36 protein-coding genes, 2 tRNA genes and 1 pseudogene are annotated in these 47,660 nt (G+C 34.4%); 15 read left to right on the top strand and 24 right to left on the bottom strand.

What is annotated here, in order from left to right:
* Window positions 1-332 (bottom strand): annotated as a pseudogene (locus ACH2BV_RS10115) (hypothetical protein); the annotation flags it as partial.
* 334 nt (window positions 333-666) lie between these two features.
* On the opposite strand from ACH2BV_RS10115, the gene ACH2BV_RS10110 reads away from it, so the two are divergent.
* Window positions 667-1,857 (top strand): PepSY-like domain-containing protein, encoded by a 1,191-nt coding sequence (locus ACH2BV_RS10110; protein ID WP_395050604.1) that lies wholly within the window; start codon window positions 667-669, stop codon window positions 1,855-1,857.
* A 594-nt stretch (window positions 1,858-2,451) separates the two neighbouring features.
* Here the strand turns inward: ACH2BV_RS10110 and ACH2BV_RS10105 are convergent.
* On the bottom strand, window positions 2,452-3,546 hold the full coding sequence (locus tag ACH2BV_RS10105; protein ID WP_395050603.1) for a DUF6544 family protein: 1,095 nt from the start codon (window positions 3,544-3,546) through the stop codon (window positions 2,452-2,454).
* Between the two features lie 732 nt (window positions 3,547-4,278).
* Window positions 4,279-4,350, bottom strand: a tRNA-Arg gene (locus ACH2BV_RS10100).
* Between the two features lie 186 nt (window positions 4,351-4,536).
* On the opposite strand from ACH2BV_RS10100, the gene ACH2BV_RS10095 reads away from it, so the two are divergent.
* Window positions 4,537-6,618: a TonB-dependent receptor family protein gene (locus ACH2BV_RS10095; RefSeq protein ID WP_395050602.1), complete on the top strand. Its 2,082-nt coding sequence runs from the start codon at window positions 4,537-4,539 to the stop codon at window positions 6,616-6,618.
* Window positions 6,619-6,639: 21 nt separating this feature from the next.
* Here the strand turns inward: ACH2BV_RS10095 and ACH2BV_RS10090 are convergent, their stop codons facing one another.
* The 4 genes from ACH2BV_RS10090 to rseP form a co-directional block, all read right to left on the bottom strand.
* On the bottom strand, window positions 6,640-7,110 hold the full coding sequence (locus tag ACH2BV_RS10090) for a c-type cytochrome (protein ID WP_395050601.1): 471 nt from the start codon (window positions 7,108-7,110) through the stop codon (window positions 6,640-6,642).
* A gap of 1 nt (window position 7,111) precedes the next feature.
* Entirely contained in the window at window positions 7,112-8,227 is a 1,116-nt protein-coding gene (locus ACH2BV_RS10085; protein WP_395050600.1) for a PQQ-dependent sugar dehydrogenase, read from the bottom strand.
* Between the two features lie 130 nt (window positions 8,228-8,357).
* Window positions 8,358-8,431, bottom strand: a tRNA-Asn gene (locus ACH2BV_RS10080).
* An 85-nt stretch (window positions 8,432-8,516) separates the two neighbouring features.
* Entirely contained in the window at window positions 8,517-9,860 is a 1,344-nt protein-coding gene (gene rseP, locus ACH2BV_RS10075) for an RIP metalloprotease RseP (RefSeq protein WP_395050599.1), read from the bottom strand.
* Window positions 9,861-10,097: 237 nt separating this feature from the next.
* Between rseP and ACH2BV_RS10070 the strand changes: the two genes are divergently transcribed.
* The 4 genes from ACH2BV_RS10070 (at window position 10,098) to hflX (ending at window position 14,864) form a co-directional block, all read left to right on the top strand.
* Window positions 10,098-11,168, top strand: a complete 1,071-nt coding sequence (locus ACH2BV_RS10070; protein WP_395050598.1) for an NADH:flavin oxidoreductase/NADH oxidase — start codon at window positions 10,098-10,100, stop codon at window positions 11,166-11,168.
* 1 nt (window position 11,169) lies between these two features.
* Window positions 11,170-12,213 carry a Gfo/Idh/MocA family oxidoreductase gene (locus ACH2BV_RS10065; RefSeq protein ID WP_395050597.1) on the top strand — a complete coding sequence of 348 codons (1,044 nt, stop codon included), beginning with the start codon at window positions 11,170-11,172 and terminating at the stop codon, window positions 12,211-12,213.
* A 96-nt stretch (window positions 12,214-12,309) separates the two neighbouring features.
* A complete protein-coding gene (locus tag ACH2BV_RS10060; RefSeq protein ID WP_395050596.1) occupies window positions 12,310-13,521 on the top strand; it encodes an MFS transporter in 1,212 nt (403 codons plus the stop codon).
* 110 nt (window positions 13,522-13,631) lie between these two features.
* Entirely contained in the window at window positions 13,632-14,864 is a 1,233-nt protein-coding gene (gene hflX, locus ACH2BV_RS10055) for a GTPase HflX (protein WP_395050595.1), read from the top strand.
* 14 nt (window positions 14,865-14,878) lie between these two features.
* Here the strand turns inward: hflX and ACH2BV_RS10050 are convergent, their stop codons facing one another.
* The 5 genes from ACH2BV_RS10050 to ACH2BV_RS10030 all read right to left on the bottom strand — a co-directional run bounded on the left by ACH2BV_RS10050 (window position 14,879) and on the right by ACH2BV_RS10030 (window position 17,877).
* Window positions 14,879-15,382 (bottom strand): DUF2480 family protein, encoded by a 504-nt coding sequence (locus ACH2BV_RS10050; RefSeq protein WP_395050594.1) that lies wholly within the window; start codon window positions 15,380-15,382, stop codon window positions 14,879-14,881.
* An 86-nt stretch (window positions 15,383-15,468) separates the two neighbouring features.
* Window positions 15,469-15,792: a DUF59 domain-containing protein gene (locus ACH2BV_RS10045; protein WP_395050593.1), complete on the bottom strand. Its 324-nt coding sequence runs from the start codon at window positions 15,790-15,792 to the stop codon at window positions 15,469-15,471.
* 6 nt (window positions 15,793-15,798) lie between these two features.
* Window positions 15,799-16,218: a SufE family protein gene (locus tag ACH2BV_RS10040; protein ID WP_395050592.1), complete on the bottom strand. Its 420-nt coding sequence runs from the start codon at window positions 16,216-16,218 to the stop codon at window positions 15,799-15,801.
* Window positions 16,218-16,652 carry a hypothetical protein gene (locus ACH2BV_RS10035; RefSeq protein ID WP_395050591.1) on the bottom strand — a complete coding sequence of 145 codons (435 nt, stop codon included), beginning with the start codon at window positions 16,650-16,652 and terminating at the stop codon, window positions 16,218-16,220. The genes ACH2BV_RS10040 and ACH2BV_RS10035 overlap by 1 nt, the downstream gene beginning before the upstream one ends.
* 10 nt (window positions 16,653-16,662) lie before the next feature.
* Entirely contained in the window at window positions 16,663-17,877 is a 1,215-nt protein-coding gene (locus ACH2BV_RS10030) for an aminotransferase class V-fold PLP-dependent enzyme (protein ID WP_395050590.1), read from the bottom strand.
* A gap of 182 nt (window positions 17,878-18,059) precedes the next feature.
* Between ACH2BV_RS10030 and ACH2BV_RS10025 the strand changes: the two genes are divergently transcribed.
* Entirely contained in the window at window positions 18,060-19,403 is a 1,344-nt protein-coding gene (locus tag ACH2BV_RS10025) for a serine hydrolase domain-containing protein (protein ID WP_395050589.1), read from the top strand.
* Window positions 19,404-19,463: 60 nt separating this feature from the next.
* On the opposite strand, the gene sufD is transcribed toward ACH2BV_RS10025, so the two are convergent.
* The 4 genes from sufD to ACH2BV_RS10005 all read right to left on the bottom strand — a co-directional run bounded on the left by sufD (window position 19,464) and on the right by ACH2BV_RS10005 (window position 23,452).
* A complete protein-coding gene (gene sufD, locus ACH2BV_RS10020; protein ID WP_395050588.1) occupies window positions 19,464-20,780 on the bottom strand; it encodes a Fe-S cluster assembly protein SufD in 1,317 nt (438 codons plus the stop codon).
* A gap of 73 nt (window positions 20,781-20,853) precedes the next feature.
* Window positions 20,854-21,606 (bottom strand): Fe-S cluster assembly ATPase SufC, encoded by a 753-nt coding sequence (gene sufC / locus ACH2BV_RS10015; protein WP_395050587.1) that lies wholly within the window; start codon window positions 21,604-21,606, stop codon window positions 20,854-20,856.
* 31 nt (window positions 21,607-21,637) lie between these two features.
* Entirely contained in the window at window positions 21,638-23,086 is a 1,449-nt protein-coding gene (gene sufB, locus ACH2BV_RS10010) for a Fe-S cluster assembly protein SufB (RefSeq protein WP_395050586.1), read from the bottom strand.
* Window positions 23,087-23,122: 36 nt separating this feature from the next.
* Window positions 23,123-23,452, bottom strand: coding sequence for a HesB/IscA family protein (locus ACH2BV_RS10005; RefSeq protein ID WP_395050585.1), 330 nt, complete (start codon window positions 23,450-23,452; stop codon window positions 23,123-23,125).
* Window positions 23,453-23,622: 170 nt separating this feature from the next.
* Between ACH2BV_RS10005 and ACH2BV_RS10000 the strand changes: the two genes are divergently transcribed.
* From ACH2BV_RS10000 to ACH2BV_RS09990, 3 genes are all read left to right on the top strand, one after another.
* On the top strand, window positions 23,623-24,483 hold the full coding sequence (locus ACH2BV_RS10000; protein ID WP_395050584.1) for an MBL fold metallo-hydrolase: 861 nt from the start codon (window positions 23,623-23,625) through the stop codon (window positions 24,481-24,483).
* 69 nt (window positions 24,484-24,552) lie between these two features.
* A complete protein-coding gene (locus ACH2BV_RS09995) occupies window positions 24,553-26,130 on the top strand; it encodes a S8 family peptidase (RefSeq protein ID WP_395050583.1) in 1,578 nt (525 codons plus the stop codon).
* A gap of 63 nt (window positions 26,131-26,193) precedes the next feature.
* Complete coding sequence (locus ACH2BV_RS09990; protein WP_395050582.1) at window positions 26,194-28,080, top strand: M1 family metallopeptidase; 1,887 nt, start codon at window positions 26,194-26,196, stop codon at window positions 28,078-28,080.
* A 68-nt stretch (window positions 28,081-28,148) separates the two neighbouring features.
* On the opposite strand, the gene ACH2BV_RS09985 is transcribed toward ACH2BV_RS09990, so the two are convergent.
* Window positions 28,149-30,191, bottom strand: a complete 2,043-nt coding sequence (locus tag ACH2BV_RS09985; RefSeq protein WP_395050581.1) for a M3 family metallopeptidase — start codon at window positions 30,189-30,191, stop codon at window positions 28,149-28,151.
* A gap of 80 nt (window positions 30,192-30,271) precedes the next feature.
* A complete protein-coding gene (locus tag ACH2BV_RS09980) occupies window positions 30,272-31,210 on the bottom strand; it encodes an L-threonine 3-dehydrogenase (protein ID WP_395050580.1) in 939 nt (312 codons plus the stop codon).
* 222 nt (window positions 31,211-31,432) lie between these two features.
* Between ACH2BV_RS09980 and ACH2BV_RS09975 the strand changes: the two genes are divergently transcribed.
* The 3 genes from ACH2BV_RS09975 to ACH2BV_RS09965 all read left to right on the top strand — a co-directional run bounded on the left by ACH2BV_RS09975 (window position 31,433) and on the right by ACH2BV_RS09965 (window position 38,624).
* Complete coding sequence (locus tag ACH2BV_RS09975; protein WP_395050579.1) at window positions 31,433-32,035, top strand: hypothetical protein; 603 nt, start codon at window positions 31,433-31,435, stop codon at window positions 32,033-32,035.
* Window positions 32,028-35,390 carry a transcription-repair coupling factor gene (mfd, locus tag ACH2BV_RS09970; RefSeq protein ID WP_395050578.1) on the top strand — a complete coding sequence of 1,121 codons (3,363 nt, stop codon included), beginning with the start codon at window positions 32,028-32,030 and terminating at the stop codon, window positions 35,388-35,390. Before ACH2BV_RS09975 ends, mfd begins: the two co-directional genes overlap by 8 nt.
* Before the next feature lie 96 nt (window positions 35,391-35,486).
* On the top strand, window positions 35,487-38,624 hold the full coding sequence (locus tag ACH2BV_RS09965) for a DUF3427 domain-containing protein (protein WP_395050577.1): 3,138 nt from the start codon (window positions 35,487-35,489) through the stop codon (window positions 38,622-38,624).
* Here ACH2BV_RS09965 and ACH2BV_RS09960 read toward each other — a convergent pair.
* The 6 genes from ACH2BV_RS09960 to ACH2BV_RS09935 form a co-directional block, all read right to left on the bottom strand.
* Window positions 38,621-39,250, bottom strand: coding sequence for an Eco47II family restriction endonuclease (locus ACH2BV_RS09960; protein WP_395050576.1), 630 nt, complete (start codon window positions 39,248-39,250; stop codon window positions 38,621-38,623). The two genes, ACH2BV_RS09965 and ACH2BV_RS09960, sit on opposite strands and share 4 nt — an antisense overlap.
* Window positions 39,251-39,285: 35 nt before the next feature.
* Window positions 39,286-39,942 carry an aspartate kinase gene (locus ACH2BV_RS09955; RefSeq protein WP_395050575.1) on the bottom strand — a complete coding sequence of 219 codons (657 nt, stop codon included), beginning with the start codon at window positions 39,940-39,942 and terminating at the stop codon, window positions 39,286-39,288.
* Between the two features lie 152 nt (window positions 39,943-40,094).
* The gene (locus ACH2BV_RS09950) at window positions 40,095-40,454 is read right to left on the bottom strand and encodes a YraN family protein (RefSeq protein WP_395050574.1); all 360 of its coding nucleotides are present in this window, start codon (window positions 40,452-40,454) and stop codon (window positions 40,095-40,097) included.
* Between the two features lie 57 nt (window positions 40,455-40,511).
* The gene (locus ACH2BV_RS09945; protein ID WP_395050573.1) at window positions 40,512-41,513 is read right to left on the bottom strand and encodes an LD-carboxypeptidase; all 1,002 of its coding nucleotides are present in this window, start codon (window positions 41,511-41,513) and stop codon (window positions 40,512-40,514) included.
* Between the two features lie 49 nt (window positions 41,514-41,562).
* Window positions 41,563-42,951, bottom strand: coding sequence for a DUF5689 domain-containing protein (locus tag ACH2BV_RS09940; RefSeq protein ID WP_395050572.1), 1,389 nt, complete (start codon window positions 42,949-42,951; stop codon window positions 41,563-41,565).
* A gap of 12 nt (window positions 42,952-42,963) precedes the next feature.
* A complete protein-coding gene (locus tag ACH2BV_RS09935; RefSeq protein ID WP_395050571.1) occupies window positions 42,964-45,729 on the bottom strand; it encodes a carboxypeptidase-like regulatory domain-containing protein in 2,766 nt (921 codons plus the stop codon).
* A gap of 122 nt (window positions 45,730-45,851) precedes the next feature.
* On the opposite strand from ACH2BV_RS09935, the gene ACH2BV_RS09930 reads away from it, so the two are divergent.
* Complete coding sequence (locus tag ACH2BV_RS09930) at window positions 45,852-46,964, top strand: endonuclease/exonuclease/phosphatase family protein (protein ID WP_395050570.1); 1,113 nt, start codon at window positions 45,852-45,854, stop codon at window positions 46,962-46,964.
* A 95-nt stretch (window positions 46,965-47,059) separates the two neighbouring features.
* Window positions 47,060-47,425, top strand: a complete 366-nt coding sequence (locus ACH2BV_RS09925; RefSeq protein WP_395050569.1) for a hypothetical protein — start codon at window positions 47,060-47,062, stop codon at window positions 47,423-47,425.
* Window positions 47,426-47,660 lie beyond the last annotated feature (235 nt).

The following is a 47,660-nucleotide window of genomic DNA, read 5'->3' as shown; positions in this document are numbered from 1 at the left end:
TCACCTAAAATCCCCATTCTTTTGGAATACAGATTGCCATAAAAAGCAATAATTCTATTGTAAGGCAATATTGCGCCAGACAATGGATATGGCGCTTTTACAGGCCATTTTCCAGTAGTGTCACTATTACTTAACGCCAGCATTTTTTTGTTATAGTCAGCAGTGTCAATTTTGAGGTTTGCGATTTTGGATTTTGAGCTATCAATCACAGTTTTTTTGGTAGCTTTTTCAATTTTTACATCTTTTGCTTTACTATTATTGCAACTGCTTACAAAAAGCAAAGAGGAAAGAAGAAATATATTTAGTATAAATGTATTCGAGAACTGTTTCATAAAGAACTAATTAATATATGATGTAAAGATAGGCTAAATACCTGCTTTTATTTAAACCATTAAGGTGACTTTAAGATTTGAATGAATAAAAGTTCAATTTCGGAATGATTTTCTTGTGTTTCAAAGAAGGAATTAGTCAATAACAATTGGAAGATCCTTTTTATGAATATTTAGCACTTAATTTATTATAATCATTAATCAAAAAAAAAATTCAAAATATGGTAGGGTAATTTAATTTCTAATTGTTATATACATATAACAAGCAATAATGTTAAACTAAAAAACTGTTGAATAATATGGCATAATTTTTACCTAACCCATAAATTTTTTACAAATGAACACAATTCAAAAAGCCCTTTTCACAGTAGTATTGTCATTAGTATTATTCAGTTGTACTAACAACGATTCAGTTTCACCAGCAGCACAGACCTCAGCTGTTGCTTCAACTTATGAAGTAGTGTCTGCCGCTGCTTTACCGTCTACGATATCTACTTACATTGCATCGAAGTATGCAGGATCTACTACAACTGAAGTGAACTTGAATGCGGATGGAACTTATGTAGCTTATGTCACTTTGGCTCCCGGAGCAACAGCAAAAATGAGTAATGTTATAGCTAAATTAAATTTTACAGCCAGAGGTATTTTAGTGTCTACAAAAACAGAAACACCAGTTGCAGTTTCTGATTTATTGCCTGCAATAAAGACTTATATCTCTGTCAATTACGCAGGTGCTACGATAAATGTTGCCCATTCAGAAACCGGCGGAAGTTTTGATGTTTTAATTACTGCTGCAGATGGAAGCAAAATCAAATTGGATTTTACAGCCGATGGCACATTTGAATCTGCACGAGTTTTTAGAATAAATGGGAATCACAAACACAATCATGCCGGTATTCAAACACCAGTCGCCATTGCAGACTTAGTGGCAAGTATAACAACGTATATTACTACAACTTATGCAGGAGCTACAATTACTTCGGCTCACAAAGAGTCTGACGGTAGTTTTGATGTGTTTATTACTACTGCTGCAGGCGCTAACCTGAACCTAAATTTTAGTGCTACCGGCGAATTTGTTTCGGTAAGTTCTAATGGGAATAATGATTCCAATCACGAAACTCCAGTTGATGTCGCAGACCTATTGGCAGAAATTACCACTTATATCACAACAAATTATGCAGGCGCAACTATTACATCGGCAGAAAAAGATTGGAACGGTGGATTTGAAGTACATATTAATACAGCTGCAGGAGTTAGATTAGAATTGAATTTTACCAGCACTGGTACATTTGTTGTGGGCTCTGATTCTAATAACAATCATATGTCAGGAACAGTTTCAGTTATCATACAAGATTTAATAAACAACATCAAAACCTACATCACTAACAATTATGCCGGAGCGACTATAAAAGAAGCTCATTTAGAATCTGACGGAAGTTATGATGTTACAATTACTACTGCCGCTGGAATTAAATTAAAATTAAACTTCAGTGCTACTGGAGTTTTTGTTAGCGTGAAAACTGTTTAATAGAAAGTAATCCTATTATATTTAAAAAAGACCATCAGTGCGCTGATGGTTTTTTTAATTCCTTTTTAGTGCGTACTTGAAGACTTAACCCGAATAGAATTAAGAATAAAAATGGAATTGAAGTTGTAATAAAGTAAACGAAGTCTTTCAAACAAAAAAGGCTATCATTCCTGATGGCTTTTCTGCTTTTGCTCCCCGTATTGCCAGTAGCTGCAGCTGGAATTCATAAATTTAATACATAATTATAATAAAATTAAGGAGTTAACTTTTTATCATTCTAAAAGATAACCACCCTTTCATAAATTTACCTTTATTGAATGTGAGATTTTTGTAATAAACTCTCTCTATCTAATAAGTTCAAATTAGTTTGAAGCCGCATCGTTCAAGTAAAGAATAAATTATTTGTTTTAATATGTGTTCAAATTATTCCCAACTGGTTTTTATAAGATTTGTGCGACTTAAAAACCGAAAATTTTTAGGACGCAGCAATACTATTATTGAATGTTTGTCAGTTTGTGCTAAATCCGATTTGAGCATAAATTTTATACATTGTTAGCGGCTGATATTTATATTTCACATTCATTTTGATTCAATTTAATCATTGTCTTTGCAGTTATATTTTATCTTGATGAGTTTGAAAGTCCCATAAACTAAATCTCTATCGGCATAACTGTATATTGTCTCCGCATTTCCCATCAGTTTGTACCCATTTATTTCTTGATAATCTTTCAAAGGTGTTGCCCAAGGGAATTGTTTTCCTGTAACACCGGCATAGCGGTCATCAGAAATAAAGTTTATTAGTTCGCCTTTGTCATTAAAATATAGCCATGCAAAAACTGTTATATTGTTATTCGTAAAAGATGCCTTCACTTTATTACTTCCAATCTCTAACCACTTTATTCGCTTGTCAATGAGTGTTGGTGGAGCCACGACACACATGTCATTAAAAAAGGTAACCGTCTCCGACAAATTCATTTCAGCACCGTCCTGATACTGCACTTTGAATAATGAAAACAGTCTGATGTCCATAATTGCAATTCCATTCTTAAAGAAGTGATAACCTCCAATTGGCAGACCTTTCATTATTGCTTTCATAAAAAATAGGCGGGTTGGAGTTTCCATAAAGTTATACTGTTCACAATTAAATGGCATCCATTCTGATTGTTCGTCCTTTCTGATTTTGCCAGTAAATTCTATTTTGAAATTATTCACTTTGGGTTTACCAATAGAACCTGTATAACGAAGATATTTTTTTACTGGTTCCGGCAAGTGTTGAATGTCTGTTTCGGTCAGTTCGGAATTTCGAAAATACTCTTTTTGTTGCAAAGCAGTTTTTACATCATTTTGATATTTATTATAGTAACTCCATGTGCCAAATCCGATGATGGATCCGATAAGAATAATCACATTTACAACTGTTCCGAACTTCGCAACGTGCCAGAAGAATATAATCAGAACTTGAGAGGTCACCAATGCAACAAATCCAAAAAACCACCAATAACTATTGTTTAAGGTAAACATTATCGCTGTTATAACAAAAAAGATAAATGCAAGTAGCCAAATCACGCCAAAAGGTATTGAAATAGTTTGTGTAAGTTGTTTTACTTCTGAAAGTCCAAATGCTTTAACAAAGCCAAGTAAATGGATAAGTCCATGAACTATAACGAGTATTAAAAATGCAATTCTCATAATTATCTATTTTTTGTTATTGTTTATTTCATTCTTGCCGATAGAGAGATGTTATAAGATTTGTGCGACTAGAAAATCATATATTTTTCGGTTGTAGCAAATCGTTAGTTGAATATTTGTCAGGTATTTAGTTTAAAAGTAAGCATAAATTTATGAGGTGTTGTCGACCGTTTTTTATATAAAATGGTTTTTAAAAATAGTTCGTATCAAAACTATTACTAGTCCAACTACATAGATTGTTGTAAAAACTAACTTGTTATTTTTAGCTAGCCAATTCGGAAGAAAGATATCGAAATTGTCTTTTTCAGAATTTGAATATTTTCTTGCTAATAGGGTCAATGGGCAAAACATTTTGAAAATTAATAGAACTATTCCCTCTAAGATAATCAATCCTATACCAATCCAAGTATACGTATTAATTTTGTCAAAAATTCCAGAATATAAAATATAGAAAATGACAGCTACAAAAAATAGCCAGATTAAAGTATGTGTCAATTTTATTGCGAGAAGTTTATTTGGTTGATTCATTTCTTAAGAATTAAAATGACGTAGAACGGGATTTTATAAGATTTGTGCGACTGGAAAATTAGAGATTTTCAGGTCGTAGCAAATTGCTTTTCGAATGTTAATCGTTTTGTATTCAGCTTAAAATTAAGTACAAAATTAATATAATTTTAGCAACTCCTTATCTTATGTATACTAAGGATTGATAAGGAGGCTATAATTTTGTAGTAGCCCCGCCGAGAATCGAACTCGGATCAAAAGTTTAGGAAACTCCCATTCTATCCGTTGAACTACGGGGCTGCAAATAATTTTTGTTGTGAGGTATTTATTAAAAATTCGTTTTTTGTAAGTAATTAAGAAGTAGGGTAAAATTAAGGATTATTTTTTCATAAGAAAGTTATATCAAATAAATTATATAATTAATGATGAGAATTAAAAATGAACTAAATTCGTTAGTATTATAATCAATACTAAATGGTGAAGTTAATGATTAAATATATCCTTTTCAGTTTCCAATTTCTATTTGTTTTATTTAATGTTTTCCCTCTTTTTAGCCAAGTACAAAAAGATACGATAGCGCTTTCTGAAATAACCTTAGAGGCTTCCCCCATAAAAAATAAACTTCAAAATTCCGCCTCTTCCGTTTCGGTTATTAGCAGAATCGATATCCATAAAACCGATGGCATTGTTCTTACTCCGGTTTTGAATAAAATTCCCGGGGTGTATATGCAGCAAGGCGCTTTGAATACTAATAGAATTACCATTCGTGGAATTGGAGCTCGCATACCCTACGGAACGAGTAGGATTAAAGCCTATTTTGATGGGATTCCAATAACTTCGGCTGAGGGAGAAACTGTCATTGAAGACATTGATGTGGCATCTATTGAAAAAATAGAAATCATAAAAGGACCCAACTCAACCAGTTTTGGATCCGGATTAGGAGGTGTGTTGCATTTGTTTTCAAGAGAAACACCTGCGAGGGAATCTTTTGGAAAATACACTACAACTTTTGGTGATTTTGGTTTGTTGCAACAACGTCTTTCGGCAGCTTATAGTGATATTCATTCAAATTTATATTCTAGTTATTCTGATTTACAAAATGAGGGATATAGGACAAATAGTTCCTACGACAGGAAAAATTTTAATTTGTTTGGTAAACAAAAAATTGCCGCAAAAGGGAGTTTGTCTTTTATAGGGATGTATACCAAACTAAAAGCCTACATTCCAAGTTCTTTGAGTGAAAAGGATTTTAATAACAATCCTGAAAAGGCTGCTGCTACTTGGAATGCTGCTCAAGGATTTGAATCGTACAATAAATTTATGATGGGATTGGGCTATGACCATCAATTTTCGAAAAAATGGTCTTTAAATTCAAGTATTTTTTCTAATGTCAAAGAGGCTTACGAAGCGAGACCATTTGATATTTTGGACGAAAACACGCGTTCATTGGGACTTCGTTTGAACATAAATTATAAAGATAGAATGCTTTCTTTGCCTTTTGAATTGAGTTTTGGAAGCGAAATGACTACTGAAAATTGCGAATATTCCCTTTCTGAAAATTTGTATCTAACACAGCCTGGAAACGGAAGCATCCAAGGGAATCAGTTCAGTGCCATTAACGAAAAAAGGAATTACAGTAATTATTTTTTACAAATGGAATTTTGGCCAACAAAAAAGCTGCATTTAGAGACTGGGATTGCCCTTAATACAACCAAGTATTCTTTAAAAGATGTTTTTCAAACCAATGCTGAAAGTCAAAACCATACTTTTGGCTCTATTTGGTCACCACGAATTGGACTTTCGTATAAAGTGGGGAACTTAAAAAACATATATGCTTCAGTAAGCAAAGGATTTTCGGTTCCCTCAGTTGCTGAAACACTAACGCCAGCAGGTCAAATTAATACGGATTTGCAACCAGAAATTGGTTGGAACTACGAAATTGGATTCAAGGGAAATTGGTTAGACAATAAATTATATACTGAAGCAGCCCTTTTTAGCACACAAATAGAAAATTTAGTAGTCGCTAGACGCACCGCCGATGATCGATATGTGGGAGTTAATGCTGGTTCGAGTTCTCATCCAGGCGTTGAATTTATTGTCAATTATAAAGTTTTGGAATCTAATAATTTTCAAATCACGCCTTATTTTTCAGGAGCCATAAATCATTTTAAATTTAAGGATTTTGTAGATGGAGATGCTGATTATTCCGGAAACCAACTTACAAATGTTCCCAATAAACAATTGAATTTTGGACTGGATGTATACACTAAATGGGGATTTAGTGTTACTGCCTCATACCGAACCACAGGCAGAATTCCCATGAATGATGCTAATACAAAATACACGAACAGCTTTTCTTTACTCGATATTAAGACAACCTATGCTTTCAAGGTGCTTAAAATTCTGAAAACCGAATTGACTGCAGGTGTTAATAATGCATTGAATGAAAAATACGCGGCAAGTATTGTGCCCAACGCTCTAGGTTTTGGCGCTGTTCCGCCAAGATATTATTATCCTGGCAATCCAATAAATTATTATGGAGGCGTATCGATTTCTTGTCTTTTTTAATAAAAAATCTTGTGCACTACTTTATTGTTTAATAGCTTCAACTTGTTTGAGGCTGATCATTTTGTGGTGCTTGTTGCTCCAGGAGTTCCTAATATAATTCATTACATCGGCAACTTCCTGATTAGACAATCCCATGGGAGTCATAGTGTTGTTGAATTTTTCCCCATTAACTATTATTTCCCCAGTTTGTCCAAATTTCACGGCATGAATACTTTGATTTACATTCTTACTCAGCCAATTAGAACCATCCAAGGGAGGGAAATTCTTTTCTTCTCCTTTGCCATTCGCCATGTGACATTGAATACAAAAATCCATATACACTTCTTTCCCTTTTACAATACTTTTTTCTAGGGCCGTTTTTTCTTGAACTATTTTTGCTACAGATAAGCCATTATTTTCTTTGTAGAAATCATCAGGAGATTTTAAATTTAAAAAGTAAAAAGTGTAGAATAGCAATGCCGTATATCCTAAAATATATTTTATTGTTACCATACTAATTAGGGATGATTTTAAGAATTCCTTTTCCTTCTACCCCAATATAAATATAACCATCCGGACCTTGTGCCACGTTTCGTAAACGTCCGATGTCGGTGCCAATTTTTTGTCTTCCAATGATTGTATTGTCTTCCAATTTTACTAATTCCAAGTATTGGAATTTTAAAGAACCTACTAGTAAATGTCCTTTCCATTCCGGATAGCGATCACTAGTCACAAAAGCCATTCCGCTTGGCGCAATAGAAGGAAGCCAATAGTAAATGGGTTTTTCAATACCTGGTTTTTCAGTTTCGGTGCTAATCGTAGTTCCGTCATAATCGATACCATAGGTAACGACCGGCCACCCATAATTAGCTCCTTTCTTAATAATGTTAATTTCATCTCCTCCTTTAGGCCCATGTTCATGTTCCCAAATGTCGCCAGTTATAGGATGTATTGCCAGACCTTGCGGATTCCTATTTCCATAGCAATAAATAGCTTCTTTGGCCTCTTTTTGCCCTACAAAAGGATTGGTTGCAGGAATACTTCCGTCGTCATTTAATCGGTATATTTTTCCGTTGTCACGAGTGATGTCTTGAGGGTTTACAAAATGATTCCCTCTTTCTCCAGCCGAGAAAAAAAGAAACCCGTCTTTATCAAAGACAATTCGGGAACCAAAATGCTGCCCTTTAGTAGTGTTTGGACCCGCTTTATACAGAGATTCAATTTGTGTCAAGCCTCCGTTTTCCAATTTGGTGCGAATGAGTTTGGTATTGCCTCCCTCGCCTTCTCCCTCAGAGGACGCATAAGTAATGTAGATCCATCCATTTTGAGCATAGTTAGGATGTACGGCAATATCAAGTAAGCCACCTTGTCCTCTGTTGTATACTTTTGGTACATTTTTAATTTCGCTTTTCACACCGTTTACAATTTGATATAAAACACCGCTTTTTTCGGTAACTAACATTGATCCGTCAGGAAGCCAAGCCATTCCCCAAGGAATTGGAATTCCAGAGGCCACCGTTTCAATAGTATAATTTTTCACCTCGTCTTGAATAGCTATGTCATTTTGTTTTTCTTGTGCCATACAACTTATGAAAAGAAAAAAAAGTAGTAATGATGTGTATTTAATCATGATTTTGCTTTTTAAGTTTTTGTTTTTTAAGATCATTTGTTACGAAGATACAAAAAGAGGATAAAAAAATTATTTGATTATTGGTGAAAACCAAAAAAGGCTATCATTTCTGATAGCCTTTCTGCTTTTGCTCCCTCTCTTGGGCTCGAACCAAGGACCCTCTGATTAACAGTCAGATGCTCTAACCAACTGAGCTAAGAAGGAAAGTGTGTTTTCACTTTTAAAGCGGTGCAAATATAGGGCTTAATTTTTTTGAAGCAAATAAAATCTATAAAAATTTTAATTTATTTTAACGTCCCACAATCGCCTTGTAAATATCGTTCCCATTAGCAAACAATAACAAAGTTATAAGTAGAAAGAAACCAACCATTTGAGCGTTCTCTAGGAACTTGTCGCTTGGTTTTCTGCCGCTAATCATTTCGTATAATAAAAAGATTACATGACCACCATCAAGCGCCGGAATAGGCAATAAATTCATCACACCAAGCATTATTGACAATAAAGCGGTGATATTCCAGAACACTTCCCAGCTCCAAGTGCTAGGAAAAATATCAAATATGGCTTTAAAACCACCCACGCCTTTGTAAGCGCCCGTGTCTGGATTGAAAATCGCTTTAAGCTGTTTTCCGTAACCTACTAATTGGTTTTTCCCTTTCTCAATTCCCACAGGAAAAGCTTCAAAGAAGCTATATTCTTGCGTGCTGAATTTATAAAGACCTAGTTTTTCAAGGCTTTTAATGCTTACAGAAGCGGGAATTATCCCTAATTTGCCGTCCTTGTTGATATTAATTTTTACTGGGACTTCTTTTTCATCTCTTAAAACAACAGCATCAACAGTCTTGTTTTTATTGTTTTTTAAAATTTCAACAACTTGATCAGAATATTTTGTTGGCTCACCATTAAGGGATTTGATAATGTCTTTTGGTAAAAGCACTGTTTTATTTGCAGATGAATCAAGGACTTTTCCTATTGCAAAAGGTTCTCTCCATCCAATAAAAGGTCGTTTTTCACCTTTCAATACTTTGTCGATTAAATCAACAGGGAAATTTATGGTTTGTTCAGCTCCATCACGTACAATCAGCGCTGATTTTGAAAACAAGAGTTTCATTGGAATCTCGTCAAAATGTGCTATTTTTTCGCCATCAATAGCAATTATTTTATCTCCAGTTTTGAATCCTAACTCTTCTCCAACAGTACTGGTAACGGCAATTCCATCTTTCAATTCCGAATTATTGAGGTACATATCGCCATAAGCATAAGCCATTCCAATATAAATCACAAAAGCCAAAATGAAGTTTACAATAACGCCACCTAGCATAATAATCAATCGTTGCCAAGCCGGTTTTGAACGAAATTCCCAAGGTTGAGGAGGCAAAGCCATTTGTTCTTTGTCCATACTTTCGTCAATCATTCCAGATATTTTTACATAGCCACCAAGAGGCAACCAGCCAATTCCATACTCGGTTTCGCCAATTTTCTTTTTAAACAAAGAATATTTTATGTCAAAAAACAAATAGAATTTTTCTACTCGTGTTTTAAATATTTTGGAAGGAATAAAATGTCCTAATTCGTGAAGTATAATCAGTAATGATAAGCTCAATAAAAATTGAGAAAGTTTGATAACTATTTCCATTTCTTTGTCATTGCGAGGAACGAAGCAATCTCATCCTCTTTATTAATTTAATTTGTATAGCGCACAAAAGTAAGGTTTTCTATTATAGTTGCAAAGGTTTACTTTTAGCTAAGACGATAAAAATTTGTTAATAAATGCCCCTTTTCCTTTTTTACTTTACCATATGTGTCTTAACTTTACTTTTTGTTACAAAATATTGTGCAGTATTGAACTATTCTACCTTTAAAAATCAAAAATATGTCTTCCAAATTATTTTCACCTTTACAAATAAAAAACATCACATTCAAAAACAGAATTGCTATTTCGCCAATGTGCCAATATTCCGCTGAAGATGGCTTTACCAATGATTGGCATCTAGTACATTTAGGCAGTCGAGCCACAGGCGGTGCGGCATTAATCATTCAGGAAGCAACCTCAGTTTCTCCCGAAGGCCGAATTTCTCCCGGTGATTTAGGTATTTGGAAAGACGAACATATAGAAAAAATGCAAGCCATCAACAGATTTATAATTGGACAAAATTCAATTCCTGGAATTCAGTTGGCACACGCCGGAAGAAAAGCAAGCGCTGCAATTCCTTGGAAAGGAAATATAAAATTGGATGAAACCAATGGAGGTTGGGATACGGTTGCACCATCAGCTGTTCCTTTTCATTCCAATGAAAAACTTCCAATTGCATTGGACAAAACAGGAATCCAGAAAGTAATTTCAGATTTTAAATCAGCAACCAAAAGAGCTTTAAAAGCGGGTTTTGAAGTTGTCGAAATCCATGCAGCACACGGTTATTTGTTGCACCAGTTTATGTCACCTTTGTCTAATTTCAGGACAGACGAATATGGAGGCAGTTTCGAAAACAGAATTCGTTTGCTGCTTGAAGTTCTCGAAGCTGTTCAATCCGAATGGCCTATGGATTTGCCGTTATTCATCAGAATCTCTGCGACAGATTGGGCAGAAGGTGGATGGAATATCGACGAATCGGTTCAACTTTCGAAAATTGTAAAAGAAAAAGGAGTGGATTTAATCGATGTTTCTTCAGGCGGATTGGCAACCCATCAGCAAATTCCATTGGAACCCAATTATCAAGTTCCATTTGCCGAAAGAATCAAAAAAGAAACCGGAATTTTGACTGGTGCGGTAGGTTTAATTACTGAAGCCTCTCAAGCGGAAGAAATCATTGCCACCGGAAAAGCAGATATGGTTTTATTCGCCAGAGAATCCTTGAGAGATCCAAACTTGGGATTGAATTTTGCCAAAGAACTTGGTGTCGATGTACAATGGCCTATACAATATGAAAGAGCAAAAAGAAAATAATATGCAAAAAATAAAAACAGCGCTTTTGTCTTACGGAATGTCCGGGAAAGTTTTTCACGCGCCATTTTTGACAATTCATCCAGGTTTTGAACTAATGGGTTCTTGGGAAAGAAGTAAAAAATTGATACAGCAAGATTATCCTGAAGTCATAAGTTATCCAACTTTAGAATCTATTTTACAGAACGATTCTATTGATTTGGTTATTGTAAATACTCCCGTTGCGACTCATTTTGAGTACGCCAAAAAAGTTTTGCTAGCCGGAAAACAAGCTGTTGTCGAAAAAGCATTCACGACCACGGTTGCCGAAGCGCAGGAATTAGCAACTTTGGCAAAAGAAAAAGGATTGAAATTGGCGGTTTTCCAAAATAGGAGATGGGACAGTGATTTCAAAACCGTAAAAAAAATTATTGATGCTAATTTGTTGGGAGAAATAGTCGAAGCTGAGTTTCATTTTGACCGTTATAATCCTATTTTGAGTCCAAAACAACACAAGGAAACTGCTAATTCAGGCGCTGGAATTCTAAAAGATTTAGGGCCACATTTAATTGACCAAGCCTTGTTTTTGTTTGGCTTGCCTAATGCTGTTTTCGCGGATATTCGAATTACTAGAGCGCATTCATTGGTGGATGATTATCTCGATATTTTGCTTTATTATCCTGATTTTAGAGTGCGATTGAAAGCCGGTTTTTTTGTTCGAGAAGCAATTCCTTCTTATGTCGTTCACGGCCAAAAAGGATCTTTTCTAAAACCGCGTGGTGACGTGCAGGAAGATAATTTAAAACTGGGAATGAAACCAAATTTAACTTCTTGGGGAACAGAATCCGATGAAAATCGAGGACTTTTGCACACGGAAATCAATAGCAAAATTATCAAAGAAAAAGTATCAACGCTTCAAGGAAATTATTACGATTTTTTTGAAGGAGTGTATCAATCTATTGCTAATGACAAACCTGAACCTGTAACTGCTCAAGACGGCGTAAACGTGATGCAAATTATTGAAGTGGCTATTCAAAGTAGTGAGCAAAAGAAAGCGATAAATTTATAAACAATAACGATATAAAATTCTGTTAACAGCATCAATAGCAAAAGGGTAAGCTTGATTGTTGTATTTTTGTGCCTTTTAATTTTAATTACTATTCGTTTGACAGATTTAGATTTTTTAAGCAGTTTTAAAGCTAAGGGAAAATACAAGAAAACATACCAAAATGCCAAAGCTTCGTATTTGACGAGAATTCGTTGGGCAGTGTCGATGTTTTATTTTGGTATGGGTTTGTGTTTTGCCACCTGGGCAAGCCGAATTCCACATATCAAAGCCGATTTACACTTAAGTGATGGCGAATTAGGAACGATTTTATTTGCTTTGCCATTAGGACAGTTAACGATGATGCTTTTTTCCGGTAAACTGGTTACTCGTTTTGGCAGCCACCGCATTCTTCCTTTTTCTACGTTACTATATGCTTTTAGTTTGACTAATATAGGATTAGCTCAAAACGCGTGGCAATTGGGACTTGGGCTATATCTATTTGGGGTTTTCGGAAACTTATCAAATATTTCTATAAATACTCAAGGAGTTTATACCGAAGGACTTTTCAAAAGAACGATTATGTCTTCTTTTCATGGCGTGTGGAGTTTGGCCGGGTTTACGGGTGCTTTAGTAGGCTTGGGAATGTTATCCCTGAATCTAGCCACGTATACGCATTTTTTAATTGTTGCTGCAATCGTACTTTTGCTCGTTGCTTTTAACTTCAAATTTTTGATTAAGGCCAAAGAAATTCCCCGACAAGAAAAGAAAAAAGGATTCAGAAAACGCGACAAGTCACTAATTTTGTTGGGAATAATTGGTTTTTGTAGTATGGCAAGCGAAGGCATTATGTTCGATTGGAGCGGGGTTTATTTCAAAGACGTTATCAAAGTTCCCGGTTCCTTGGTTATTTTGGGATATACTTCTTTTATGATTATGATGGCAAGCGGTCGATTTTTTGGTGATGGTTTAATTAATAGATTTGGACGAAAAAAAGTGATGCAAATCAGTGGGATTATGATTTCATCAGGTTTATTTACCGCAGTAATTTTTCCATTCATAGTTCCTTCAACTATCGCTTTTATGGTTGTAGGACTGGGCGTTTCTACCATTATACCGACTCTTTATAGCATTGCGGGAAAACATCCAACAATCCCAACAGGCGAAGCTTTGACAGCTGTTTCCAGTATAAGTTTCTTGGGCTTTTTAATGGGACCGCCAATCATTGGTTATATTTCTGAATTATTTGGCTTGCGATTTTCATTCGCCTTTATTGGTATTTTTGGATTTATGATTGCATTGATGGTGTCCAGAATTAAGGCAATCGAATAGTTTCTATTCGGTTATAGTTTTGTGTTGTTCCAAAAAGTTGACTAATTTTTATAAACCCATTCCCCCATAAGTCCCTTGCAAATCGTTAAATTTGCATCTTATTAAAAGTTATGTTAGAAAAAGAAACAATAAATTTCGAAAAAACAGCCATTGTCGGCATCGTTACCCAAAATCAAAGCGAAGAGAAACTCAACGAGTATCTTGATGAATTGGAGTTTTTGACTTTTACCGCTGGAGGTCAAGTTGTGAAACGCTTTTCGCAAAAAATGGAACGTCCCAATCCCAAGACTTTCGTTGGAACTGGAAAAATAGAAGAAATCAATCTTTTTGTAAAAGAAAATGAGATTTCGACCTTGATATTTGATGATGAATTAACGCCTTCCCAACAAAAAAATATTTCCAAAATTATAGATTGCAAAATCTTGGACAGAACCAATCTTATCTTAGATATTTTTGCCCAAAGAGCCGAAACTTCTTATGCCAGAACGCAAGTAGAATTGGCACAATGTATCTATTTGTTGCCAAGATTATCGGGTCTTTGGACACACTTGGAACGTCAAAAAGGTGGAATTGGGATGCGTGGACCTGGTGAAACCGAGATTGAAACCGACAGACGAATTGTTCGCGATAGAATATCATTGTTAAAAGATAAAATTAAAGCGATAGACAAACAAATGGGTGTTCAACGCAGCAATCGTGGCGCTATGGTTCGTGTGGCTTTGGTGGGTTATACCAATGTTGGGAAATCGACTTTGATGAATGCCATTGGGAAAAGTGATGTTTTTGTAGAGAACAAGCTTTTCGCCACTTTGGACACAACGGTTCGAAAAGTGGTGATAAAAAACTTGCCTTTTCTGTTATCTGACACCGTAGGATTTATTCGAAAACTGCCAACACAATTGGTTGATTCTTTCAAAAGTACGCTTGATGAGGTTCGTGAAGCCGATTTGTTATTGCACGTTGTTGATATTTCACATCCTGAATTCGAAGATCATATCGCATCAGTAAATCAAACTTTATTGGACATAAAAGCGAATAACAAACCAGTAATTATGGTTTTCAATAAAATTGATGCTTATAAACATTTGACCATCGATGAAGACGATTTAATGACTGAAAAAACGCCAAGACATTTTACACTCGAAGAATGGAAAACAACTTGGATGCATCGTGTGGGTGAAGAAAACGCTTTGTTTATTTCGGCAACAGAAAAAGAAAATTTCGAGGAATTAAGAGAACGTCTTTATGAAGCCGTGCGACAAATTCACATCACCCGTTTTCCGTATAACAAGTTTTTGTATCCGGATTATAAGGATGCTGTTGAGAAAGAAGAGAAAGAATAGAATCAGAAGAAATTTTATTTTTTCTTAAAAAGCGGTACCGCTGAACACGCTTCGCCGTACATAATACTTCTGGCAAAAGGCTGCAGATAGTGTGCCGCCAAAATATAAGCACGCATTGGAACTGGTTTTTTCGAACAACCTTTTATAATTACTGCCTTGTTCTCATAAACCGAATAATCTATTTTAGATAGTATTTCTTCATATAAAGATGAATCCAAATCTTCAATTGTTCCGTTCACGATTTTCTTGGCAAAAGGAGCCAATTGCACAGCAACCAAAATAGATGCCCAAGCGGGAACAATAGCATCAGTGCTACAATTGATAGCCACATATTGGTCTTGGTATTGTGACCAATTGTGGTTTTTAAGATGCTCTCTAAAGTCTTTTTCTTTCAATAAAAATCCTTCAAGAAGCCAACCAGAAATATCAATTTGCGCCCGAATTCCCTTTGGATAATAATCTTCAAGATCGAAAACTTCCAAGGCGCTATTAGCAACTTTATTTACAATTTCTTCCATTTTTTAAATATTCAGTGGTCAGTAATCAGTGGTCAGTAATCAGCTACTAACTGAATACTAAAAGACTGAACACTGAACACTTTTTACTAAAGCATTCCCAGTTCTAATTTTGCTTCCTCGCTCATTAAATCTTTGCTCCATGGTGGATCAAATGTGATTTCCACTTCGGCACCTTTTACATGCTCAATAGATTTAACTTTCTCTTCAACTTCTCTTGGCAAACTTTCTGCAACAGGGCAGTTTGGAGATGTTAGTGTCATCAGGATTTTTACTTCATAATCAGTACTTACCATTACGTCATAAATCAATCCTAATTCGTAAATATCTACAGGAATTTCTGGGTCGTAGATGGTTTTTAATTTAGCTACAATATCAATTCCTAATGTGTTTGTGTCAATTACTTGTTCCATAATTTTTTATTTATTTGCATCGAATGCCAATGCGTACATTTTTATATTTTTTATCATCGAAACCAAACCATTGGCTCGTGTTGGTGACAAATGCTCTTTTAAACCAATTTTGTCAATAAAATCCATATCAGCATTCAGAATATTCGAAGCCTTTTGGTTTGAGAAAACCCGAATTAATATGGCAATTATTCCTTTGGTCAAAATGGCATCACTATCAGCGGTGAAAACTATTCTATCGTCTTTTTGTTCTCCTTTTAGCCACACTTTTGACTGGCATCCTTTGATGATATTGTCATCGGTTTTGAATTCTTCTTGAATTAAAGGTAAGTTTTTACCCAAATCAATAATATACTCATAGCGTTGCATCCAATCGTCAAACATTGAAAACTCGTCTACTATTTCTTCTTGTATTTCTTTAATTGTCATTATTCTTTTTTAGCAAAGGTATTTATTTTATCAACTAATTTTTTGATTTCTGCTGGCGGATAACCATGATCAAAAGATTCGGTTTCATAATTCTTGTCTTTATAAACAACTTTCAAATTCGCTATAGCAGCACCATCGTAAAAACGTTTTTCAGTTGGAGCTTTTAAAGTTGCTATTTTATTTAATTCGAAACTTTCAAAATAACCGACCAATTCCTTCCAATCTTTATCCGAAATTTTTGTTGCAGCAGCTTTGTTATTACCGCTTCTATCTTTCGAAACTGAAACCATTTGATCTTGGATTGTTATCTTCTGATAAAAACCTCTGGTATTGGCAGTATATTCCAAAACAGCTGTTTTCAAGTCATTTTTGTTTTGACCTTCACAACTTTTGCTAAGGAAAACACTCAATAAAATTACTGTGAATAGTTTCATTTTTTTATTTTTAAGATAACATTAGTTGCGCTTTTTTAACAGCTTCTACCATAACGTCAATTTCTTCCTTGGTATTATAAAATGAAAACGAAGCTCGAATGGTTCCCGGAATTTTAAAAAAATCCATAATGGGTTGTGCGCAATGATGTCCCGTTCTCACAGCTATTCCCAATTTATCTACAATCGTTCCAATATCATACGGATGAATTTCACCAACATTAAACGAAATCACCGATGTTTTTTCCTTGGCTGTGCCAAAAATTTTCAAACCTTCAATTTCCAATAATTTTTGTGTTCCGTATTCTACCAATTCTTTTTCCTGTTGTTGAATATTGTCAAAACCAACAGAATTCAAATAATCAACTGCGGTTCCCAAGACAATTCCACCAGCAATATTCGGCGTTCCTGCTTCAAATTTATGCGGTAAATCGGCATAAGTCGTCTTCTCAAAAGTCACTTCCTTAATCATTTCGCCACCACCTTGATAAGGAGGTAATTTGTTGAGCCAAGCTTCTTTTCCGTATAAAATTCCGGTTCCTGTAGGACCACACATTTTGTGTCCGGAAAAAACGTAAAAATCACAATCTAATTCCTGAACATCGGGTTTTAAATGGGGAACTGCTTGCGCTCCGTCAATCAAAATCGCAGCGCCAAATTCGTGCGTTTTATCAATCATATATTTCACGGGATTGATAGTTCCTAAAGCATTTGAGATGTGATTCACCGTCACGATTTTGGTTTTATCCGATAATAATTTATCGAATTCGGCCATAATCAATTCTCCGTTTTCATTCATTGGAATTACTTTCAAAACAGCTCCAGTTCGTTCGCACAACATTTGCCAAGGCACAATATTACTGTGATGTTCCATTGCCGAAACTAAAACTTCGTCACCTGATTTTAATAGCGAAGCAAAACCATTGGCAACAGCATTAATTCCATGTGTCGTTCCCGAAGTAAAAATAACTTCGTGAGCAAATTTTGCATTAATATGACTTTGAATTTTAGCACGCGAAACTTCATAAGCATCGGTGGCTAATTGACTCAAAGTATGTACACCGCGATGGATGTTGGCATTGATTTCCTGATAATATTTGGCAATCGCATCAATCACGATTTGAGGCTTTTGATTGGTTGCGCCGTTGTCAAAATAAACCAATGGTTTCCCGTTTACAGTTCTTGAAAGTATTGGAAAATCGGCTCTAATTTTATTTATATCTAACATTTTGTTATTTAGAAAAGTTCTAAATACAAAAGTAATATATTTGAAACACTTTATCAGCAAACATTTGTTAATATATCCTAACTTTTCTCATACAATATAAGGCATTTAAATTCATTTAAGGGCGCTTGAATTTTTTTATTCTTATATTTTCTTAACTTGCATTCTCTTGTAATTACCTACGTATGAAAAAAATATTCAAATTCCTTGCTCTTGCTCTTTTTGTTTTTTTAATTTACTTTGTCTACATTAATTATCCTCTGGATTTACTCTCCGGCTTTTCAGCCAAAAGCGTGGCTTCAGGACATTTTATTGACAATCGTTCCCAAGAAATGATTGAAAATGGTGATAATGACTTTCTACCCATAAAATTAGCGAGTAACAAAATTGACGAAAACGGAAAATTCGCAACGGCTACTGTTTATGGATTAAAACAACGGAAAGCGATTTACCGTGAGGGTTTAGGAGCAACATTAATCAATGATGATTTTGATGTTTCAAAACCGTATAAAGTTCCAAAAAGAACAAAAATTTCAACTAATTTACCTTTTCCGTATGGTAACATTGAACCGAAGGATACGGTTTTTGCAAATGTTGATTATGTAAAATTGAATGCGGCTGTTGCCAATGCTTTTGATATAATAGGCGAAAAAAAGAAAAGAACACGAGCAGTTTTGGTCATCTATAAAGACAAAATTATTGCCGAAAAATATGACACGGGTTTCAATAAAAATTCTAAAATTTTGGGTTGGTCTATGACCAAAAGCGTTACTGCCACGATTTTTGGAATCTTGCAAAAACAAGGAAAAATCGATGTTTCGAAACCAGCTCCAATTGCTGAATGGAGAAATGATGAACGTGCAACTATTACTATTTCCGATTTGCTGCATATGAACTCAGGCTTGGAATGGAAGGAAGATTACAGCAAGATTTCGGACGTGACAAAAATGCTTTTCTATGATGCTGATATGTCAAAATCCCAAATCAACAAACCACTGGTTGGAGTGACGAATGCTTCTTGGTATTACTCTTCAGGAACTACAAATTTACTGTCGGGAATTTTGAGGAATCAATTCAAAACGCATCAGGGCTATCTTGATTTTTGGTATTCGGCTTTAATTGATAAAATCGGGATGAACTCAATGCTTATTGAAACGGATATGGCGGGAAATTATGTTGGTTCGTCTTATGGTTGGGCAACAGCACGTGATTGGTCTAAACTTGGTTTATTGTATTTGCACAAAGGCAATTGGAATGGTGATCAATTATTTAATAAAAGTTGGGCAAAATATGTTTCGACTCCAACTAATGGTTCCAAAGGGAAATATGGTGCACATTTTTGGCTTAATGCCGGCGGAAAATTTCCTGATGTACCAAGAAATATGTTTTATTGCAGCGGTTATCAAGGACAAATGGTCGCCATTTTCCCAAGCCACGATTTAGTAATTGTGCGAATGGGTTTGAAAGAAGATCCTGATTTTGATTTTAATGGATTGTTGAGTGGGATTGTGGGGAGTTTAAAGAAATAAAAAAACCCGACAGATTTTTGAAATCCGTCGGGTTTTTAAAATTATAATTAACTACTAATACTACAAATCAAATCCAATTTTAACGCCTAATTTCAAGGCGATAATCTTGGTGATTCGTTGTTTTATTTCTGGTATTTTGATGTTTTCGATTACGGCATTCGAGAAGGCGTACATCAATAATGCTTTAGCTTCTTTCTTTGGAATTCCACGTTGTTGCATATAGAACATTGCGGTTTCATCAAGTTGTCCAACCGTGCAACCGTGAGAACATTTTACGTCATCGGCAAAAATTTCCAATTGTGGTTTGGCATTTATCGTTGATTTATTGCCCAATAAAATGTTGTTGCTTTTTTGGAAAGCATTGGTTTTTTGAGCATCTTTTTCCACATATACTTTTCCGTTGAAAACACCTGTTGAATTATCAGAAAAAATTCCTTTATAGTCTTGGAAACTTTCGCAATTTGGCGCAGCGTGATGCACTAAAGTGTAATGATCCACGTGCTGTTTTTCGCCAATGATGGTGATTCCGTTTAAGGTGCTGGTCAATCTTTCGCCAAAATGGTAAAAATTCAAGTTGTTTCGAGTCAGATTTCCTCCAAAAGAGAAAGTGTGAACAGAAACGTGGCTTTCTTGTTTTTGGGAAACGTAAGTATTGTCAATTAGATTGGCTGCGTGATTGTCGTTCTGGATTTTATAATAATCTACAATAGCACGTTTTTGTGCAAAAATCTCAGTAACCGAATTGGTCAAAACGGGATTTTCATTCAAACTTTGATGTCTTTCAATGATTTGAACGTGTGAATTTTCGCCAACAATAACCAAATTTCTGGGTTGTACCATAAGTGCAGCTTCAGTTCCTGTAGAGAAATACATAATCTCGATAGGTTTTCGAGCTACAGTCTTTTTTGGGATATTGATGTAGGCTCCTTCATTGGCGAAAGCCGTATTTAACGAAGTCAAACTCTCGTCTTTGCTTGCAATTTGATTAAAATAAGTATCAATTACCATTTTATATTTTGGCTTGTTCAATGCCGATGACATCAAGCAAACATCAATTCCTTCGTGAGTGGTAGAAGACAAATTAGAACTAAATACACCATCAATAAAGACTACTTTGTAAGTGTCAATTTCGTGGATGAAATATTTTTTTACATCTCTAAACTCAATTGAATTTTCGTGTTTTGGAAATACAGTAAAGTCATTTTTCAGGATGGCATTTAGCGAAGTATATTTCCAGGATTCTTCTTTTTTAGTTGGGAAACCTTTGTTTTCAAAGTTTTTTATAGCCGAAGTTCTCACATCGTGAAGTTCTGAATGAACATCAATTTGCTCTTCGAAAGCCATAAAAGACGAAAGTAATTTTTCTTTTAATTCCATTATTGGTAGTTATAAGTTATGAGTTATAAGTTATGAGTTTTGCAAACTGCAAACTGTAAACTGCAAACTATTTTTACGCTTCTTGTTCTAGTTTGATCCAGTCGTATCCTTTTTCTTCAAGCTCGTGAGCCAGTTCTTTGCCTCCGGATTTTACAATTTTTCCGTTATATAATACGTGAACAAAATCAGGAACGATATAATCCAATAATCTTTGGTAGTGTGTGATAACAACGATGGCGTTTTTGTCGCTTTTCAATTTGTTTACACCATTGGCAACAATACGCAAGGCGTCAATGTCAAGACCAGAATCGGTTTCATCAAGGATGGCCAATTTTGGTTCCAACATTGCCATTTGGAAAATCTCGTTACGTTTTTTCTCACCACCTGAAAAACCTTCGTTTAAAGAACGAGACAAAAATTTACGGTCGATTTCTAACAATTCTGATTTTTCACGAATAAATTTCAGCATTTCATTTGCCGGCATTTCTTCGAGTTTGTTGGCTTTACGAGTTTCGTTGATCGCAGTTCTCATAAAGTTCGTTACCGAAACTCCTGGGATTTCAACTGGATATTGAAACGATAAGAATACTCCTTTATGTGCTCTTTCTTCTGGAGCCAATTCAGAAAGATCTTCTCCGTCCAACGAGATTTCGCCTTCAGTCACTTCGTAATTTTCGTTTCCGGCAATGATGGAAGCAAGCGTACTTTTTCCGGCACCGTTTGGTCCCATAATCGCGTGAATTTCTCCAGCTTTTACTTCAAGGTTGATTCCTTTAAGGATTTCTTTGTCTCCAATGGAGGCGTGTAAATTTTTTATTGATAACATTTTTCGAATGTGTTTTATACTTTGTTTATTTTTAACCTACTGAACCTTCAAGTGAAATTTCCAACAATTTCTGTGCTTCAACTGCAAATTCCATTGGTAATTTATTCAATACATCTTTACTGAAACCATTCACGATTAAAGCGATTGCTTTCTCGGTTGGAATTCCACGTTGATTGCAATAGAAAACTTGGTCTTCACCAATTTTACTTGTCGTGGCTTCGTGTTCTATTTTGGCTGAAGGATTTTTACTTTCGATGTAAGGAAAAGTATTGGCACTGCAATTATTTCCCATTAATAAGGAATCGCATTGCGAAAAGTTTCTTGCATTGTCTGCATTTGGACCTACTTTTACCAATCCTCTATAACTATTGTGTGATTTTCCAGCAGAAATTCCTTTGGAAATAATCGTTGATTTTGTGTTTTTGCCAAGGTGAATCATCTTGGTTCCGGTATCGGCTTGTTGGAAATTATTAGTTACAGCAATCGAATAAAATTCGCCCACCGAATTATCGCCTTTTAAGATACAAGATGGATATTTCCAAGTTACGGCAGAACCTGTTTCGACTTGAGTCCAAGAAATTTTTGCGTTTTTTTCACACAAACCTCTTTTGGTTACAAAATTGAAAACTCCGCCTTTTCCTTCCTTGTTTCCAGGATACCAGTTTTGAACGGTAGAATATTTGATTTCGGCATCGTCCATTGCGATAAGTTCAACAACTGCAGCGTGCAATTGATTTTCATCACGACTTGGAGCGGTACAACCTTCAAGATAGGAAACATAACTACCTTCGTCCGCAATCAGCAATGTTCTCTCGAATTGTCCGGTTCCGGCTTGATTGATACGGAAATAAGTCGAAAGTTCCATTGGACAACGAACGCCTTTTGGAATATAACAGAAACTTCCGTCAGAGAAAACAGCCGAATTTAATGCTGCATAGAAATTATCTTTTTGCGGCACAACAGTTCCAAGATGTTTTCGAACTAATTCTGGATGTTCACGAATCGCTTCTGAAATCGAACAAAAAATAATCCCTTTTTCGTTCAGGGTTTTCTTGAATGTTGTCGCTACTGAAACAGAATCAACTACAATATCCATAGCAACATTATTCATCATTTTTTGCTCATCAACAGATATCCCTAATTTTTTATACATTTCTAAAAGTTCAGGATCTACATCGTCCAATGATTTATTAGGATCTATAGCTTTTGGAGCAGAATAATAGGAAATGGCCTGAAAATCAGGTTTTGGATAATGCACATTTGCCCATTCTGGTTCTTTCATTTGTTCCCAAGCACGAAAAGCCTCGATGCGCCAATCGGTCATCCATTGTGGCTCTTCTTTTCTGTGGGAAATGGCACGAACAATGTCCTCGTTCAAACCTATAGGAAAAGTATCCGATTCTATATCAGTATAAAATCCGTACTCGTATTCTTTGCTTTCGAGTTCAACTCGTAAATGGTCTTCGGTGTATTTTGACATTTTTTTATTGTTTATTATACCCTGAAAGGGTTAATATTATAGAGAAAACGATTCTCCGCAACCACAAGTTCTACTTGCGTTTGGGTTATTGAAAACAAAACCTTTTCCGTTTATACCTCCAGAGAATTCGAGAATTGTTCCGGCTAAATAGAGAAACGATTTTTTCTCCACGGCAATTGTTATCTCGTTATCCACAAAAATTTTATCGTCTTCGCCTTTAGTTTTGTCAAACTTCAAATCGTAAGACAATCCGGAACAACCGCCGCTTTTCACGCCGACTCTCACGTAGTCAATTGCAGCATCAAAACCATCATCTTTCATTAAATCGATGATTTTCTTTTTGGCAGTATCAGAAACCTTTATCATAGCTTATATAGAATTTGTCTAAATAGAGCACAAAGATATCACAATTTCGCCTTTTAGTCAAACATATAACATTTTTATAACTATAACTGAATAGAAAAAGTTGATTTGGCATTTTATTTAAGTAAATGTATTTCCTAACTTTGTTTGCTTTAGATCACACAAAACAAATTATGAAACTATATCCTATTGAAACTGGTAATTTTAAGCTTGATGGTGGTGCAATGTTTGGCGTTGTGCCAAAAACAATTTGGAACAAAACCAATCCTTCAGATGATAAAAATTTAATTGATCTTGCTGCAAGATGTTTGCTTATTGAAGATGGAAATCGCCTGATTCTGATTGATAACGGAATGGGAAATAAGCAATCTGAGAAATTTTTCGGTTATTATTCGCTTTGGGGAACACATTCTATCGATAAATCATTGGCAAAATATGGTTTTCATCGTGATGACATTACTGATGTTTTTTTGACACACTTGCATTTTGACCACTGTGGTGGAAGTGTGCAATGGAATAAAGACAAAACAGGATATGAAGTTGCTTTTAAAAATGCCAAATATTGGACAAATGAAAACCATTGGGAATGGGCAACAAAACCAAATCCTCGTGAAAAAGCATCGTTTCTTTCAGAAAACATTTTGCCAATACAAGAAAGCGGACAATTGAATTTTTTGCAATTACCCGAAGGGGATTTTGTCGAAAAATCGGAACTTGATTTTGGGGTTTTCTTTGTAAACGGTCATACCGAAAAAATGATGATTCCACATATTAAATATCAGGATAAAACGATTGTTTTTTGTGCAGATTTATTGGCTACCTCCGGACACGTTCCCATTCCTTATGTGATGGGTTATGACACAAGACCGCTTTTGACTATGCCTGAAAAAGCAAAATTTCTTACTGCAGCAGCCGAAAACAATTACTATTTGTTCTTGGAACACGATGCCCACAACCAAATAATCACAGTTGAAAATACTGAAAGAGGTGTGCGGTTGAAGGAAGTTTTTAGTTGTGATGAAATCTTAAGTTAGTGTTAATCACTTGGTTTTTTGATGAAAAAAAATTTACTTTTGAGACCTAATTTTAAATTTACACTCCTAATGAAACGCTTCAAATTAACCTATTTATCAATTATTGCATGCTTAACTGTATCCATTTCCGTTAGCGCTCAAAGCACCAATAATTTTATTGTCAAAAAAGAAAAACTGAGCGAAACAGAATTACAACGATGGTCACATCTGGATTTGGTCAAAGACACGATACCGGGAATGAGCGTTGATAGAGCGTATTCAGAATTGTTAAAAAACAAAAAAGAAGTCAAAGTAATTGTTGGAATTATAGATTCTGGGGTTGATATAGACCACGAAGATTTAAAATCTGTTATTTGGACTAACAAAAAGGAAATTGCCGGTAACGGAATTGACGATGACAGAAACGGATATATTGATGACATTCACGGATGGAATTTTCTAGGTGATGCTGGAAAAGAAACCCTGGAAATGACCCGAATCTTAAAAAAAGGTGACGATAAATCGGCAACCTATAAAAGTGCCCTTATTGCTTATGATAAAAAATACGATAAAGCAATGAAGGACAAAATGCAAGTCGATTTCTTGATGGCTGCTGATAAATCTATTCAAAAACATTTAAACAAGGAAGAATATACTATTGAAGATTTGAATGGAATTACAACCACAGATGCCGATTTAAATAAAAACAAAAAAATTATGACCCGAATCTTGACCAATGCAGGTCCTGATTTTCGTTCTGGATTAAAAGAATATTCAGACTATATTTATGATCAAATAAACTATAACCTTAACAAAGAATTTGATGGTCGAAAAATAGTTGGAGACAATCCGGAAGATATAAAAAACTCTAAATATGGAAATAACAACGTTTGTGGTCCGGACAAAGAAGAAGCATTTCATGGAACACACGTTGCCGGAATTATTGCTCAAGTACGCAATAACAACATTGGAGGTGATGGAATTGCCAATAATGTAGAAATCATGACCATAAGAGCCGTACCCAATGGAGATGAATATGACAAAGATATTGCATTAGCCATTCGTTATGCAGTTGATAATGGGGCCAAAGTAATCAACGGAAGTTTCGGAAAAAGTTATTCTCCTCACAAGCAATGGGTGTATGATGCCATAAAATATGCCGAAAAGAAAGATGTTCTTTTTGTTCATGCCTCTGGAAACGATGGACTAAACATTGATTTGTCTGAAAATGCTAGTTTTCCAAATGATTCTGATGACAATAAAAAAGAATTTGTTACCAATATATTGACTGTTGGAGCATTGAATTATATTTATGGAGATGGTGTCATTGCGGATTTTTCAAATTATGGCAAATTTAACGTAGATGTATATGCTCCAGGAACAGAAATTTATTCAACTGTTCCCAACAACAAATTCAAATACGAACAAGGAACCTCGATGGCTTCACCAAATGCAGCCGGAGTTGCAGCCTTAATCCGCTCGTATTACCCAAAATTATCGGCAAAACAAGTGAAACAAATCATAATTGACTCTGGCACACCATTGCCTGAAATAATTGAATTAGGATCGTCACACGAAAAAAAATCGGCTTCGGAATCTTCTAAATCAGGAAAAATTGTCAATGCTTACAACGCTTTGTTAATGGCTCAAAAAATATCAAAAAAATAATTAAATTATCTTTATTTTTAAAATGGAAGTGCTTTTGTCCTTTCGTTTTTTATATTATCTATTATGAAAAAAATCTTTATACTTTCTATCCTTTCCCTGAGTTTCGGAAATCTATTTGCTCAAAGTTCTGGGTATTGGCAACAGCACGTTGACTATAAAATGGACGTTGTAATGAATGTGAAAAATTACCAATACAAAGGAAAACAGGAATTAGTCTACACCAATAATTCGCCAGATACCTTAAAACGTGTTTTTTATCATTTGTTCAACAATGCTTTTCAACCTGGAAGTGAAATGGATGCCAGACTTCAAAGCATCAAAGATCCTGATGCAAGAATGGTCAATAAAATAAATGTTGGAGACAAGAAAATTAAGGAAAGCAGAATCAAAACCTTGAAACTGAACGAAATTGGTTATTTAAATATTTCAAATTTCACGCAAGATGGAGTTGTTGCCAATACAAAAATCGTTGGAACTATTCTTGAAGTGACTTTGGCAAAGCCAATTTTACCCAATTCAAAAACTACTTTCACATTGGATTTTGACGGACAAGTTCCAGTTCAAATTCGTCGTTCCGGCAGGAATAATGTTGAAGGTGTCGAATTGTCAATGGCGCAATGGTATCCAAAAATAGCTGAATTTGATTTCGAAGGTTGGCATGCAGATCCATACATTGCTAGAGAATTTCACGGAGTTTGGGGAAATTTTGATGTAAAAATCACTATCGACAAAGATTATGTTTTGGGCGGAAGTGGTTATTTGCAGAACTCAAACGAAATTGGTCATGGTTATCAGGATGCAGGAGTTACTGTTGTTTATCCAAAGAATATCAAACCCTTGACTTGGCATTTTTATGCTCCAATGGTTCACGATTTTACTTGGGCTGCCGATAAAAATTACCTTCACGATGTAATCAAAGGACCCAACAATGTTGATTTACATTTTCTTTATAAAAATAAAGCATCTGTTATAGAAAATTGGAAAAAATTAGAACCTTTAATGGTCAAAATAATGACGTCTTTCAACAACACCGTTGGCGATTATCCCTATAAACAATACTCATTTATTCAAGGTGGCGACGGCGGAATGGAATATGCAATGTGTACTTTGATATTAGGAAACGGAACGGTTGAAGGAATGTTGAATTCTGCACCGCATGAATTGGCACATTCATGGTTTCAGCAAATTTTGGCTTCTAATGAAAGTAAACATCCATGGATGGATGAGGGTTTTGCAACCTATATAGAATATTTGGCACTCAATGAAATTGCTGTTAAAAAAGAAGAAAACCCTTTTAAGGAAACTTACTTAGCCTATTATAAATTAGTAGAATCAGGAAAGGAGCAGCCACAGACCATTCCTGGAGATTATTATGACGAGAACAGACTGTATTCAACAGCCTCTTATTATAAGGGTAGTATTTTCTTGTCGCAGCTTGAATATGTGATTGGAAAAGAGAACGTAAATAAAACGCTGAAAAGATATTTCCAAGATTTCAAATTCAAACATCCAACACCAAACGACATCATGAGAACTGCTGAACGCGTTTCGGGAGCAAACTTAGATTGGTATTTAACGAATTGGACCCAAACCATAAATACTATAGATTATGGAATTACTTGCCTTCGCGAAGGTGCTGATAATAAAGGGCTGGGAGCTATAATTACCTTAGAAAGATTTGGCAGGATGCCAATGCCTATTGATATTTTGGTAGAATATACCGACGGTACAAAAGAGAGTTTCTACATTCCGTTACGAATGATGAATTTTGAAAAAGTGAATTCAAACCCAGCAGTGAAAAGGACAGTTTTAAACGATTGGGCTTGGGCTTATCCAACGTATGAATTTAGTATTTCCAGAAACAAAACCGAAATCAGAAAAATAACAATCGATCCAAGCGGATTAATGGCTGATGTGAAGCAGGCAGACAATACTTATGAGATAAAATAGCTTTTTATTTTAATGAAAAAAGGGGATGATTTTATAAAATCATCCCCTTTTTTGTATTATTAAATTCATTAATTTTTTATGCCTAATGACTCTAAGAAAGCATCTGAATTGGACTTTCTGCCTAAAAACTTTTCTACCATTTCAGTTTCTGGAACCGTACCGCCTTTTTCAAGAATTTCTTTTTTGTATCTAATTCCGGTTGCAGGATCCATAACGCCATTCTTTTTAAAAACTGAAAACATGTCTTCTGCATAGACTTTAGACCACAGATAACCATAATAATTAGCCCCATAACTGTTTAGATGACCAAACCCGCAAATCATATGATTATTATCGTTAAAAGGCAATTGATTTAAAGACATCTTTTCTTTAAAGATTTGTAAAGTTCCTTTCTGTTTTACTTCTTCATATTTGTCCTTATAGGAAAAGTCGATTAGACCAAATGCAACTTGTGATATATATTGACTTCCAATATTTACCAATTGAGTTTGTTTCATTTTATCGAATAATTCTTTTGGGAGTGTTTCCCCCGTTTTATAATGTTTTGCAAAGATTTTTAAAGCATCATATTCCCAACACCAGTTTTCTAAAAATTGGGAAGGAGCTTCGATAAAATCTCTTTTAACTGCAGAAGAACTTTGAGAAGCAATTGCAGGATGGCACAACAAACGATGAACCAAGTGCCCGAATTCGTGAAACATCGTAATTACATCATCGTGTTCTAATAGTGATGGTTCATTGGCTGTTCCTTCTGGGAAATTACAAATAAGTGCCGCTATTGGCAATGTTTCGACATCCCCTTTTTTTAAGTATTGGCTAATTGCAAAACAAGCGAAATGAGTATATTTATTTGCTCTTGGATAAAGATCTAAATAAAAACTTCCCGCTTTTTTTCCTTCGTTCCATATTTCATATGTTTTTACTTTTGTGTCCCAAACAGGCATATTGTTTGCCGGTTTTATTTGAATTCCCAACAAAGTTTCATACACAGTGAACATACCATTTATGGTGTTATTCATTTCAAAATATTCTTTTACCTCGTCTTTGTTTAATTGATATTTGGCATTGAGCATTTTTTTGCTGTAATAATTAAAATCCGAACCGTACAAAGTGTCTGATTCTGTTGGACTCACTTCATTTTTAAATGCTTTTAACGTTTTTATTTCATCAGTAACCAAAGGTGTTAGTTTTAGTATTAAATTATTTTCAAACGCCCAAACATTTTCAGGGTTAGCTGCCATTTTATCCGCAAGAGCATAAGCAGCGTAAGAACTAAATCCTAATTTTTTGGCATACACATTTCTGTAATACAACAAGCTGTCTAAAACAGCTATGTTTTTAGGGTAAGCTCTATTGTTATAACGCAAACCAAAATTTTTTCTAGTTTTGCTATTTTCCGCATTTTCACCAATTTTCACTACATTCGGACCATTTACATAAACTACATATTTGCCATTTGATCGTTTCCAAGAATTAAGTGTTTCCGAATCAATTCCCTTTAAATCAATTTCATTAAACACCAAACTATCTTTGCTTTCTGCAATGTTTTTATCAAATGCATTTCCTAATTCAATTAGTTTTTTATTCAAGGCCTCCAATGGCTTTCTATCATTAGTACTAAGTTTCATTCCATTTTTTTCAAACGAAATAATTTCCTCGGATAAAAACTTTTTTTGAACTTTGGACAAAGAAGATCCTTTGGTTGTGTAAAACTTTTTTATAGCTTTATATAAAGGTTCGTTTAAGCCAAGAGCACTTCCGTAAACGGATAATTTTTCGTCTTCTTCATAAGCAGCATTACGAATAGCTTCATTTGAATAAGTTGAAGAAATCAACCCTATTTTCATTGACAAATCATTAATTTCATATTGTAAATCGTCATAAGCAACTAAAATATTTGAAATAGTTTGAGGTTGAGCAGCAATGATTTTTTTGACTTTTTCATCCGAAGATTTTATCACAATTGCAACAGCTTCTTTTAATGTAGCAGTATTTACTTTTGGAAAATCAATTGGTCTATTGTCATGCTGTAAAAGGATATTTGATGTATTTGTTTGTGCTTGAACAAGTCCGCCTATTATCAATAAGGCTAGAATAAATAGTTTCTTCATTAGTTTTAAATTTTGTTGATTTATGGTTTTTGGTTAGTAATTTTTAGATAGATGTAAGATTTTTTTTAAAAGCAATTTCCTTATCGCAGATTCTTCAACATTTCCGCTGTCATACTTTCTAGATCGAACTCGTGATGCCAGTTCCAGTCTTCTCTGGCGCAAGAATCATCTATGCTGGCTGGCCAACTATCGGCGATTGTTTGACGAAAATCAGGACGATATGTTACGGTAAAATCAGGAATATGTTTTTTTATTTCAGCGGCAATCTCAGTTGGAGTGAAACTCATCGCTGCCAGATTGTACGATGAACGAATCTTGATTTGTTCCGCCGGAGTTTGCATAATTCGGATTGTTGCATCAATGGCGTCGTCCATATACATCATTGGCATTTTGGTTTCTGAGGACAAAAAACACTCATATTTTCCATCACTCAAGGCCTTATGATAAATGTCCACCGCATAATCCGTAGTTCCTCCACCTGGAGGAGTCGACCAACTAATTAATCCGGGATATCGCACGCTTCGCACATCAACCCCAAAATGAGAATGGTAATATTCGCACCATCTTTCGCCAGACTGTTTGCTGATTCCATAAACTGTTGAAGGTTCCATAATAGTATATTGTGGCGTGTTTTCCCGTGGAGTTGTGGGTCCAAAAACAGCGATGCTTGATGGCCAGAATATTTTTTTTATTTTCTTAGCTTTCGCTAAATTCAAAACGTGAAATAAGGAATTCATATTCAAATCCCAGGCAAATGCAGGATTTTTTTCGGCTGTAGCTGATAGTAAAGCCGCCATTAAATAAATGTCGGTAATATGATGAACTTCCACAAGATGTTCAATTTGGTTGAAATCTAATGCATTCACGACTTCAAAAGTACCAGAATTTACAATATCATTGTTCAATTTTCGAATATCGGAAGCGATGACATTTTCGGTTCCGTATAACTGCCGAAGTTTATGGGTTAATTCTGTTCCAATTTGCCCGCAAGCGCCTATAATCAGTATTTTAGGATTCATTTGTTTGGTTTTAAAAAAACAAAGATAACGTTTTCGTAAATAGCAAAATTTCACGAAAAAACGAATAAATATAGTGAAATGATAGTGAAAAACTTGTTGAATTTCTTAATTTTTATATTGTAAAAGTAAGAAATGAGTCCTCGAGATGTTAGATTCTTATTCTGAAGTTGTAATTCGTAATTGTAAATTTACTTCGTAACTTTGCAGCCTAATGAAATCGAAATGAAATTTAAATTTATATATCTCTTTTCTCTCGTCTTTGTTCTGAATTCGTGTAAAAACGATACGGAAAAACGTCTTGTCGAAACCGAGAAAGCTGCCAAAAAGAAAGAATTAATTTTTGAAAATATCAATAAAGGCTGGGTTTTTAATGCAAATCCCATCAATGCAACTTCACAAGCTAATAAATTGTCTTGGAACGAGTGGCGTTTGTTTTTGGCAGAATTAGAGCAAAAGCCCAAGAAAACTATTGGTGCTTTCCAAAAAAAATCAACAGAACTGTCTAAAAAGGCAATGGCATTGAATGATTTTACTCCAGCAGAATTCAACAAACCCCAAATAAAAGCCCGAATTTCGACTCTTGTTACCAAAGTAAGAATGTTGGATTTATTCATCCATTTAAGTGATATTCCCGACCAAAAAGTACTTGTTTTGGTTGGTGAAATAAATGAACAATTGGTTTCTTTGCAAAACCAAATGGATAAAATTGTTCAAAAAAGTAGAATTCCGCTTGAAGAAGGAGAATCTGATTTATTAAAAATGCTAGATACTGCAAGAGCAATTCCAAATGTGAAACCTGATCCAAATCTGCCTCACGTTGAGTAAAGCAATCTTATACAAGACCTACGATAATTCGCCAAAAGTCAAGCAAATTAGTGATAGTTTACTACAAACCGAACAGAAAATCCAGCTTAACGGATTGATAGGTTCGTCGCTGTCATTTGTGGTGCAATCACTTTTCAAAAAGACAGAAAAACCCTTTTTACTTATATTAAATGACAAGGAAGAAGCGGCTTATTATTTAAACGATTTAGAGCAAATGATTGGTGAGCAGGATGTACTTTTTTATCCTGGTTCGTATCGTCGTCCGTATCAAATTGAAGATACAGACAATGCTAATGTTTTGCTTCGCGCCGAAGTATTAAACCGCATCAATTCCCGCAAAAAACCCGCGATTATTGTCACATATCCCGAAGCACTTTTCGAAAAAGTGGTCACGCGAAAAGAGTTGGACAGAAACACCTTAAAAGTTTCCGTTGGTGATAAAATTTCTATCGATTTTATCAATGAAGTTTTGTTTGAATATGAATTCAAAAGAGTCGATTTTATTACGGAACCCGGCGAATTTTCGGTTCGTGGCGGAATCGTTGACGTGTTCTCCTTTTCGAATGACAATCCCTACCGAATCGAGTTTTTTGGCAACGAAGTGGACAGTATTCGAAGCTTTGATGTGGAAACGCAACTCTCTATCGAAAAGAAGAAGAAAATCACTATTATTCCGAATGTCGAAAACAAATTCTTTCAGGAAAACCGCGAAAGTTTCTTGGAATATATCAACGATAAAACCATTATTTTCATACAGAATACCGATTTGCTTTTTTCTAAATTGGATAAATTATTTGGCAAAGCCACAGAAATCTTTGATAATCTAAATGCTACAGTAAAACATGTTGCACCAGAACAATTATTTTTGAATCAGGCGGAATTCATCAAGAAAAGTTTAGATTTTTCGATTATCGAATTGAGTTCCAAACCTAATTATAAATCTAAGATTTCGTTCGAATTTTATATCAAACCGCAACCGTCCTTCAACAAACAATTTGATTTGTTGTTGAATAATTTGAATGACAACCATTTTAACGGTTACAAGAATTATTTATTTTGTTCGAATGAAAATCAGGCAAAACGTTTTCACGATATTTTCGAAACGCTCGACGAAGCCAATTCCGAGAATATTCGCAAGCAATACAATACGATTGTTCTTCCATTATATCAAGGTTTTATTGACGAAGAAAACCAAATTGCCTGTTATACTGATCACCAAATTTTTGAACGTTACCACAAATTCAATATTAAGAGTAATGTTTCAAAGAAACAAAATATCACTTTAAAAGAATTGACTACTTTGTCTGTTGGCGATTATGTAACGCATATCGATCACGGAATTGGACGATTTGGTGGACTACAAAAAATTCAAGTAGAGGGCAAAACCCAGGAAGCCATTAAGCTCGTTTATGCCGACAATGACATCGTTTATGTGAGCATTCACTCGCTTTACAAAATTTCAAAATACACCGGAAAAGACGGAACACCGCCAAAAATTTACAAACTAGGTTCGAATGCTTGGAAGATTCTGAAGCAAAAAACCAAGGCGCGAGTCAAGCATATTGCGTTCAATTTGATTCAATTGTACGCCAAAAGAAAATTGGAAAAAGGATTTCGTTTTGCTCCCGACAGTTATTTGCAAAACGAATTGGAAAGTTCTTTTATTTATGAAGATACTCCAGACCAAACCAAATCAACTGCTGAAGTCAAAGCCGATATGGAAAGCGACCGCCCAATGGATCGATTGGTTTGTGGTGATGTAGGTTTCGGGAAAACCGAAGTTGCCATTCGTGCAGCTTTTAAAGCCGTTGATAACTCAAAACAAGTTGCTGTTTTAGTTCCCACCACGATTTTGGCGTACCAACATTATCGCACTTTTACCGAAAGGCTGAAAGACATGCCAGTTTCTGTGGGTTATTTGAACCGTTTTAGAACCGCCAAACAAAAAGCCGAAACGCTCAAACAATTGGCCGAAGGAAAACTCGACATCGTAATTGGAACGCATCAGTTAGTCAACAAAAATGTGGTTTTTAAAGATTTGGGACTATTGATTGTAGATGAAGAACAAAAATTTGGTGTCAACGTAAAAGACAAACTCAAAACTATCGCGGCTAATATTGACACCTTAACCTTAACGGCAACACCAATTCCGAGAACGTTACAGTTTTCATTGATGGCAGCACGAGATTTATCTGTAATTACAACCCCGCCGCCCAATCGTTATCCTATCGAAACGAACGTGGTTGGTTTTAGCGAAGAGTTGATTCGGGATGCTATTTCGTATGAAATTCAGCGCAACGGACAAGTTTTCTTTGTCAATAATCGAATAGAAAATATAAAAGAAGTGGCTGGAATGATTCAAAGATTAGTTCCCGATGCAAGAGTTGGAATTGGTCACGGTCAGATGGAAGGTAGCAAACTCGAGGAATTGATGCTGGCTTTTATGAACGGAGAATTCGATGTTTTGGTGGCAACCACCATTATCGAAAGCGGATTAGACGTTCCCAATGCAAATACAATCTTCATCAATAATGCTAATAATTTTGGACTGTCCGATTTGCACCAAATGCGGGGTCGAGTGGGGCGAAGCAACAAGAAAGCGTTTTGTTATTTTATTTGTCCGCCATATTCGGCAATGACGGATGATGCTCGAAAACGAATTCAGGCTTTGGAACAATTTTCGGAATTGGGAAGTGGTTTTAATATTGCGATGAAGGATTTGGAAATTCGTGGTGCTGGAGATTTATTGGGTGGAGAACAAAGTGGTTTCATCAACGAAATTGGTTTTGACACCTATCAAAAAATTATGAACGAGGCCATCGACGAATTGAAAGAAAACGAATTCAAGGATTTGTATGAAAACGAAGATAGCGGAGTGGAGAAAGAATATGTGAAAGACCTGCAAATCGATACTGATTTTGAGTTGTTGTTTTCAGATGAATATATCAACAATGTCACGGAGCGTTTGAGTTTGTATAACGAATTGGGCAATATGACAAACGAAGAAGAATTAGTAGTTTTCCAAAATAAATTGATTGACCGTTTTGGTCCATTGCCGCCAAGAGCTCTCGCATTAATGAATAGCATTCGTATTAAATGGATTGCGACCAGAGTAGGAATCGAAAAATTAGTGATGAAAAAAGGCAAGATGATTGGGTATTTTGTGGCGGATCAACAATCGGATTTTTATACTTCCAACCGTTTTCATCAAGTGATTCAGTTTGTGCAAAAAAATAGCAGTATTTGTGTAATGAAAGAAAAGCAAACGCCAGCTGGTTTGCGTCTTTTATTAACTTTTGATAATGTGAAAACAACAAGGAGGGCTTTGGAATTGATGGAGATGTTGGGGAAATAAGAGAATTTAAGTTATTGATAAAATAATTTTTTTAAATCAACACATTCAATTTAAAATTAGTTAAATTAACCTGAACAATAAAATAATTATCAAATAATGCAAAACGGATTATATGAGCAGCTCATAAACAAATTGATTTTATCCAAACTAAATGAATTGGATAAAGATATATTTTATATAAAAGAAAGTGAAATTGATAAGAGAGAAGCAGCAAGAGTTTTATCGCAATATTTAATTGAAGTAATTCGGTTAGCACTTAACATGATTTCTGGTGATGATAGTGTCGAAAAACAAATTATTCTTTCAAATAAAATTATTTCTCTTTTAAGAACAGAGTTGAAGGATGAAGATTTTGACGAGAATTTAATTACTACAGAAGCAAAAATTCTTTCGGCAATATTTAAGAAACTTGATAATACATTTTCTGATTTTGAAAGACATTTAAAAGAAATAACTCCTTATACCAGGTTGTCACAAAGTGAATTATTTACTGGAAACAATGCGGGAATTTCACTCGAAAGTGAAATAAAAAAAGAAATTCTTTCTTCGGATAAAGTCAATTTTCTTGTTTCCTTTATAAAATGGACTGGAATAAGAATTTTTGAAAAAGAGCTATTTGAATTTACCGAAAGAGGTGGCCAATTAAAAGTAATTACTACTTCCTACATGGGTGCTACTGATTTGAAAGCAGTAGAATATTTGTCTGGATTAAAGAATACTGAAATTAAAGTGTCATACAATACTGATAATGAGAGATTGCATGCAAAGGCATATTTATTTTACAGAAATACAGGATTTCATACGGGTTATATTGGTTCATCTAACATCTCTCGTTCTGCACTTACAAATGGGTTGGAATGGAATTTAAAAGTAACAACAAAAGAGGTAGGGCACATAATTGATAAATTTCAGAAGACCTTTGATACGTATTGGCAGGACAAAGAATTTCAATTGTTTGATAAAGCACATGACTCAGAAAAATTAAGAGTTGCACTAAGGAAAGAGAGAATTTCTGAAAGAAATAATCCTGCTGCTTATTTTGATATTAAACCATTTCCATTTCAGGAAGAAATTTTAGAAAAGTTAGAAGCAGAGAGAATAGTTCACAACCGTTTTAGAAATTTAATTGTTGCTGCAACTGGAACAGGAAAAACGGTAATTTCAGGATTCGATTTCAAAAATTTTAAAAAGAAAAACTCATCTGCAAAACTTTTATTTGTTGCTCACCGAAAAGAGATACTACAACAAGCTCAAGCAACTTTTCAAGGTATTTTGAGAGATAATAATTTTGGTGAATTGTGGGTTGATGGAATTGAACCAGAAAAATATGATTGTGTTTTTGCTTCTGTTCAGACTCTAAATAACAGAATTAATTCACTGAACCTTTCAGAATCATTTTATGATTTCATCATTGTAGATGAAGTTCATCATATTGCCGCTTCAAGCTATCGTTCAATACTAAATCGATTCCAACCTAAAATTCTTTTAGGGTTAACAGCTACGCCAGAAAGAATGGATGGAGAAGATATTCTAAAAGATTTCTGTAATACAATAGCTGCCGAAATAAGATTGCCGGAAGCCTTAAATAGAAAACTTCTTTGCCCTTTTCAATATTTTGGAATTACTGATAGTATTGATTTATCAAAGGTAACTTGGCAAAATGGAAGGTACTTACCAAGTGAACTAACAAAAATTTATACGCAAAATGACAAAAGAACAGGAGATATTATTACTAATCTCAACAAATATTTAAATGACATAAATGATGTGAGAGCTCTTTGTTTTTGTGTTACTCAAGAACATGCACAATTCATGGCAGAGAAATTTTTACTTGCTGGTTTAAAAGCAGATTATTTGGTTAGCTCAAGAAATGATTTAAGACAAGAATTGAGAAATAAGTTTTCAAGCAAGGAAATCAATTACCTTTTTGTTGTTGATATTTTTAATGAAGGAATTGATATTCCAGATATTGACACAGTTTTGTTTTTAAGACCTACAGAGAGCTTAACAATTTTTCTACAACAATTAGGCAGAGGTCTTAGGCTGGCAGAAGGTAAAGAATGTTTAAGTGTTTTGGATTTCGTCGGCAATTCACGACCCGAATATGATTATGAAGGTAAGTTTAGAGCATTGGTTGGAAAAACGAACACATCCATTCAAAAAGAGATTGAAGATGATTTTCCCCATTTACCATTAGGATGTTCGATTGTTCTTGAGAAAAAAGCAAAAGGATTTATTCTTGAAAACATTAGAAATGCAACATTGCTCAATAAAAATCAATTACTCAATAAAATTCGAAATTACAAATACCAAACTGCATTACCTCTGACGCTTAAAAATTTTTCAAACTTTTATCACATACCATTACAGCTAATTTATAAGAAAGGAAATTGGAAACGGTTATGCGTCCTAGCTGAACAAATTAAAGATTATCCAACAATAAATGAGGCTGAAATCCATAGAGCAATTAATAAGAAATGGCTTTCAAGTAATTCAAATTCTTATTTCAATTTTATATTATTGCTAGCCAAAAAAGGCTTCAATATTAGTTTCAACAAACTAAGTGAAGATGAAAAATCTATGTGTTTAATGCTTCATTATGATGTTTGGCAATCAGCAGGAGGATTTCAGTCTTTAGAAGAAAGCATAAATGCAATTGGGAAAAATAAAATTCTGATAGATGAAATAATTGAAGTTTTAGAAATGCTTATTGACAAAATTGATTTTCTTGAAAGAGAAATTTCACTTCCTTATTCTCAACCATTAAAACTTCACAGCAGATATACACGTGAGCAAATTTTATCGGCTTTTGGGTTTAATACATTTCAAAAGAAAAGTGAAATTAGAGAAGGGGTAGCCCTCTCTAAAGAGAAAAACACGGAGTTGCTTTTTATAACACTTAATAAATCAGAAAAAGATTTTTCCCCAACAACTTTATACGAAGATTTTGCTATTAGTGAAAATCTTTTTCATTGGCAAACTCAAAACTCAGTCAGGTTAGAAAGCGGGAAAGGATTATCATATATCAATCATGTAAATGATGGAAAGATAATACTTCTTTTTGTTCGTGAAAAAAATGAGGATGAGTATGGAAATACTATGGCTTCAGTTTTTTTAGGGGAAGTTACGCTATTGGAACACTATGGTTCAAAACCGATGAGTATAAAATGGGAATTAAATGAGTCAATGCCTCCATATTTATGGAAGGTTTCGGCTAAAATGGCTGTTGGTTAAACAGGAAGTTTTAAATAATCACGAATAACAATTGGTAATTTACTTTGCAATGAAGAAAGAGCATCTTCATTCCCTGTCAATAATTGATAAAACTTGTTCCCAGAAGTTTTAAAAACTCGTTTATGACTTTCAGAAGATTCTTCATTTCCTATGACCCATTTCTCTAAAGAATCATTCTTTGAAGAAAAATCCACATAATAGTAAGAGGCAATTTTGTTGAATTGAGCATCATTGCACAACTTTTCGAATATTCCTTCTTCAATATTTTGAGATAATGATTCAAAGTTTAAAATTGCAAACAAAGTTCCATCATTGGACTTAATATCATAACCACTCAAATTCCCAACTTGAAAACCCTGAATTCCGCCCAAAATTTGCTCGTGAAAAGTCCCAATAGAGTTATTTATAGACTTGTCAATTTGGCGTAATATTTCGGCTTGAATTAAACTTTCTTGATTAATGTTGTTGAATTGAGCGTCAAAAGTCAATTTAATCGTATCAACTTTGTTGCTGTAAAAGTTCTTTTTCGTGATATTATTCTTCGCTTTTAAATACGCTTTGTGAAGATTTGCAATACAATTTAGCAAGTGTTCATCCGAAATAAAATCAACATATTTGTTTTTCATCTAATTTTAGGTATTAATCAACTTTTAGACTATCTCTAATTTTTCAAATCCTTAATCACTTTAAAAGCAACATCTACTTCGTCTTCACTTACTAAAATAGTAAACTCGTTAGAAGTCGAAATCACTTCGTTGATGATGATTCCTTCCCAAGCCAAACGTTGAAAAATGAAATAATAAATTCCCGGAACCACGATGTTTTCTTTGGGTAATTTTACCGTAATCGAAGCTAGATTTTCCAGTTTTTGAATTAACTTTTCGTTTGCAAAATGTTTGTCGACAAGATGATTTACGCTGTTGCTTACTACAATGTTGGTTTCATTTACACCTCGAGATGAGGTATAAAATATATCTGAAAAAGTGTTGATATCAGTAATTAAATCGGCTTGTTTGTTCAAAACGGTTTCCGATGCCGAAAAAGTATAGTCTGTCAATGAGGAACGAACAGTGATTTCGCCAATGTTTTTTATGACTTTATTAATTTTATGATTGAGTCTAAAGTCTAGTTCTTCAGTAAGTCTTTTTAATGCCATAACAACTGCGCCTTGTTTGACTTCTTTACCAAATTCGGACTCCAATTCGATCATAATATTCCTTGACAAAGATGTTAAATTGATTATCCCAAGAGACAATGCATTCAATAAAAAAGGTTTTGTTTTAATGTAATTTTCTACAATTGAAGAAACTGTTTTCATAATTATGTTGGTTTATTTTATGGGAAGCATACTTTTTAAATCGTTTTTTTTTCTAAAAAACCAATGCGAAAAACCATGGTAATCTAACAAAACTTTCCGCAAATATAAATAAAAAAACAATTTGTTATAAAAATATCGACAATAATTTAAGCTTAAAAATGATAAAAAGCATCTATTAAATGTTCTATTGCAAAAGATTGGCCTTCTTTATGAACGGCAATGATGTCAAAACGTACCTCAATATTCAAATCTTTTGAAATTACATATTCGTTTACGGCTTTTACCAGAAGCTGAATTTTCTTTGGTTTTACAAAGTCTTGAGGCAAACCAAAATCTAATGAAGAACGAGTTTTTACTTCGACAATAGCAAGTATTTTTTCTTTTTGGGCGATGATGTCTATTTCGGCTTTCTGAAATGTCCAATTGGTTTCCAGAATTGCATAACCATTTTTTTGTAAAAATTCAACAGCCAATTCTTCTCCTAGTTTTCCTAATTCGTTGTGATCGGCCATAATTCAGTAGTCAGTGTTCAGTCGAAGTATTCGGTTTGATAGGTCTTAAAATCACGATTATTCAAAAGTCAACTTTGAAGTTGCTGCAGTTAATTCTAATGAAACCTGTTTGCCAAAAATTAAAGCTCTATTATCGTGAAAATGTCCTGCAGGAAAATTATATAAAATTGGAAATGAATATCCTTTGGTGACATCTTCAATGATTTGGTTGGCATTTTTTCCCCAAGGAATGTCGTTGTCTCTCATTTTTGTCATTCCGCCAACAATCAAACCATTCAGGTTATCAAAGCAACCGCAACGTTTCAGGCTCATCATCATTCGATCGATATGATATAAGTATTCATCAATATCTTCGATGAAAAGAATTTTGTCTTTACAATCAATTTGGGCATTGGAACCCATCAGACTGTATAAAATGGATAAATTTCCTCCCACTATTTCACCTTTGGCATTTCCTAATCGATTGGCAGAATCAAAAGGAATTTCATATTTCAGGCTTTCGCCAAAGAGTGCTTTTCGTAAACTTTCTATCGTTTCTGGAGTTGCTCTTCCAACTGTTATAGGCATTGCGCCGTGAATGGAAGCAAAATTTAATTTGTTAAGATAACTGTGAATTACTGTGGCATCACTGAAGCCAACAATCCATTTTGGGTTTTGCTTAAATTTTGTGAAGTCCAATAAATCTATCATTCGTATTGTGCCATAACCACCTTTAACACACCAAATTGCTTTAATATTTGGATTGTCCAGTTGATGCTGAAAATCTTCGGCACGTTGCGCATCAGTTCCAGCCAATTGATTATTGTCAAGTCCGATGGTTTTTCCGATTACGACTTCTAATCCCCAACTGTGCAGTAAATCTATAGCGGGTTTGAGGTTATCATCTATGTTTTTTCTGGCTGTTGCCAAAATAGCAATTGTATCTCCTTTTTGTAAATAGGGCGGTATTTTCATTTGTATTTGAGCTTGAATATTGGAAAATTGTAAAGCAAAAATAAGCATTACAAGTTTATAAAAAACAGCACTACTATTTATAAAAGCAAATCGAATGGAACTCATTTTTGTTTAAATTTTGATTCATTTCAACGACAAATATAAGTCACAGCATTTAATTTATGATAATATCATCGATTTGAATTGAAGTTGTTACGGTTGCAGTTCCACTATATTCGAAAAGAAAAAAACCGTTACCGGTTAAATTAGCCGGAATAAGATAACTTCCACTATTTATGAAATTAGTTGGATAACCATTTAATGTTCCACTTGAAATCAAAAAATTGGAAGTAATATCCACAAGCGTCGCCTTGCTTATGTCTCCGCTAGGAATATAATTTGTGGAATAATATACTTTTAGAACAGGTCCGAGATAAAAGCCATCTTTGGTTTTAAACGAAAGTTTCTTACCTGGTGTAAAAGCCACAGGTAATACCAAATAAGTTTTGTTTGTTCCCCCAGAACCAAACGATGACATTTGGATGTATTTGTTTGACTTAAACGATTTCACGTCCCAATATCTGGAACCAAAAAAAGCGTCATTTACATATTTTGGGAAGATTGCCCCAGTTGTTGTTGCAGCATAGCTTTCGAAAGTTTCCTTGAAAGTGGAGAGATATTTAATGCTGGTTCCGCCTATAGGTAAAATGTAATCTACCCTCGGATTCGGCATATTTACATCGCGTTCCGTTCTTAAAATAATTTGGTAGCTTGAATTGTATTTGGTCAAAACGCCTCTTATTTTTCCTTTGCCAGATGGAACTTTATAACCCGCAAAATTGGCATATCGGCTAGTTCTCACGATAAGTGAATTGGAACCGTTTGTAATGTAAGTACTTGAATCGTAATTGTCATTTCTAAACGTATCATAAGTTCCGCTGGAAGATTCATCAGTAAATTGTACATTATCAAACTCGACCAAGGTATTCAAAAAGGTGTCATTATTTGCTTGAGCCAAAGTTATTTTATGGATTATAGCCTCTTCGCTAACCAAATCGCAGGAAGGAATCAAATACTTTTTATAGGTTGATCCAGATAATCTGTCAACAGTATATTGCTCCGTCGGCGGAGCGCCAAAAGTTAATCCCATTGCAAAACTGGTTGGATTTCCATAAGCAAGTCCTTTTAGTTTTAAAAACACCTTTTTTCCTGGCTGGAAATTTTTGGTATATACATTACTTTCATCTATCGAGAGATTAAATCCTTTCGAACCATCCAAAGATTGAAAGTACATACTTTTGTAAAAGTTGCCGCCTTCATCGCTTGAAATTACGCAGCCTTCTATGATGTCATCTGCGGTATAAATCGGGGTATTTGGAATTACACTTGGAGATTTTACTACTGGATTTATTGCCATTGTATAGATGTTTGCCACTTCTTTAGTTTTTGATAATCCTGGGCTAACGCATACATCTTGAATAGGAGTTTTAAAAGTATCATTCACACAGCCCGTAAATAAAACCATTAATATTATAATAAAAATATTTTTTACCTTACTTTTCATAATGTCTGATCTTTAAAAATTTAAATAGATATTTACCATATATGTTCTTCCGTATCCGTAAAAATATTTTGGAGCAAAAACACTTGGTCCACTACTTTGATGATCTTCATATTCTTGTCTATAGGTGGCGTTTCTTGATTGCTCGAAGCCTCCTGTTTTATAGGTAATGTCTAAAACGTTATTTACGGTTGTGAAAAGACCCAACGTCTTTTCTTTCATCCTCCAAGATTTTCCTCCCACAACATTAAGCAGAAAAAATGAATCAAATTTTTCTTGTTCCAAATAGCTATCTGCTAATGATTGGTCTATTGTCATTCCGGCATTGTCAACATTTGTATAGAAATTATCTGTTCTCAACAAGGAAGAAACATCAAGATAATTGGAAGCTAAATAATTAGCATTGGTACCAATCCACCAAAACTTAGGATCTCTATATTCTATTCCAATGGAGTAGGCTTGTTGGGGCATACCAGCTTGTTTGTAGCCAGCTAATTTTGCTTGACCATAATTTGTCACGGTTGAAGAAGCGTCGTTCGTCAAACTTACATTTGGATTATTGGTGATGGTATATTCACCATAGGCAGCAACTCCAATAAGTTTTATTGTCGACGTTATTTGATATTCTAAACCCGTTTCAATTCCTCTATTTCTTTTGTTCATTCCGGTTACCACTTCAGAAACAAATGCTCCATTTCCGCTACTATTGACGGCATCTGCATAATAGAAACTTATGTCGGTTGAGTTTAAAATTTCTGAGAAATATCCTGTGAATCTTGCTTTAAATCTTGGTGTTTTAAAAACATAACTCAAATCTATTGCTTTGATAGTTTCATTTGTGATTTCGTCCGTAACCGAATTGTTTACGCGGGCATTTGGAAAAACATCTTTTACATTTGGCGCTTTTGTCATATAAATTGCGTTGAAATCAACATAATTTCTTCCGCTCAATTTATAAGTCAAACCGCCTTTAAATCCAAAATTATCAAAGTTCATTTTTTCGCTTTTTCCATAGGAATTCGTTGGATAATAACCATTTTTATAAAAACCTTCTCTTTGATAACCAGAACGGGAGAATGATTGTGCTAAATAGAAATCTATTTTTTTAAAAACAAATTTAAACTGTGTAAAAGCCTCCAATTTTGTAGCAACAATGTTGTAGTTATAGCCATAATGTTCTCCTACGCCTAAAGTCCTAAAAGGATTGTTCAAGTCTGATTGTTGTTGGTTTTCGGATATGCCAAAAGTGCTAATATCTGTATAGTAATTTCCTCCCAACAAATCCAGCATATTTTTAAAATTCTTTGTTTTAGAATACAAGTAGTTTGCACCGGCTGTCATTAAAACGTTTTCAGAAAGTAGCGTTGATAAATTAGAATTTGCGATGGCAATGTTTTCGTCATTTCGATCTTGATACAATACAAATCGGCTACCATTTGCGAAGTTTTGCCCATTAACTTTGTACATATTTTTCCAGTCTAATTGATGGTTTTTCAGAAAACTCACTTTGGTTGAATCTGCTTTTGCACTATTTTCAGGACTGTCACCTACATAAATTCCATTTAGAAATAAATTGGAATAATAACTCGGTAATTTTCTATAATACGTAGGGTCAGGATTATCTGCTTTTGTGTAATCTATTCTGCTATTACCGATTTGACCAATTTGATATGAAACTGTGGTATTCAAATTAGTTTTTGAATTTATTTTCCAATAGTGAGTCAACATAAACAAAGGTTCTGCTGATTTTTTCTCTCTGGAATTCCTTGTTTTACTTTCTTGTAATCCCCAATAGGAATTGTATTTATTACCTGCTAAATCGGAAACTTCGGCAGTATTTGGAGAATTCTTCCCTCTTTTATTTTGGGCATAAATGGCGGTAAAGTTGAGGCTATTTTTATCATTAAATTTCTTTTCGACACTTGCAAACAAAGAATTTGCGCTATAATCAGTACCTTCAAAATAACCATTTTGAGCCCAACGCCTTGAGCCGGAAACCACATAAGCCCAGCCTTTTTTATTCATTCCGGAAGAAGTAGTCGCCATTGCCCGGAAACTATAATTGGTATTTGTGTTAAGAAAGGATATTCTTGTCCCGGGTCTGTATATAGATGCTCTGGTGTTTATTTCTTGCGTTCCTGCAATCCCTCCAAAAGCATAATCAGAAGGAGCCGAGCCATTTGTAAATTCTTGGTTTCTCGAAGCATCGTTCAAACCGCCCCAATTCCCATATTGAGGTCTTCCATCAGAAACTCGGTTCATTGAAACTCCATTAATCATCACGTTAGAATATTTGTTGTCAATTCCCCTAACACTAAAGCGTGCTGCCCCAAAATTATAGGCCGCCGCTTGTAAAAATGCGTCACGTGAAGATTGTAGTAAACTTGTCGTACTTTCAGAAGTGCTGTTATCGTCATCCAAATCAGTTTCGCTAATGGTTATTAACGCCGATTGCTTTTCTTGTGTTAAGTCAATTTCTAAAGCTATAATACCTAAATCCAAAGTGTTTCCTTCAATAATGTCGATTTGAAGCAACTGATCTTTGTAACCTTCACTTTTAATAAACAATAATTGTTTTCCGGTTACAACTTGGTCAAAATAAAATTTTCCATTTGCATCAGTAAGTTGGGTCAAATTCGTGTTTTGGATGGCAACAACAACACTTTCGATTGGTTTTTGATTTTTTGAATCTATGATTTTACCCGAAATCACAGTATTTGATTGTCCAAAACTAAACGATAATTGCATTATAAATAATACGTTAACAAGAATTCCTTTCATAAAATCAATAAATTTAACACGAATAATATTCTTAAAAAAAATGTAAATGTACATTTTAAATTATTATTAATTACATTTGTTCTTAATATTTCGCTAATTTTTTTCCAATACAATTTAAAATTATGAGAATTAAAAGTTTCATTGCCATTTTCTTTGCGTTATCTTCAATAAATTTGACCATAGCTCAAAATAAAAAATATATTGTGCGTACGGTTGTATTCTATAATTTTGAAAATTTATTTGACACTATTAAAGGAACCAATTATGATGATGAATGGTTGCCCAATGGATTGCAACGATGGACTTCTAAGAAATACAACCAAAAATTAGAGAATCTTTCGAAAGTCTTGATGCAAATAGGTACTAATGATCAACAAAAAGAAGCACCAACTTTTATCGGATGTTCCGAAGTTGAAAACCGCGGTGTTTTGGAAGACTTAATAAAAACATCCAACCTTGCAACAATCGATTACGGAATTGTGCATTTTGATTCTCCTGACAAGCGAGGAATAGATGTGGGATTATTATATCAAAAGAAACATTTCAAACCCACCAGTTTTATAAATATTCCGTTGATAATCTACCGAGGCAACACTAATAAAGAAATCAAAAAAGAAAATGAAACTGAAGAAGATAAAGGAGATGAAGACAAAATAGAAGTTATAAATACTAATAGAGTTTATACAAGAGACATCCTTTTAGTAACCGGATTTCTTGATGGTGAAGAAATCAATTTATTAGTAAATCACTGGCCATCCCGTTCTGGAGGAGAGAAAAAAAGCAGTCCGTTTCGGGAGGCTGCCGGAAAATTAGACAGGAAAATAATGGACTCAATTTATAAAGTTAATCCTGAAGCAAAAATTATATGTATGGGAGATTTAAATGATGGAACTTACAATAAAAGTGTGAAAGAAGGAATAGGAGCTAAGTTAAAAAAATCGGAAGTAAAACAATTTGGAGTCTACAATCCTTTTGAACAAATGTATAAAGATGGAAATGCAACTCTATTTTATCGGGATGCAGGGGATATTTTTGACCAAATTATGGTTTCGGAAACATTAATCAAAAACGATTATTTTTCATTCCGCTATTGGAAAGCAGGAATTTATAATAGGCCGTTCATGATTCAAACCATGGGTCAATATAAAGGATATCCGTTACGGCATTCTCTTAATGATGTTGGATTTAGCGACCACTTTCCTGTTTATATTTATTTGATTAAAGAAGTGAAATAATTGTTATAAATTAGCCAAAATAAGAAAGTTTAAGGACAATAATCTAACTTTTTTGTGTTTAATCTAATAACAAAATCAATCTAAAAACACCCACAATGAAAAATTTTGCAATAGCTTTTCTTCTTGTATTTTCTACAAATTGTTTTTCACAAGACACCATCACAACTGCCAAGGTCAAAGATTATATGGATAAAGAAGTTTGTGCTGTAGGGAAAGTAGTTTCTTTCAAACTTGCTGCCGAAGGCAAAAGCACAAATTATATCAACATCGATAAGCCCTATCCAGAGAGCATTTTTACGGTGGTAATTTCTAACAGTTACCTCGAAAAACTGAATATCAAAATCGAAGATTTGAAAGACAAAACCGTTCTTGTGAAGGGAACAATAACTGTTTATAAAAACGATCCAAAACAAATCCCGCAAATTTTTAATCCGATAAGTATTGTTGCAAAAAAAGAGTGATTTTATGATAATTTAAAACAATAATGTTTTAATTACTCCTCCAGGGAATACCTTAATTCCCAAAAACAATAACCAGCAAAAAATGCGAAATAATCAAAAAAGCTACTCCAATATTCATAGTTTTGAACTAATTGGAACAGGGCAAACGCATCATAATTTGATTAGATATTCGAGATAATCGTTATCCCAGCCGGCTTTCTTCCTTTTTCCTTTAATACCAACATTCGTTGTTTTA

The organism is Flavobacterium sp., assembly GCF_043780635.1.
Classification (GTDB): domain Bacteria; phylum Bacteroidota; class Bacteroidia; order Flavobacteriales; family Flavobacteriaceae; genus Flavobacterium.
The sequence above is the reverse complement of the archived record's forward strand: the minus strand, read 5'-3'. Positions and strand labels throughout refer to the sequence as shown.

Excerpts from the sequence above, each read along its gene's own strand:
- ACH2BV_RS09965 (WP_395050577.1), top strand. The coding sequence starts at position 35,487 with ATGCAAAACGGATTATATGAGCAGCTCATAAACAAATTGATTTTATCC.
- ACH2BV_RS10035 (WP_395050591.1), bottom strand. The coding sequence starts at position 16,652 with ATGAAACTATTCACAGTAATTTTATTGAGTGTTTTCCTTAGCAAAAGT.
- ACH2BV_RS09990 (WP_395050582.1), top strand. The coding sequence starts at position 26,194 with ATGAAAAAAATCTTTATACTTTCTATCCTTTCCCTGAGTTTCGGAAAT.
- ACH2BV_RS09930 (WP_395050570.1), top strand. The coding sequence starts at position 45,852 with ATGAGAATTAAAAGTTTCATTGCCATTTTCTTTGCGTTATCTTCAATA.
- ACH2BV_RS10025 (WP_395050589.1), top strand. The coding sequence starts at position 18,060 with ATGAAAAAAATATTCAAATTCCTTGCTCTTGCTCTTTTTGTTTTTTTA.
- ACH2BV_RS09945 (WP_395050573.1), bottom strand. The coding sequence starts at position 41,513 with ATGAGTTCCATTCGATTTGCTTTTATAAATAGTAGTGCTGTTTTTTAT.
- ACH2BV_RS09955 (WP_395050575.1), bottom strand. The coding sequence starts at position 39,942 with ATGAAAACAGTTTCTTCAATTGTAGAAAATTACATTAAAACAAAACCT.
- ACH2BV_RS09940 (WP_395050572.1), bottom strand. The coding sequence starts at position 42,951 with ATGAAAAGTAAGGTAAAAAATATTTTTATTATAATATTAATGGTTTTA.
- ACH2BV_RS09975 (WP_395050579.1), top strand. The coding sequence starts at position 31,433 with ATGAAATTTAAATTTATATATCTCTTTTCTCTCGTCTTTGTTCTGAAT.
- ACH2BV_RS10070 (WP_395050598.1), top strand. The coding sequence starts at position 10,098 with ATGTCTTCCAAATTATTTTCACCTTTACAAATAAAAAACATCACATTC.
- rseP (WP_395050599.1), bottom strand. The coding sequence starts at position 9,860 with ATGGAAATAGTTATCAAACTTTCTCAATTTTTATTGAGCTTATCATTA.
- ACH2BV_RS10085 (WP_395050600.1), bottom strand. The coding sequence starts at position 8,227 with ATGATTAAATACACATCATTACTACTTTTTTTTCTTTTCATAAGTTGT.
- ACH2BV_RS09960 (WP_395050576.1), bottom strand. The coding sequence starts at position 39,250 with ATGAAAAACAAATATGTTGATTTTATTTCGGATGAACACTTGCTAAAT.
- ACH2BV_RS10045 (WP_395050593.1), bottom strand. The coding sequence starts at position 15,792 with ATGGAACAAGTAATTGACACAAACACATTAGGAATTGATATTGTAGCT.
- ACH2BV_RS10030 (WP_395050590.1), bottom strand. The coding sequence starts at position 17,877 with ATGTTAGATATAAATAAAATTAGAGCCGATTTTCCAATACTTTCAAGA.
- ACH2BV_RS10095 (WP_395050602.1), top strand. The coding sequence starts at position 4,537 with ATGATTAAATATATCCTTTTCAGTTTCCAATTTCTATTTGTTTTATTT.
- sufC (WP_395050587.1), bottom strand. The coding sequence starts at position 21,606 with ATGTTATCAATAAAAAATTTACACGCCTCCATTGGAGACAAAGAAATC.
- ACH2BV_RS10005 (WP_395050585.1), bottom strand. The coding sequence starts at position 23,452 with ATGATAAAGGTTTCTGATACTGCCAAAAAGAAAATCATCGATTTAATG.
- ACH2BV_RS09985 (WP_395050581.1), bottom strand. The coding sequence starts at position 30,191 with ATGAAGAAACTATTTATTCTAGCCTTATTGATAATAGGCGGACTTGTT.
- ACH2BV_RS10040 (WP_395050592.1), bottom strand. The coding sequence starts at position 16,218 with ATGACAATTAAAGAAATACAAGAAGAAATAGTAGACGAGTTTTCAATG.
- ACH2BV_RS09995 (WP_395050583.1), top strand. The coding sequence starts at position 24,553 with ATGAAACGCTTCAAATTAACCTATTTATCAATTATTGCATGCTTAACT.
- ACH2BV_RS10090 (WP_395050601.1), bottom strand. The coding sequence starts at position 7,110 with ATGGTAACAATAAAATATATTTTAGGATATACGGCATTGCTATTCTAC.
- ACH2BV_RS09980 (WP_395050580.1), bottom strand. The coding sequence starts at position 31,210 with ATGAATCCTAAAATACTGATTATAGGCGCTTGCGGGCAAATTGGAACA.
- ACH2BV_RS10000 (WP_395050584.1), top strand. The coding sequence starts at position 23,623 with ATGAAACTATATCCTATTGAAACTGGTAATTTTAAGCTTGATGGTGGT.
- ACH2BV_RS10050 (WP_395050594.1), bottom strand. The coding sequence starts at position 15,382 with ATGGAAGAAATTGTAAATAAAGTTGCTAATAGCGCCTTGGAAGTTTTC.
- ACH2BV_RS09935 (WP_395050571.1), bottom strand. The coding sequence starts at position 45,729 with ATGAAAGGAATTCTTGTTAACGTATTATTTATAATGCAATTATCGTTT.
- ACH2BV_RS10065 (WP_395050597.1), top strand. The coding sequence starts at position 11,170 with ATGCAAAAAATAAAAACAGCGCTTTTGTCTTACGGAATGTCCGGGAAA.
- ACH2BV_RS09950 (WP_395050574.1), bottom strand. The coding sequence starts at position 40,454 with ATGGCCGATCACAACGAATTAGGAAAACTAGGAGAAGAATTGGCTGTT.
- hflX (WP_395050595.1), top strand. The coding sequence starts at position 13,632 with ATGTTAGAAAAAGAAACAATAAATTTCGAAAAAACAGCCATTGTCGGC.
- ACH2BV_RS09925 (WP_395050569.1), top strand. The coding sequence starts at position 47,060 with ATGAAAAATTTTGCAATAGCTTTTCTTCTTGTATTTTCTACAAATTGT.
- sufB (WP_395050586.1), bottom strand. The coding sequence starts at position 23,086 with ATGTCAAAATACACCGAAGACCATTTACGAGTTGAACTCGAAAGCAAA.
- ACH2BV_RS10105 (WP_395050603.1), bottom strand. The coding sequence starts at position 3,546 with ATGAGAATTGCATTTTTAATACTCGTTATAGTTCATGGACTTATCCAT.
- ACH2BV_RS10110 (WP_395050604.1), top strand. The coding sequence starts at position 667 with ATGAACACAATTCAAAAAGCCCTTTTCACAGTAGTATTGTCATTAGTA.
- sufD (WP_395050588.1), bottom strand. The coding sequence starts at position 20,780 with ATGGAATTAAAAGAAAAATTACTTTCGTCTTTTATGGCTTTCGAAGAG.